Genomic DNA, 54,653 nt, shown 5'->3' with positions numbered 1-54,653 from the left:
CGACCTACACCGGCAACGCCCGCAACGGCAACAGCATGACCGGGGCCCTGCCGAACGCGCCGATCTCCGGCGCCTGGTTCTCCGCTCAGTTCCAGGAGCTCATGAAGAACGCCTACCCGCCGCTCTCCTGATTCGGCGGCCGGCCCACCCGCGGCGGCGGGAGTGAGGCACCGCCGCGCGGGTTCCCCGGGCCCCTGGTCGACCCCACGTCGACCAGGGGCCCCCGGGCGTCAGGGGACCGTCTTCTCGATCGCCGCCCGGCCCAGCTCGGCCAGGTCGCGGCGGGCCCGCTCCAGGTTCTCCGGGGTGAGGTCCTGGCCCCGGGCCATCACCAGGTCCTCCGGCTCCCACGGCTGCTCCGCGCCGGTCCGGATGTTGTCCCCGCCCGCCCCGGTGCCCGTGCCGGTCGCGCCGGTCCCGGCCGCGTAGGGGTCGCCGAGGAGGTCCGGTGAACCGGTGTCGGGCACCGCGCCGTCGGGCTCGGTGAAGACGGGATTGTTCGGGTCGGTGCCACCGGTGCGCAGCTGCGGCACCGTGCTGTCGTCGTCCACCGCGGCGGCCACCTCGGGGGTCTCCTCCAGCGGCCGCTCGCCACCGCGGTCGCGATCCGTCATGCTGCTGCCCTCCTGTCCGGTCCCTGATCCCCACGGCGTACCCCGTGCGGGCCGGGCCATGCCGCGGCCGGGTCAGCGCTCGTCGGCGGCCTGCGGCTCCGGCGGCTCGGTGGGGCGCAGCCGCTGCCAGAGCAGCATCAGCAGCCCGAAGGCGAGCATCGCCAGGCCGGCCCAGAGGTTGATCCGGACGCCCTGTGCCTTGTCGATCTCCGCGGGCGAGTCGAAGAGGCCCATCAGGCCCACGATCAGCCCGTACGTCACGAACAGCCCGCCGATCACCCGGCGGATGTCGAAGAGGCGGGCCGCCGCGGAGCGCGCCTCCCGCTCGTCCTCGGTCTCGTCGACCAGCGGGTCGTGGGCCTCGCCGTGCTGGTACCGGTCGGCGTCGTCTGCCATGGCGTGCGTCCCTTCCTCAGAAGACCGGGATGTAGAAGAGGGCGGCGAGGACCACGGCGATTACACCGAGCAGCACCGGGGAGCGGTACCAGGCGGCGTCACCGGCCAGCGAGTCGTCCTTGAGCGTGGTGTCGGACAGGCCGTAGACCAGGCCGGTCAGCTCGTCGTTGCGCTTCGGCCGGGTCAACGGCGTCACGATCGCGGCGACCACCGCCACGGTGACGAAGGCGAGGCCCGCACCCCAGAAGCTCTCCTCCAGGTCGGAGTTGAAGTGGATCACGCCGGCCCGGTAGAGCAGGTAGGTCCCGATCGCCACCACGGTGCCCGCCAGCAGCGACCAGAAGCCGGCCAGCGCGCTCATCCGCTTCCAGAACATGCCGATGATGAAGGTGCCGAAGAGCGGGGCGTTGAACACCGAGAAGAGCGCCTGGATGTAGTTCATGATGTTGCTGAACCCGGCCGCGATGAAGGCCGTGCCGATGCCGATCACCACCGCCACCACGGTGGCGATCCGGCCCACCCGGACGTAGTACTCGTCCGAGCGGTCCCGCTTGAAGTACGCCTGCCAGATGTCGTAGGTGAACACCGTGTTGAAGCCGCTGACGTTGGCCGCCATGCCGGCCATGAACGAGGCCACCAGACCGGTCACCGCGATGCCGAGCACCCCGTTGGGCAGCAGGTCGCGCATGAGCAGCGGGATGGCGTTGTTGTAGACCAGGTCGCCGCTGTCGGCCCCGAGACCCTTGACGGTGATCAGGGCGATCAGGCCCGGGATCACGGTCACCAGGGGGATGAGCAGCTTCGGGTACGCCGCGATGATCGGTGTACGCCGGGCCGCGCTCATGTTCCGCGCGGACAGGGCGCGCTGCACCTCGGCGAAGTTGGTGGTCCAGTAGCCGAACGAGAGCACGAAGCCGAGGCCGAAGACGATGCCCAGCCAGTGGGCGCCGAGCGGGTTGTCCGTGCTGCCGGTGCGCTGCCAGGCGTGCAGCCCGGCCTCACCGAGCTTGGAGCCCTTGACCGCGTCCATCAGGCCGGACACGCCGCCGACCTTGACCAGGCCCAGCACGGTGATCGGCACCAGGCCCGCGATGATCACGAAGAACTGGAGCACCTCGTTGTAGATCGCGCCGGAGAGGCCGCCGATGGTGATGTACACCAGCACGATGAACGCGCCGATCACGATCGCCACCCAGAGCGGCCAGCCGAGCAGCAACTGCATGATCAGGGCCAACGCGTAGAGGTTCACCCCGGCGATCAGCACCTGGGCGACCGCGAAGCTGATGGCGTTCAGCAGGTGGGTCGGGCGGTTGAAGCGCAGCCGCAGGTATTCGGGGACGCTGCGGACCTTCGAGCCGTAGTAGAAGGGCATCATCACGATGCCCAGGAAGACCATCGCCGGCACGGCGCCGACCCAGTAGTAGTGGACCGTCATGACGCCGTACTGCGCGCCGTTGGCCGCCATGCCGATGATCTCCAGGGCGCCCAGGTTCGCCGAGACGAACGCCAGGCCGGTGACCCAGGCGGGCAGCGAGCGCCCGGAGAGGAAGAAGTCGACACTGGTGCGGATGGCGCGCCGCGCGGCGAAACCGACGCCGAGCACCGTGACGAAGTAGAGCGCCAGGATCACGTAGTCCAGGGCGTTCATGTCCAACCGGAGACCGTCACCCATCCCGTTGCTCCCTCCCTGGCGGCTGCCGCCCGCAGGTACCCAGTTTGCGAAATTTCATGCCTGGAGGGCGATCCGGCGCACACGGCGGAGCCCCGGCCGTCCGTCGGCCGGGGCTCCGTACGGGGCGTGGGTCAGCGGCCCAGGACCCGGTCCAGGAAGTCCCGGTAACCGCGCACGGCGACCCGGAGCTGCTCGGTGTCGGCCGAGCCGGACTCCTGCCAGCCGCCGAGCTTGGCCTTCTGCTCACGCAGCGCGGCGGAGAGCGCCTCGATGGCCTCCTCGACCAGCGACTGCGCCTCGCCGACCGCGGCCCGCGGGTCGTCCACGAAACGGAGCTGGACGTCCCGCCAGCGGTCCCGGAAGTTTTGGGCGATCTCCGGGGCGAACAGCGTGGCCGCGTCGGTCGGCACCGCGCCGGGCGTGGGCCGGGCCGCGCCGGCCAGCGCCGCGCCCGCCGCGCCGCCCGCGGCCGCCCCGGCCGCGCCCGCGCCGGCCGCCGCGGTGCTGGTGTCCGGGTCGACCATCGCCGGCTCGGCGCTGCCGTACCCGGCACCGCCGGCGACCGGGGCCTCGTCGCGCACCGCACCGGGATGCGCGGCCTCCCAGCGGTCCGGGTCGTGCAGCCGGTCGGCCGCCGTCGGGTCGGCCCGCTCGTCGTCGAACGCGTCGGTCCGGCCCGGGGCGCCGTCCCCCGGCACGGCGGTGTCCTCGCCGCGCGCGTCCCGCTCGTCCTCCGGGCGCCCGCTGGCCATCGCCGAGGCGGCCACCGCGTCGCCCACCGTGGTCGCGCCGAAGGTCGTCGGCAGCGGCGCCGGGTCGTGGTACACCGGCCGGTCGTCGGCGTCGGCGGCCTCCGCGTCGCGCAGTTCGCGGGCGTCGTACCCGCGGGTCTCGTCGAGTTCCGCATCCCGCCGGTCGGCACGCTCGCCGGCGACCGCCGGGTCGTCGAAGGTGCCCCGGTCGTCCAGCGCGTCCTCCGGCACCTCGGCCGCGGCGGCCCGGTCGCCGGGGTGTGGGACCGGCACCGGCGCGGACCGGACGGCCTCGGGGTGGTCCTGCGTGACCTGCTGCTCTTCCTGACGCATGGCGGCGGCCTCCTCAGCGGCTCGTGGCGTCGTGCTCGTGGTCGTGGTCGGGGTGGCGCTGCTCCGGCGGCTGGTGCCCGACCGGGTCCTCGCCGAGCAGGTCGGCGAAGAGGGCCCGGTAGTGCACGAGCGCCTGCCGGAGCTCCTCGGTGCCGGCCTCGCCGCGCTCGTTGCGCAGCCGGATGTCGTGGGCGTCCCGGTAGTGGGTGAGGGTGCGGGCGTGCTCGACGGAGAGGTGGGCGATCTGTTCGGAGAAGTCCCCGGTGGGGTACCCGCGCTCGGCGATCAGCCGGGTGACCAGTTCGTCGGCGTCACCGACGGTTTCGGCGGGGGAGTCGACGAAACGGACCTGGAGTTCCTCCCAGGCGGCGGCGTACCGGGCCCGGGACTCCGGGCTGAGGGGAATCAGCTCCAGCTCGGCGTGGCGGCGTTCCCGCTCCCGCAGCTCCCGCTCGGCGGCGCCGCGGCTGTCCTGCTCGGCGACGGCCCGGTCGTACTCGGGGCCGAAGCGCTGCTTGAGGGCCCGGCGACGGCTGGCGACCACGGCGACCGCGGCCAGCGCCGCGAGCACCAGAACGACGATGACTATGACGACTACCTGCGTGGGCGACATGGCTCCTCCTTCGCCCGCTGGTATTCCCTCCGGCGCGTGATCGCCAATCCCCATCGGCCGCACTTTCCTGCGCGGATGCGCCCGTCGAACCTGCCCACGCCATGGCCGGGCACACATCCCACGGCGTGCTGAAAAGCGGAGTCGTTCCAGAAGACGTGGCGCACGGGGAGGTTGAGGCCGGCGGGACGGCGGGCGACGGGGTACCTGGTCGCCGGTCGGATCGAGACGGCCCGACCGCCGGATCGCCGGGGACCCCACTCCGGACGGCTGACCCGTCCGCCCCCTTTGGACGAACGTCCGGCCCGGCCCTTCCGGCGGGCGTTCCCGTCCAACGGTGTCCACAGCGAACATTCCGGACCGTAGTGAGAGGCGAGACGGCCGGTAGTGCATCGGGCTGGGATTACGTATCCTGCCCAAGGCGCCCGGGCCGGGGCCCGCGTCGCGGCCCTTCCGGCGGGTGCCGGCGCCACCCCTGCGACACCTTCCCCGGGCGAGGTCTGATGAACACCCGAGACTGGCCGATCCGCGCCAAGCTGACCGCGCTGGTCATCGGTCCGGTGACCGGGCTGCTGGCGCTGTGGATCTTCGCCACCACGCTGACCTTCGGGCCGGCCCTCGACCTGCTCGCCGCGCGCACCCTCCTCTACGACCTGGGCCGGCCCGGCGAGAGTGTGGTCACCGAGCTGCAACGGGAACGCCGGCTCTCGGTCGTCCAGCTCGCCGGCGACACCGCCCTGCCGGCCCTGGCCGAGCAGCGCACCCGCACCGACCAGGCGATCGTCGAGCTGCGCCGCCGGGTCGGCGGGGAGAAGCTGCGCGACGCCGCCGACGACCTGCTGGACGCCCGGCTCGACCAGTTGGTCGCCGCGCTCGACGCGCTGCCCGCCGGGCGGGGGTTCATCGACAGCCGGAAGGTGGACCGGGCCGGCGCCGTCGGCCTCTACAGCGGGATGATCGGCTCGGCGTTCCAGGCGTTCGCCGGCATGGCCACGCTGCCCGACGCCCAGCTCAACCGGGAGGCGCTGGCGCTCACCGCGCTGGGCCGGTCCCGGGAGCTGCTCGGCCAGGCCGACGCGCTGCTGGCCGGCGCGGTCACCGCCGGCCGGTACGCCGAGGGGGAGCACGAGCAGCTGGTCCGCACCATCGAGAACCAGCGCTTCCTGGCCGAGAACGCGGTGGCCGACCTGCCGCCCGCCGAACGGGCCGCTTACCAGCGGCTCACCGAGGGGGAGGGGTTCGTCCGGCTGCGCGCCCTCCAGGACACCCTGGTCCGCGCCCGCGACCTGCCGGCCGGGCTCGACGTACGGGCCTGGGAGACCAGCTACGCCACGGTCGCCCAGGGCCTGCGGGACTTCGAGCTGCGCGGCGCGGACACCCTCACCGAGCGGTCCGTGCCGATGGCGGTCCGCATCCTGGTCCGCCTGGCCGCGGCCGGGTTGCTCGGCCTGCTCGCCATCGTGGTCTGCGTGCTGGTGGCGCTGCGGGTCGGCCGGTCGCTGGACCGGCGGCTCACCGGGGTCCGGACCGCCGCGCTGGAGATGGCCGAGCACCGGCTGCCCGACGTGGTGGCCCGGCTGCGCCGCGGCGAGGAGGTCGACGTCGCCCGCGAGGCGCCCGAGCTGGACCACGGCGGCGACGAGATCGGCCAGGTGGGGCGCGCCTTCAACGAGGTACGCCGAACCGCCGTGCAGGCCGCGGTCGACGAGGTCACCCTGCGCCGCGGCCTCAACGAGGTCTTCCTCAACATCGCCCGGCGCAGCCAGGGCCTGGTGCACCGGCAGCTGGCGCTGCTGGACCGGCTGGAGCGGCGGACCGAGGACCCGGACGAGCTGGCCGGGCTGTTCCAGGTCGACCACCTCGCCACCCGGCTCCGGCGGCATGCCGAGGACCTCGTCATCCTGGCCGGCGCGGCGCCCGGCCGGGGCTGGCGCAACCCGGTCGCCGCGGTCGACGTGGTGCGCGGCGCGATCTCCGAGGTCGAGTCGTACGACCGGGTCGACGTGGGCGAGGTCCAGCCGGCGGGGGTGCTCGGCCGGGCCGTCGGCGACGTGATCCACCTGCTCGCCGAGCTGATCGAGAACGCCACCGTCTTTTCGCCGCCGGGCACCCGGGTGGACGTCACCGGCCGGACCGTGCCGGGCGGCTACACCATCGAGGTCACCGACCGGGGGCTCGGCATGTCGCCGCCCGCCCTGGCCGACGCCAACCGCAAGCTGTCCCGGGCCCCGGAGTTCGACCCGACCGACAGCGCCCGGCTGGGCCATTTCGTGGTCGCCCGGCTGGCCGCCCGCCACGGCGTCCGGGTCGAGCTGCGGCCGGCCGTCCCCGGCGGGATCACCGCCGTCGTGTTCGTCCCGTCCGATCTGATCACCGACGAGCCGGTGATCGGCGCCACCGGCCCGGCCGCCGGGCCGCCCGGGCGGGACGACCGGCGGATGGCCAGGGTGACCCGGCTGGGCACGGTCCCCCGGACCCGGGCCGCCCGGCCCGGCCGGGACCGGCCCGAGTCGGCGGTCGTGCCGCTGCCCGCCGGTCGCGCCTCCGGCGTGGAGTCGCCGGCGGACGGTGACGGCCTGCCCCGCCGGGTCCGGCGGCGCGGGCCGGTGGCCCGCCCCCGGCCGGTCGTCGCCGACAACCCGGCGCACCGCCCTCCCGAGGAGGTGCGCCGGGCCATGTCCGCGCTCCAGTCCGGCACCGCCCGCGGCCGGCGGGACGGCGCCCGCGCCGCCGCCGACGCCACGGCCGCGCGCCGCGGGGCCGCCCCCACGGCGGCGGGACCGGCGACCACCGGGCCGGCCACGGCCCCCACGGCGGCGACCACCGGACCCGCCGCCGAGCCCACCGCCGCCCCGGACCGGGCCGGCGCTCCGTCCACCGACGCGGCCAGTACCCGGGCCGCCGACCCCTCCCCGCCGGAGCCGGCTCCGGACCATCGAACCGCGACTGAGAGGGACGCCTAGTGGTGCACACGACGCGGCAGAACACCGATCTCGACTGGCTGCTCGACGACCTGGTGGAGCGGGTCCCCGCCGCCCGCCAGGCGGTGGTGCTCTCGGCGGACGGCCTCCTGCTCGGCGCGTCCGCCGACCTGGACCGCACCGACGCGGAACACCTCTGCGCGCTGGCCTCCGGCTTCTCCAGCCTCGCCAAGGGGGCCACCCGGCACATCGGTGGCGGCGCGGTCCGGCAGACCGTGGTGGAGATGGACTCGGCGTACCTGTTCGTCACGGCCGCCGGGCAGGGCGCCTGTCTCGCGGTGGTGAGCGACGCCGACGCCGACATCGGCCTGGTGGCGTACGAGATGGCGATGCTGGTCATCCGGGTGGGCGAGAACCTCAGCGCACCGGCCCGCACGGCGGCGACCGATGCGGGCTGAGTCGCCGGGCCCCCAGCACGAGTGGCTGGACGCCGCCGCCGGCCCGGTGGTCCGCCCGTACACCGTCACCGGCGGCCGGGTGCGCCCGCCGGTCGACGGCTTCGACCTGGTGGCGTTCGTGCTCACCAAGCCGGGGGCGGACCCGGCCGGGGTGCCCGGTCTCCAGCCGGAGCACCGGCGCCTCGCCGAACTGGCCCGACGGCCGGTGGCCGTGGCCGACCTCGCCGCCGACCTGGACCTCGCCGTCGGCGTGGTGCGGGTGCTGCTCGGCGACCTCCTCGCCCGTGGGCTCGTCACGGTGCGCCGGCCGGCCGCCGCCCACCTGCCCGACGACAACATCCTCAAGGCGGTGGTCAGTGGACTCCGTGCGCTTTGACCGGGAGCCGGCCGCGCCTCGGGTGCCGCTGGCTCTGAAGATCCTCATCGCCGGTGGCTTCGGCGCCGGCAAGACGACGCTGGTGAGCGCGTTGAGCGAGGTCCGGCCGTTGCAGACCGAGGAGGTGCTGACCGGCGCCGGCATCGGCACCGACGACGTCTCCGGGGTGGAGCAGAAGTCGACCACCACGGTGGCCATGGACTTCGGCCGGATCACCATCAACGACGACCTCCAGGTCTATCTCTTCGGCACCCCCGGCCAGGACCGGTTCTGGTTCCTCTGGGACGAGCTGGCGTTCGGGGCGCTCGGCGCGGTGGTGCTCGCCGACACCCGCCGGCTGGCCGACTGCTTCCCCTCGATCGACTACTTCGAGCAGCGGGGCATCCCGTTCGTCGTGGGGGTGAACTGCTTCGACGGGTCCCGCCGGTTCAGCCTGGAGGCGGTCCGGGACGCCCTGGACCTGGACCCGGAGGTGCCGCTGGTGCTCTGCGACGCCCGGGACCGGCAGTCCGGGAAGTTGGTGCTGATCTCGCTGGTCGAGCACGTCGCGCGGCAGCGCGGCGAGCCGGTGCCGGTGGGCTGACCCCGCTCCGCCCGCCGGCACGGCGCGGGCGGCCCGGAAACCGGTGCCGGGAATGACGCCTAACCGGCCGGCTCCCCGGGAAGCCTCTGGTTGGATCGACGGTGGAGACGGCGGAAGGTGGGAACGGTGACCGGGCAGGACTCGATCGTCCACATCGGGGGCTACACGGCGGAGACGGGCGGGCGGGCCGAGGGCATCGTCGCCGCCCGGCGCGACCCGGCGACCGGCGCGCTGACGCCGCTCGGCACGGTGGCGGTCACCCCGTCGCCGTCGTTCCTCGCCCGGCACCCGGCGCTGCCGGTGCTCTACGCGGTCAACGAACTGTCCGAGGGGCAGGTCAGCGCCTTCCGGGTCAGCCCGGGTGGCCACCTCGACCCGATCGGCGTACGCCCGACCGGCGGGGCGGAGCCCTGCCACCTGGCGGTCGCCCCGGACGGGCGGCACCTGTTCGTGGCGAACTACGGCGGCGGGAGTGTGGCGGTGTTCCGGCTCGACGCCGACGGGACGCCGGGGGAGCGCAGCGATCTGGTCCGGCACGAGGGGCACGGCGCCGACCCGGAGCGGCAGGAGGAGGCGCACTGCCACATGGTCTCGCCCGACCCGGACGGCGGGCCGCTGCTCGCCGTCGACCTGGGCACCGACTCGGTCTACCGGTACGACCTCGACGCCGCCTCCGGCCGGCTGGTGCCCCGCGCCCCCCGGCTGCGTACGCCGGCCGGCGCCGGGCCCCGGCACCTGGCCCGGCACCCGGACGGGCGGCGCTGCTGGCTGGTCGGCGAGCTGGACGGGACGGTCACCGCCTACGACCTGACCCCGGACGGGCTGCACCAGCGGGTCCGGGTGGACGCCAGTGGCCGGGTCGGGCACGTGCAGCCCTCCGAGGTCGCCGTCGGGCCGGACGGCCGCTTCCTCTACGTGGGCAACCGGGGGGTGGGCACGGTGGCGGTCTTCGGGCTGGCCGGGGAGGCGCCGGAGCTGGTGGCCGAGGTGGACACCGGGGGCGGGTGGCCGCGGCACTTCGCCCTGACCGGCGAGTACCTCTACGTGGCCGACGAGCGGGCCGACATGATCAGAATCTTCCGGGTGGACCCGGGCAGCGGAGTGCCCGAGCCGGTGGGGGAGCCGGTGCCGGTGGCGAGTCCCACCTGCGTCTGTCCGTGACCGAGCGGTGACTGGAACATCGTCCGAAGTAGACTTTGATCACCTGGGATGACTGATCACTCACTCAAAGTGACGATTTGGCGATCAACTGTTTCTCCTCCGTAACTTTCGTCCGAACGGTTGTGGCAGTAACCCCACGAGATACGCAAGATGGTCACCGTGTCTGGCCGCCATCGCATGCGTTCTAACCTCCGTGGGGCAGGTGCCGTCGCCGCGGCGACCGCCCTCGTCGTCGTCGTAGCCGGTTCCTGGTTCGGTTATCAGCAGCTGGCCGGCCCGAACTGCTCGGGGCGGATCGAACTGTCCGTCGCGGCGACCCCGGAGATCGCCCCCGCCGTACGCGCGGCGGCCGACCAGTGGGTCGCCGACGGCGCGGCGGTCGGTGAGACCTGCATCGCCGTGAACGTCGCCGCCGCCGAGCCGGTCGACGTGGCCGCCGCGGTGGCGAGCAAGCACGGCGCCACCCTGGCCGGGGTCGGGCAGGCCAGCGGCACCGCGGTCACGCCGGACGTCTGGGTGCCGGACTCCTCCACCTGGCTGCTGCGGCTCAAGAGCGGCGGCGCCACCGCGTTCGCGCCGGCCAACGGCGCCTCGATCGCCCGCAGCCCCGTGGTGGTCGCGCTGCCCGAGCCGGTGGCCTCCCGGGTCGGCTGGCCGGAGAAGAAGCTCCACTGGACCGACCTGCTGAACGAGGTCACCAAGAGCACGCCGCTGCGCGCCGGGATCGTCGAGCCGACCCAGGACGCGGCCGGCCTGTCCGGGCTGCTCTCGCTGACCGCCGCCGCGAGCGCCACCGGCGCCGCCGGCTCCCCGCAGGCCCAGGAGGCGATGGTGGGCGCGCTGCGCGCGCTGGCCACCAACCGCTCCTCACTGCGACAGGACCTCCTCGCCCGCTTCCCGCGCTCGTCCGACCCGACGGCCATCGCCAACGGGTTGGGCGCGGCGGCGCTGTCGGAGGAGGACGTGATCGCGTACAACAACACCAAGCCGCCGATCCCGCTGGCCGCGCTCTACCTCGAGCCGGCGCCGATTCCGCTGGACTACCCGTTCGCGGTCCTGCCCGGCATCGAGCCCACCAAGGCGTCGGCCGCGCGGGTGCTCTTCGACGTGCTGCGGACGCCGAGCTTCAAGAACCGGCTGGCGACGCAGGCGCTGCGGGCCCCGGACGGCAACTGGGGCGACGGGTTCAAGGCGCCCCAGGGCGCGCCGAGCCCGGCGAACGGCGGCGCGAGCGCCGTCCCGCCGTCCGGCCAGGGCGGCGCGGCCGACCTGGACCCGATCGCCATCCAGAAGGCGACCACCACCTGGTCGGTGGCCACCCAGTCCGGCCGCATGCTCTGCGTCATCGACGTCTCCGGTTCGATGAAGAAGCAAGTGGCAACGGCCAACGGGGCCAGCCGGGAGCAGGTCACCGTCGCCGCCGCGAGCCAGGGCCTGGGACTCTTCGACGACTCCTGGTCGATCGGCCTGTGGACCTTCTCCACCAACCTGAGCGGTTCCCAGGACTACCGCGAGCTGATCGAGATCAAGCCGCTGTCGAGCAACCGCGGCCCGATCCAGCAGCGCCTGGCCTCGATCCGGCCCTCCGACGGCGACACCGGGCTCTACGACACCATGCTCGCCGCGTACAAGAAGGTCCAGCAGGACTGGGAGCCGGGCAAGGTCAACTCGATCGTGCTGTTCACCGACGGCAAGAACGACGACGCCAACGGCATCACCCAGAAGGCGCTGCTCGACCAGCTCAAGAAGCTGCGGGACGAGGAGCAGCCGGTCCAGGTGATCATCATCGGTATCGGCACCGAGGTCAGCCGCGCCGAGCTCAAGTCGATCACGGACGTGACCGGTGGCGGCTCCTTCGTCACCACCGACCCGAGCAAGATCGGTGAGATCTTCCTGCAGGCGATCGCGCTGCGGCCGCCGGCGCCGCGCTGACCCGACACTCAGCGAACGCGTTCCGCCGTACCGGCAGACCCGGTACGGCGGAACGCTTCCCGGCGAGAGCGGCCGGGTGAAAACTGACGGCAATGCGTCCGAAGCAATCGGTGACCATAACTGTCGAGGCAAGATGACCGGGTGCTCGGAGCCGCGGGTTCCCCACCGGGACCGCGCGGCGCGGGATCGTCCTGAGCGAAGTGGGGAGGGCCGGTGACGTCGGCGACGCTGTTGACCCCCGCCAGCACCTCGTCGCGACCGGGTGGCGACCGCCCCGGTCCGGCGACGCGCGCCGCGGAACGGTCCTACATCCGCGTCCTGGTGGTGCTCGACACCGCCGTGCTGGCCGTGGCCATCCTGGTCGGGTACGTGGCCCGCTTCGGCGAGGAGCTGCCGAGCGGCTCGAAGATCCCGTACGTGGCGGTGGCGCCCGCCCTGCTGCTGGTCTGGTTGGTCTCGCTCAAGGCGATGCGCTGCTACGACGACCAGGTGCTCGGCTACGGCGCCGACGAATACCGCCGGGTCAGCGCGGCGAGCCTGCGACTGGCCGGCGGCATCGCCATCGCCGGCTACATCGCCGACGTCGGGGTCTCCCGGGGCTTCCTGGCCATCTCCTTCGCGGTCGGCACGATCGGCCTGGAGATGGCCCGGTTCGCCGCGCGCAAGCGGCTGCACCGCGCCCGCGACCGGGGCGCCGGCTGGTCCCGCAAGGTGCTGGTGGTCGGTGACACCGCGCACGTGCTGGAGCTCGTGCACACCCTGCGCCGCGAACCGTACGCCGGCTACCAGGTGGTCGGGGCCTGCATCCCGGACGCGCTGCTCGCCCCGGTGCCGCAGCGGCTGGGTGACGTGCCGGTGGTCGGCTCGTTCCGGGGCATCCCCGAGGCGGCCACCGCGATCGGCGCGGACACCGTGGCGGTCACGGCCTCCGGCGAGCTCACCGCGACGAGGCTGCGCCGGCTGGGCTGGCAGCTCGAGGGCACCGGGGTCGACCTGGTGGTGGCCCCGGCGCTGACCGACGTCGCCGGCCCCCGCATCCACACCCGGCCGGTCGCCGGCCTGCCGCTGATCCACGTCGAGGCGCCCGAGTTCCGGGGCGCCCGCAAGCTGGTCAAGGGGCTGGTCGACCGCTCGATCTCGCTGGTCGCCCTGCTCCTGCTGGCGCCCCTGCTGGCCGTGATCGCGCTCGCCATCAAGCTGGACAGCCGCGGCCCGGTGCTGTTCCGCCAGACCCGGGTCGGCCAGGGCGGCGAGGAGTTCGGCGTCTTCAAGTTCCGCACCATGGTGGTCAACGCCGACGCCCTGCTGGCCGAGCTGGCCGCGCGCAACGAGACCGACGGCCTGATGTTCAAGATGCGCGACGACCCCCGGGTGACCCGGGTCGGCAAGCTGCTGCGCAAGTGGTCCCTGGACGAGCTGCCCCAGCTGGCGAACGTGCTGCTCGGCCAGATGAGCCTGGTCGGCCCCCGCCCGCCGCTGCCCTCCGAGGTGGCCCGGTACGACGGCGACGTGGCCCGCCGGCTGCTGGTCAAGCCCGGCATGACCGGCCTCTGGCAGGTCAGCGGCCGGTCCGACCTGAGCTGGGAGGACGGCATCCGGCTCGACCTCTACTACGTGGAGAACTGGTCGCTCGCCGCCGACCTGACCATCCTCTGGAAGACCTTCGGCGCGGTGCTCAACAGCCGCGGCGCGTACTGACCCGGCGGGTGGCCGGGGCGGGTCAGGGCTGCGGGCCGAGCCAGTCCAGGCAGACCACCACCGCGTCGTCGACCAGGTCACCGGCCACGAAGGCGCGCAGGTCGCCGATCAGCGACCGGACCGCGTCGAGCGGCTCCATCGGCCCGGTCCGCCGCAGGAAGCGGTCCAGCGCGGTCTCGCCGTAGCGGATCCGCTCGGAGGTGGCGTCGATCACCCCGTCGCTGACCACGAAGAGCCGGTCCCCGCGCTGCAGCTGGAACTGCTGCTCCCGGTAGTCGGTGCCCTCGAACATGCCGAGCGGGAACTGCTTGTCCAGCTCCTGCTCGCTCACCTCGCCGTCGCGGAGCAGCACCAGGCGGGGCGAGCCGGCGTCGACCACCGTCATCGACCCGCTGGCCAGGTCGAGCTCCAGCAGGAGCGCGGAGAGGTGCTGTTCGCCCCGGTGGAGCGCGTAGATCGCCTGGTCGGCCAGGGCGGCCTGGTCGGCGAGTCCCAGCTGGGCGCGGCGGGCGTTGCGCAGCGCGTGGATGGACAGCGAGGTGAGCATCGAGGCGGCCACCCCCTCGCCCGTGCCGTTGACCACCGAGAGCCAGAGCCGCCGGCCGTCGTCGGACCAGTCGAAGCCGTCGCCACGCACCGCGTACGCCGGCTCCAGTTGGCCGGCCAGGCTGAACGAGGGGCGGATCCGGCTGCGGCCCGGCAGCAGCTCCCACTGCATCTCGGCGGCCAGGGTGAGCCGCCGGCTGCGCCGGGCGGTCAGGTAGATGTCGGTGGTGGCCGCCACGGCGGCCAGTTCGTGGCCGAGCGCGGTGGCGGCGGCGTCCAGCTCGGCCAGGGCGGCCGGGTCGGGCGGCAGCGGCGAGAGCCGGAGCACCCCGCGCCGCTCGCCGCGCATCCCGACCGGGAACCAGCCGGTGCCCTCCGACACGATCGGCTCCTGGTGGTCGAAGCAGCGCCAGGCCGGGTGGCCGGGGGTGACGATCGGCTCACCCCCGGCCAGCGGCAGCAGCGCGGCCAAGCGGTAGTCGACCTGGTACAGCTCGGTGCGGGTGATCCCGTACGACCGTTCGAGCTCGGCGGCGAGCCGGTCGACGAGCTGATCCGTCGGCGCCTCCGTGAGGCTCCGCCGCGCCCGATCCTCCGGTCCGCTCATCTTTGCTCCTTTGCACAGGTCGTCGGCCTGTCGGGCCGGGTAGTCTCGGGCGCACCATGGCCGAAGACCGCGGTCCCCAGGGACCTGATGCGAGTATGGCCGCCGACCTCGACGAGGCGGCGGGCACCCTGCTGGCTGTCTGGGAGGCGGCCCGGGAGCGCACCACGAGCCGGCTCTCCAGCGCCCAGCTACGCGCCGTCATGGTCGTCGAGCAGTATGACGGGATCAACCTCCGCCGGCTCGCCACGCTGACCGACATGCTGCTCTCCTCCGCGAGCCGGCTCTGCGACCGCCTGGTGGCCGCCGGGATGCTGGAACGCGAGCCGGGTCGGTACGACCGGCGGGAGATCGCCCTGCACCTGACCCCGACGGCCACCCGGCTCCTCGCCGAGCTGCGCGCCGACCGGCGTCACCGGCTGGACCGGATCCTGGCCGCCATGAGCGCCGAGGGGCGCGCGGCGCTGCTGCGCGGGATGCGCGAGTTCGACGAGGCCGGTCGGCGCGGGGAGGCCGCCGCCGCGGAGGGCTGGCCGGTGCTCCAGCCCTCGGGGGAGCGGATCGGCGACCCGTCCGCCGAGCCGGAGCCACCCGCCGAGCCGCCGGTGGCCCGCACCGCCTGACCCGGCCGGGCCGGTCACTCCGCCGCCACGGCCAGCATGGCGATGTCGTCGTGCACCTGGCCGTCGAGCCAGTCGTCGACCAACCGGAGCAACCGGTCGATCAGCGTGGCCGGCGGCAGGCCGGCGCCGGAGGCGAGCGCCTGCCGCAGCCGGGCCTCGCCGAACATCTCCACCCGGGTCGGGCCGCCCCGGGCCCGGGTCACCCCGTCGGTGTACGCCACCAGCAGGTCGCCCGGGGCGAGGCGTACCTCCGCCTCGACGAAGCGGGCCGCGGCCAGCGCGCCGACCGGCATGCCGCCCACCCGGACGGGCTCGGTCCGGCCGTCGGTCCGGACCACCAGCGGGGCCGAGTGCCCGCCGCCGGCCACCCGGACCAGCAGCCCGCCGTCCGGCTCGCGGCTCAGGGCGCCCAGCAGGAGGGTGGTGAACTGGGCCCGGCGGGCCGCGTCGGTGACGTCCAGCAGCGCGGTTCAGCAGCGCCATCAGCTCCCGCGGGCGCTGCTCGACGAGCCGCAAGGTCTGCAACGACTGGCGTACCCGCCCGGTCAGCACGGCCGTCCAGCAACTCGCGGGCGAGCCGGGCGTCGGCCGGCAGCGCGTCCCGGCCGCCCGTCGGGCGGCCGTCACCGCCGGTGAACGGGCGCTTCGGTCTGTCGACCCGTGCGCATGCTGTCGGTGCACTCCTCGATCGCGGAGTGGTTGCCTGGCGGCAAGCGTACCGAGCGGGGTTGTCGAACGCCCGTAGAGGAAGGCCGGGGTCAGCCGGAACGGGCCAGCCAGCCGACCGGCCGGTCGACGATCCGGCGGACCACCGAGGCGGCCCCACCGACCGCCGCGGACTGCGCCCCGAGCGCGGCCGGGCGCACCGCCACCGGCGACCAGGCGGCGGTGAGCACCCGCCGGGAGATCTCCGCGACCACCGGCGGGCGCAGCCAGGGGGCGAGCGGGGCGTATCCACCGCCGAGCACCACGGTGTCCAGGTCGAGCAGGTTCACCACGCCCGCGACGGCGACCCCGAGGGCGGTCCCGGCGTCCGCCAGCGCGGCCAGCGTGGCCGGGTCGCCCGCCGCGGCCAGGTCGGCCAGCCGGGTGGCCGCGGTGTCCGCCGGCAGGTCCGCGCCGGCCAGGCCGGCGGCGGCCAGGATCGCCTCCTGGCCCGCGTACCGCTCCAGGCAGCCCTGGCCGCCGCAGCGGCACGGCCGCCCCTGCGGCTGCACCGGGATGTGACCGATCTCGCCGCTCCAGCCGCGCGTGCCCCGGTAGAGCACCCCGTCCAGCACGATCCCGGCGCCGATGCCGATCTCGCCGGTGATGTGCAGGAAGCTCGCCGAGCCGGGTGGGCCGGCGTGCAGTTCCCCGAGGGCGGCCAGGTTGGCCTCGTTGTCGACCACCAGCGGAGGGACCCCGTCGACGCGCTCGGCGAGCGGGTGTCCGGCGAGCAGGGCGGGCACGTCGACCTCGCGCCAGCCGAGGTTGGGCGCGAGCCGGACCAGGCCGCCGTCGCCGACCAGCCCCGGCACGGCGAGCGCCGCGCCGGCCAGGGTCAGGCCGTCGCGTACGGCGGCGGCGCGGGCCTCGGCGGCCAGCGCGGCGAGGCGGTCCAGGGCGTCGGCGGGGGAGACCGGGCGCAGATCGGCGCGACGCACCAGGTGGTGCCGGACCGCCCCGGTCAGGTCGACCACGCAGGCGGCCAGGTAGTCGACGTTCACCTCCAGCCCGAGCCCGGCCGGGCCGTCGGCGGCCAGCACCAGGCCGCGGGCGGGCCGCCCCGCCCCGGTACGTGGCGCGGGCTCCGCCTCGGCCACCAACCGGCCGGCGATCAGGTCGTCGACCACCGCGGAGACGGTGGCCCGGGTCAGCCCGGTCCCGGCGGCGATCTCGGCCCGGGACGGCGGTCGGTCGGCGGCGGCGATCCGCCGGAGCACGACCGCGAGGTTGAGCTCGCGGAGGCTGCCCTGCCGAACCGCCCCGTCGGTGCTGGCGCTGGTCACCGCTTGACACTGCCACATCGCCGCCATTTAATTCAACCACTGAACAAATTGCGGACGACATCCCCGGAGGTCCCCATGGCACCCCGCCCCACCCCCGCCGACAAGTTCTCCTTCGGTCTCTGGACCGTGGGCTGGCCGGCCCGCGACCCGTTCGGCGACGCCACCCGGCCCGAGCTGGACGCGGTCGAGGCCGTCCATAAGCTGGCCGAGCTGGGCGCGTACGGAATCACCTTCCACGACGACGACCTGGTCCCCTTCGGCGCGGACGCCGCCACCCGCGACGGCCACCTGACCCGGTTCCGCAAGGCCCTCGACGAGACCGGCCTGGTCGTGCCGATGGTCACCACCAACCTCTTCACCCACCCGGTGTTCAAGGACGGCGGCTTCACCAGCAACGACCGCGACATCCGCCGGTACGCGCTGCGCAAGGTGCTGCGCAACGTCGACCTCGCCGCCGAGCTGGGCGCCCGCACCTTCGTGATGTGGGGCGGCCGGGAGGGCGCCGAGTACGACCTGGCCAAGGACGTCCGCGCCGCGCTGGACCGCTACCGGGAGGCCGTCGACCTGCTCTGCCAGTACGTCGTCGACCAGGGCTACGACCTGCGCTTCGCCCTCGAGCCGAAGCCGAACGAGCCGCGCGGCGACATCCTGCTGCCGACCGTCGGGCACGCGATGGCCTTCATCTCCACCCTGGCCCACCCCGAGCTGGTCGGCCTGAACCCCGAGGTCGGCCACGAGCAGATGGCCGGGCTGAACTTCGCGCACGGCATCGCCCAGGCGCTCTGGCAGGGCAAGCTGTTCCACATCGACCTCAACGGCCAGCGCGGCATCAAGTACGACCAGGACCTGGTCTTCGGCCACGGCGACCTGCTCAACGCGTTCGCCCTGGTCGACCTGCTGGAGAACGGCGGGCCGAACGGCGGTCCCGCCTACGACGGGCCGCGGCACTTCGACTACAAGCCCTCCCGGACCGAGGACATGACCGGCGTGTGGGCGTCGGCCGAGGCGAACATGCGCACCTACCTGCTGCTCAAGGAGCGAGCCGCGGCGTTCCGGGCCGACCCGGAGGTGGCCGAGGCGCTGGCCGCCAGCAAGGTGACCGAGCTGGCCACCCCGACGCTCAACCCGGGCGAGGGCTACGCCGACCTGCTCGCCGACCGCTCCGCGTTCGAGGAGTTCGACCCGGACGCGGCCGGGGCGAAGGGCTTCGGCTTCGTCCGGCTCAACCAGCTCGCCGTCGAGCACCTGCTCGGCGCGCGCTGAGGCGGGTCGCCATGCCGCTCGTCGCCGGAATCGACTCGTCGACCCAGTCCTGCAAGGTGGTGGTCCGGGACGCGGAGACCGGCGCGCTGGTCCGGCAGGGCCGCGCGCCGCACCCCGAGGGCACCGAGGTCGACCCCCAGGCCTGGTGGGACGCCCTGCGGACGGCCGTCGCCGAGGCCGGCGGGCTGACCGACGTGGCCGCCGTCGCGGTCGGTGGCCAGCAGCACGGCATGGTCTGCCTGGACGAGGCGGGGCAGGTGGTCCGCCCGGCGCTGCTCTGGAACGACACCCGCTCCGCCGACGCCGCCCGCGAGCTGGTCGAGGAGGCGGGCGGCGGGGAGGCCGGCCGCCGGTTCTGGGCCGACGCGACCGGCTCCGTGCCGGTGGCCAGCTTCACCGTGACGAAGCTGCGCTGGCTGGCCCGGCACGAGCCGGCCAACGCCGACCGGGTGGCCGCCGTCTGCCTGCCGCACGACTGGCTCACCTGGCGGCTGGCCGGCGCCCCCGGCCTGGCCGCGCTGCGCACCGACCGGGGCGACGCCAGCGGCACCGGCTACTGGTCGCCGCGCACCGGCGAATACCGGCTCGACCTGCTGGAACGCGCCTTCGGACGGCGGCTGCGGGTGCCCGTGGTGCTCGGCCCGGCCGAGGTGGCCGGGCACCTCGACCCGGGGGCGCTCGGCGGCGGAGCGGGCGGCGCCGCCGGCCCGGTCCTGCTCGGACCGGGCACCGGGGACAACGCCGCCGCCGCGCTCGGCGCCGGGGCCGGCCCGGGCGACGTGGTCGTCTCGATCGGCACCTCGGGCACCGTCTTCGCGGTCGCCGACACGCCGGCCGCCGACCCGAGCGGGGCGGTCGCGGGCTTCGCGGACGCCACCGGCCGGTTCCTGCCGCTGGTCTGCACCCTCAACGCGGCCCGGGTGCTCGACGCCGCCGCGAGGCTGCTCGGCGTCGACCTGGCCACGCTGAGCGAGCTGGCCCTGGCCGCCCCGCCGGGTGCCGACGGGCTGGTCATGGTGCCCTACCTGGAGGGGGAGCGCACCCCGGACCGGCCCACCGCCACCGGCGCGCTGCACGGCCTCACCCTGGGCACCTCGACCCCGGCCCACCTGGCCCGGGCCGCCGTCGAGGGCATGCTCTGCGCGCTGGCCGACGGCCTCGACGCGCTGACCGCGCAGGGCGCCCGCGCCGACCGGATCATCCTGGTCGGCGGCGGCGCCCGGTCCGCCGCGGTGCGGCGGATCGCCCCGCGGGTCTTCGGCCGCCCGGTGGTCGTGCCCCCGCCCGGGGAGTACGTCGCCGACGGGGCCGCCCGCCAGGCCGCCTGGGTCGCCCTGGGCGGGGCGGCGCCGCCCACCTGGTCGATCGGCGACACCGAGGAGTACGGGGTCGACGACGGCGCCGGACGCGCCGGGCCGGAGTCGTCGGACGGTTCCGCCGTCCGCGAGCGCTACGCGCTGGCCCGGGACCGCGTCGTCGACCGGGTGCGCGGATAAACCGGATGCCGGGCGGCCGACCGGTGGGGATCATCGTGGCGTGCCGCCACCTTCCCCTCCCGGAGACGCCGCCCAGCCCAGCCCGCTGCCCGTCTTCCAGTACGACGACGTCGACAGCCCGGGCGACGTCATCGACACGCTGCTGCTGACCGACTTCGTCACCGGCCGCCATCCCTGGGCGCGGACCGTCCGCCTGGCCAAGGTCCGGGCCGGGGCCCAGCTGGTGCCCGAGCGGGCGGCGCTGACCCGGACCGCCATCGAGCGCAACCGGGTGGCCCGGCTCGCCGGCGGCGACGGCTGGACGGTACGGGTGGTGAGCTGGCGTGGCCGAGGCGCGGAGGTGACGGTCACCGCCGTCGACGAGGCGACCGGCGCGGCCGTCCTGGACGAGATCGTCAAGGGCGGGGCGGAGCCGGTGCAGCCGGACACCGGCCCGATCGGGTTCTGGCACCAGAACCCCCGCCGCGGGGCCCAACGGGACACCCGGCGGATCACGACGCCGACCTGGGCCGACATCCGGGCCAACTATCCAGCCGCGGCGGCGACCCCGCTGGACGCCCTGATGGCGGCGACCCCCGAGACGGTCGCCGGCCGGCTGCTGCTCATGCACGGGCCGCCGGGCACCGGGAAGACCACGGCGCTGCGTGCGCTCGCCCTTCAGTGGCGTGACTGGTGCCAGGTGGACTGCGTCCTCGACCCCGAGGCGCTCTTCGGCGATCCCGCCTACCTGGCCGAGGTGGCGGTGGGGGAGGACGAGGAGGGCGACGACGGCGAGGACGGCCGCCGGTGGCGGCTGCTCATCCTCGAGGACTGCGACGAGCTGATCCGGGGGGAGGCCCGGCAGGCGACCGGGCAGGCACTGTCCCGCCTGCTCAACCTGACCGACGGGCTGCTCGGCCAGGGGCGCAACGTGCTGGTCGCGATCACCACCAACGAGGAGCTGTCCCGCCTGCATCCGGCGGTGACCCGGCCCGGGCGCTGCCTGGCCCGGATCGAGGTGGGCCCGCTGTCGCACGCCGAGGCGGCCGACTGGCTCGGCACCTCCGCCGGCGTCCCGCCGCAGGGCGCCACCCTCGCCGAGCTGTACGCGCTGCGCGCCGGGACGGCGCCGGCCGGCGCGGTGCCGGTCGAGATCGGCGGCTACCTCTGACCGGGTGGGGGCCCGTGTTCCGGCTGTGATCCGCACCTGATTGGCTGCCCGGCATGAGCAGTGGCACGAGGGTCTCCCGGCGGGGGAACGCGGCCCACCGGTTCTACAGCGTCGTGGTGTTCGTGGTCCTCGCCTCGCTGGACAACGTGGCCATCGGCTTGATCCCGCCGCTGTACGGGCCGATCTCCGGCGCGCTGGGCGTGTCGCAGCGGCTGCTCGGCCTGGTCACCGCGGTCAGCTTCCTGGTCAGCGCGCTCGCCGCGGTGGCCTGGGCGTACGTCGGCGACCGCACCGACCGCAAGCCGCTGCTCATGGTCGGCACGCTGATCTGGGCGGCGGGCACCGGGGGCAGCGCCCTCGCCCAGCACTACCCCACGTTCCTGATCGCCCAGCTCGTCGCCGCCGTCGGGCTGGGCGCGGTCGGCTCGGTCGGCTTCTCCGTGGTCACCGACCTGATCTCGCCCCGCCGCCGAGGGCTGGTGATGAGCTTCTGGGGCCTGTCCCAGGGCGTCGGCACGCTGGCCGGCACGCTGACCGGGGGCCTGCTCGGCGCCACCGACTGGCGGCGGCCGTTCCTGGTGCTCACCGGGGTCGGCCTGGCCGCCACCGTGGCGTACCTGTTCACCTACGACATCCGGCGTGGACAGAGCGAACCGGAGCTGGCCGCGGCGCTCGACGCCGGCGGCGAGTACGACTACCGGATCAGCCGCGCGGACCTGCCCCGGATCCTGGCCCGGCGGACCAACCACTGGCTGGTCCTCCAGGGGCTGACCGCCCAGGCGGCCTTCGGCTCGCTGGTCTGGCTGCCGGTGCTGTTCAGCCAGCGGGCCGAGGCACAGGGCTATTCGGCGGCCACCGCCGTGGTGGTGGGCAGCGTCTTCGCCACCCTGTTCCAGCTCGGCGGGGTGCTCTCCATCGTGGGCGGCCTGGCCGGCGACGCGCTGCAACGGCGTACGCCGAGCGGGCGGGCCCTGGTCGCGGCGGTGGGCATCCTCGCGGCCGTGCCGTTCTACCTGGTCCTGTTCTTCGTGCCGATCCGGATCGACGTGCCGGACGGCGGCAGCTCCGGCGCGGTGATCAGGGCCGTGCTGGCCAGCGTGTTCACCGAGCCGACGGTCGGGCTGAGCCTGCTCGCGGCCGTGCTCGCCCTCGCGCTCACCTCGGCCAACTCACCCAACTGGTTCGCGCTGATCGCCGACGTCAACCCGCCCGAGCACCGGGGCACGGTCTACAGCCTCGGCAACCTGGTCAACGGGGTCGGCCGGGCGGCCGGCAACGGGCTGGTCGGGGTGGCCTTCCAGGCGCTCCGCGGGGCCTTCCCGCCGCCGCTGAACTACGCCGTCGGGCTGGCCGCGTTCCAGCTCTTCTTCATCCCGACCGGCGTCATGTACTGGCTGGCCGCCCGCACCTCACCCCGGGACATCGCCCAGGTCCACGACCTCCTGCACGCCCGCGCCGACCGCCTGTGAGAAAGGGCCCCCTCTCAACGCCAGGCGTTGAGAGGGGGCCCTTCCCGCAGTGTCAGGCGCGGTACCAGACGGTCGTGTCGGTGGAGACGGCGTCGCCCTCCAGCGGGCCGCTCGACGCCAGCACCTCGGCGCCGGCCGGCAGCGGCACCGGCTCCGCGCCGAAGTTGGTCAGCACGGTGAGCCCGCCGTTGGTGAAGGCGAGCACCTCGTCACCGGAGGAGAGCCAGCGCAGCGGCCCCCGGGCCAGGCCGTGCTCGCGGCGCAGCCGCAGCGCCGTCCGGTACAGCTCGTAGGTCGAGCCGTCGACCCCGCGCTGCCGGTCGAGCGCGTACTCGGCCCAGAGCGGCGGCTGGGGGAGCCAGCTCGCGTCGGTCGGGCCGAAGCCGTACGACGGGGCGTCGGCCTCCCACGGGATCGGCACCCGGCAGCCGTCCCGGCCGCGCTGGGTGTGCAGGCTGCGCTCCCAGGTCGGGTCCTGCCGGGCCTCGTCGGGCAGCGTGGTGTGCTCCGGCAGCCCCAGTTCCTCGCCCTGGTAGAGGTAGGCCGAGCCGGGCAGGGCGAGCATCAGCAGGCTGGCCGCCCGGGCCCGGCGCAGGCCGAGCGCGGCGTCGGGCTGCGGGTCGCCGATGCCGATGCCGTTGGGGCGGCCGCCGCCGACGGCGAGCCCGAGCCGGGAGGCGTGCCGGACCACGTCGTGGTTCGACAGCACCCACGTGGTCGGGGCGCCCACCCCGTCGGTGGCCTCCAGCGAGCGGGTGATCACCGCGTACTGGGCGGGGGCGGTCCAGGCGGCGAGCAGGTACTCGAAGTTGAACGCCTGGTGCATCTCGTCCGGCCGGACGTAGCGGGCCAGCCGCTCGGCCGGCTCCACCCACGCCTCGGCGACCAGGATCCGCTCCCCGTCGTAGGAGTCGAGCAGCCGCCGCCACTCCCGGTAGATGTCGTGCACACCGTCCTGGTCCCACATCGGCGGGCGCGGCTTGTCCACCTCCTGACCGGAGAGGATCTCCTGCGGCTCCTGCCAGTCGGCCAGGTCGGCCTGCTTGATCAGCCCGTGCGCCACGTCGACCCGGAACCCGTCGACGCCCCGGTCCAGCCAGAACCGCAGGATGTCCAGGAACTCGGCGCGCACCTCCGGGTTGCCCCAGTTGAGGTCGGGCTGGCCGGAGTCGAACAGGTGCAGGTACCACTGGCCGTCCGGCAGCCGGGTCCAGGCCGGCCCACCGAAGACGCTCTCCCAGTCGTTCGGCGGCGCGGCCCCCTGCGGGCCCTTGCCGTCCCGGAAGATGTACCGCTGCCGCTCCGGGCTGCCCGGCGCGGCCGTGACGGCGGCCTGGAACCAGCGGTGCTGGGACGAGGTGTGGTTCGGCACCAGGTCGACGATCACCCGCAGGCCGCGCGCCTTCGCCTCGGCGATCATCTTGTCGGCGTCCGCCAGGGTGCCGAAGAGCGGGTCGACGTCGCGGTAGTCCGCCACGTCGTAGCCGGCGTCGGCCTGCGGGGACGGGTAGAACGGCGACAGCCAGATCGCGTCGACCCCCAGCTCGCTCAGGTGACCGAGGCGGGCCGTGATGCCCGGGAGGTCGCCGATGCCGTCGCCGTTGGAGTCGGCGAACGAGCGCGGGTAGATCTGGTAGATGACGGCCTCGGTCCACCAGCCGGTGGCCGGGTCCTGCTGCGTCGCGTCGGTGTTCAGCGCCTTCTCCCTGTCGTGCGTGCGGGACGAATCCGTTCAGTTTGCCCGGGGCGGCGCGGTCGATTCACGCACCACCAGGCGAGTGGGCAGGATCACCGAGGCCGGCGACCCGTCGTCGGTGTCGGCGCCGCGCGGCGCCGGCACCAGCCCCGGGTACGCGTGGGCGGCGCGCCCGCCCAGCGGGTCGAGGAGCATCCGCGCGGCGATCAGCCCCTGCTCCGCCGCCGGTTGGGCGATCGTGCTCAGCCCGAGCGCGCCGGCCAGGTCGTGGTCGTCGATGCCGATCACGCTGACGTCCTGCGGCACCCGCAACCCCGCGTCGCGCAGCGCGGTCATCGCGCCCATCGCCATCTCGTCGCAGGCGGCGAAGATCGCGGTGGGCGGCTCTCCCCGGGCCAGCAGTTCGGCGGTCGCCCGGGTGCCGCCGTCGACGGTGAACTGCGACTCGACGTCCAGGCTCGGGTCGGGCCGGAGCCCGGCCGCGCGCAGCGCCTCCTCGTAGCCGCGTCGCCGGTCCAGGTGGGTGGTGAAGGCCAGCTCGTCGTCCGGGTCGCCGGAGATGTGCGCGATCCGGGTGTGGCCGAGGTCGAGAAGGTGGCGGGTGGCGGTCCGCGCCGCGGCCACGTCGTCGATCCGGACGCAGGGCCAGCCGGGCACCCCGCTGCCGGAGCTGATGGTCACGCCGGGCAGGGCCAGCTTGGTCAGCGCGGTCAGGTCGGCCGGGCGCAGCGGGGTGGCGACCAGGATGACCGCGTCGACCCGCTTGTGCAGGCTGGCCGGGTGCAGCACCCGCTGCCGGGTCTGTTCCCGCCCGCCGAGGTTGTAGAGCAGCAGGTCGTAGCCGTTCTGGTGGAGGAAGTCCTCGACCGCCTCGACCACGGTGCCGAAGAACCAGCGGGTGATCCGGGGGACCACCACCGCCACCGTGCCGGTCTTCCCGCCGGCCAGTCGGGAGGCGCTCGGCGAGACGGCGTACTGGAGCTGCTCGGCGGCGGCGAGGACCCGGCGCCGCGTCGCGGCCGAGACCGTCGGCAGGCCGCGCAGCGCCCGGGAGACGGTGGCCGTGGAGACCCCGGCCAGTCGGGCGACATCGTCAATCTTCGTCATCGGTTCCCCGCTCCGACCCGCGCCCGCCGCCGCCGGAGAACCGGCGGCGGCGGAGCATCGGATCAGCCCTTGACGCTGCCGGCGAGCAGGCCCCGCACGAAAAAGCGCTGGAGGGACAGGAACACGATCAGCGGTACGACGATCGACACGAACGCGCCGGCCGTCAGCCGCTGCCACTCGTTGCCCCGGGTGCCGGCCAGCTCGGCGAGCCGGACGGTGAGCGGGGCGGTCTCGTCGCCGCCACCCGCGAAGATCAGCGCGACCAGCAGGTCGTTCCAGACCCAGAGGAACTGGAAGATGCCGAACGCGGCCAGTGCCGGGGTGATCAGCGGCAGGACGATGGTGCGGAAGATCTTCGGGTGGGTGGCCCCGTCGACCCGGGCCGCCTCCATCAGGTCCCCCGGGAGCTGCGCGATGAAGTTGTGCAGCAGGAACACGGCGAACGGGAGCGCGAAGCAGGTGTGCGCGAACCACACCTGGGCGAACTTCTGCTCGTCGACCAGGTCCCAGGCGGGGAGCACCTGGACCCCGGCGATGGTGACGCCGGTGGAGAAGAACTTCAGCAGCGGCACGAGAGCCATCTGCAGCGGCACGATCTGCAGCGCGAAGATGGCGATGTAGACCCAGTCCCGCCCCTTGAAGTTCATCCACGCGAGCGCGTACGCGGCCAGCGAGGCGAACGCCAGCGGGAAGAGCACCGACGGGATGGTGATCGCCAGCGAGTTGATGAAGTAGCTGGCCAGCTGCCCCGACGAGCCGGTGCTGAACAACACCTCCTGGTAGTTCTCCAGGGTGAACTGCGGGTCGCTGAAGAACGTCCACCAGCCGGTGGTCTTGATCTGGTCCTCGGGCCGGATCGAGGAGATGAACAGGCCGAAGGTCGGGATCGTCCAGAGCAGCGCGATGACGATCGAGACCAGCGTGGCGGTGCGGCTGTTCAGCCGCTTGCGGACCCGGGCGGCCCGGCTGGGCGTCCCGGTGGCCTGGACGCCGGCTCCGACGGTGGGGGTGGCGGTGGTCATCTCAGCCCTCCCGCTGCTGACGCAGGTTGCGGATCTGGTAGATCACGATCGGGATGACCAGGACGAAGAGGAAGACCGCGAGCGCGGAGCCCTGCCCGTTCTCCTGGTACCGGAACGCCTGGTTGTACATCTCGGTGGCGATCACGTTGGTGTCGTAGTTGCCGTTGGTGGCGGTCCGGACGATGTCGAAGACCTTGAGCGTGGCGATCGAGAGCGTCACCACCACGACGATCAGCGCCGGCCGGATGCTCGGCATGGTGATCTGCCAGAACATCTGCCACGGGGAGACCCCGTCGAGGCGGGCCGCCTCGACGATGTCGGCCGGGATGGCCTTGATCGCCGCGGAGAGCACCACCATGGCGAAGCCGGCCTGGATCCACACCATGATCACGATCAGCAGGAAGGTGTTCAGCGGCGATTCCAGCAGCCACTGCTTCGGCTCCCCGCCCAGACTCACGACGATCTGGTTGAGCAGGCCGATCTGGTCGCTGTCGCCGCGGTAGGCGTAGACGAACTTCCAGATGATGGCGGCGCCGACGAACGAGATCGCCATCGGCAGGAAGATCAGGGACTTGGCCACCGCCTCGAACCGGGCCTTGTCCACGAGGACGGCGTAGATCAGGCCGAACGCGGTGGCCAGCAGCGGCACGAGGAGCACCCAGACCAGGCTGTTGATCAGCACCCGGACGATCGAGTCCTCGGAGAACATCCAGGTGTAGTTGGCCAGGCCCACCCAGTTGCTGCTGTCCTTGTCCATGAACGAGAGGAGGGTGGTCCGGATCGCCGGCACCACCAGTCCGACGATGAGAAACAGCAGTGTCGGCAACAGGAAGAAGAGCGCGATCACGCCTTCCCGCGGCTTGCGCCGGCGGGGCAGGGACGCGCCGCTCGCCACGGCGGCGACCAGCCTCTCCTCCCGTCGGCGGGCGAACCAGGCCGGCACCACGTCGAGGAGCAGGAGCAGCCCGCCCACCACCGCGACGAAAGCGATCAGCCCGTACATCAGCATGAGGAACTTCGGCTGTTCCGCCGCGAAGTCGAACTCCATCGACCCTCCCTCAAGGGTTCGGTTGCGGGCGGTGGCCCGGCCCGCGTCGCGGACCGGGCCACCGCCTCAGATCACTTCCAGCTGCTCTCGATGCCGTTCAGCACCGTGGTGGTGTCCTTGCCGTTGATCCAGTCGACCATGCCCTTCCAGAAGGTGCCCGCGCCGACCGCGGCCGGCATCAGGTCCGAGCCGTCGAACCGGAACTCGGTCTTCGGGTCCTGCAGGATCTGGACGGAGAGCTTGTCCACCGGGTTCGGGACGTTGTTGATGTCGAGCTTCTTGTTCGCCGACAGCCAGTCGCCGATCTTGGCGCGGCTGTTGACGTACTCGCCGGAGGCCAGGTAGGTCTGCACCGCCTGGACCTCGGGACGGTCCGCGAAGGCCGAGACGAACTCACCGGCGCCCAGCACCGGCTTGCCCTTGGCCGGGTCGACGGCCGGGAAGTAGAACGCGAAGACGTCGCCGTCCTCGGCCACCTTGGTGCCCTCCGGCCACTGGTTGGCGTAGAAGGACGCCTGGCGGTGCATGGCGCACTTGCCGGTGGTGATCGGCGTGCCGGCCTCCTGGAAGGAGGTGGTGGCGATGCTCTTCACGCCGCCGAAGCCGCCGTTGACGTACTTCTCGTTCTTGAGGATGCTGCCGGCCTTGTCGACCGCGTCGGCGACCTTCGGGTCGTTGAACGGGATGCCGTGGGTGGTCCACTGGTCGTAGACCTCCACCCCCTGGGTGCGCAGCAGCACGTCCTCGATCCAGTCGGTGGCCGGCCAGCCGGTGGCGTCACCGGACTCGATGCCCGCGCACCACGGCTTGGTGCCGCTCGCCGCGATCTTGTCGCTGAGCGCGATGAGCTCGTCCCAGGTGGTCGGGACGGTCCAGCCCTTCTCCTTGAAGGTCTTCGGCGAGTACCACACGTAGGACTTCACGTTGGAGCCGAGCGGGACGCCGTAGAGCTTGCCGTCCACGGTGCTGTACTTCAGCCAGTCGGGGGAGAAGTTCTGCTCGGCCAGCGCCTTGGTGTCGGCGCCGACCGTCTTGAGCTTGCCCGCGTCGGCGAACCGCTTGAGCAGGCCCGGCTGCGGGATGAAGGCCAGGTCGGGAGCGTTGCCGCCGTCGACCCGGACGCCCAGCTGGGCCTCGAACTCGCCCGAGCCCTCGTGGTCGATGTCGATGCCGGTGCAGTCCTCGAACTGCTTCCAGGACTGGTCCAGGCGGTCGGCCTCGATGTCCCGGATCGACGAGTAGATCGTGACCTTCTTGCCGTCGTGGCCCTGGTACTTCTCGTATGCGGCGCACTCGGGCGAGCTCGCCTTGCTGCTCTTCTTGTCGTTGCCGGTGCCGCAGGCGGTGACGCCGAGCGCCAGCCCCAGAACGCCGGCGATCGCGAGAGCCTGGCGTGATCTGGCAAACGCCATGCCGATCTCCTTCCTTGCCGGCGCGTGGAGGAAATCGAACTCGCGCCGGTCCGATGGTCGTCCACACATGTAAGCGCTTGCATCCCGTCCGGTCCACCCCCTGGCGGACACGGCCCGGTAACAATCCGGAAACCCGCTCACCGGCCGTGGACGCGCTCCCACGCTCCGCTGACACGGTGACCTGCGCAGGCCTTCCCATCGATGGAACTTTCTGCCACCCTGTCCCTATCGGATCGAAAACTTTCAACATAGGAGGCAATGGATGCGCAAGCGCTGGTTCAGCCTCGCGGCGGTGACGGCCGTCCTCGTGGCCCTGGTGCCGGCGGCGCCGGCCATGGCCGCGCCGACGTTCAAGGTCCCGTTCCCCTGCAACCAGTCCTGGTCCGGCCAGACCCGGTCCGACCACAGCCCGCCCTACGCCGTCGACTTCAACCGCACCGACGACCTCGGCGACCCGGTGGTGGCCAGCGCGCCCGGCACCGTCGACCGGGTGACGGACCTCGGCAGCACCAGCTACGGCAAGTACGTCCGGATCGACCACGGCAACGGCTACACCACCTACTACGCCCACCTGAGCAGCTTCAACGTCTCCGTCGGGCAGACCGTCGGCTACGGCCGGGTGATCGGCTACGTGGGCAGCACCGGCGGCTCGACCGGCCCGCACCTGCACTACGAGCAGCGGCTCAACGGCAGCGACGTCCAGGTCCGGTTCAACGGGGCGCTCGCCCTCTACTGGGGCACCAAGACCTACACCAGCGACAACGGCTGCTCCGGCGCCAACACCGGTGCCGGCACGGTCAACACCGCCTCCGGCGTGGCGCTGACCGTCCGCTCCGGCCCGGGCACCGGCTACAGCGCGGTCGGCACGGTGGCCGACGGCGCGAGCGTCACCATCTACTGCCAGACCAGCGGCACCTCGGTCTCCGGCACCTACGGCACCAGCTCGATCTGGGACCGGATCGGCTCCGGCCGGTACATCTCCGACGCGTACGTCTACACCGGATACGACGGCTACATCCCGAGCGTGCCCCGCTGCTGACCTGACCGGCGCGGGCCGTCGGTCCCGCGCAGCGGACAAACCGGGGCCGCCGCAGCACAGCGCCGGGGTCGCCGGGTCCGGCCGCTCCTGTCTGGGAGGACGGAGCTTTCGAACCCGACGACCCCGGCGGGTCAGGGGTGGTGGGAGGTCGGCGCTAATTGTTGAAGATGCTGACGCCGCCCGGGCCGACCAGCAGGCCGACGACGATGAGGACGATGCCCCACAGGATCTGCCGGCGGAACAGCGCAAGGATGCCGGCGACCACCAGTACGACTGCGAGAATCCAGAGAATCAGCTCCATGTCGGCTGGATACCCGTCCGTCGGATCCCGGAAACCTGCTTCTCAGCCCAGATGATCACCCACGTGGAAGATGCTGTACGCCTGCTTGATGACCGGGTGCGCGACGTTGCGGACCCGCACGCCGCCCGGGGTGGTGCCCCGCTCGGTGCCGTGGTGGGCGTGCCCGTGCAGGGCCAGCGCGGTGGGCGCCGAGTCGATGGCCTGGCCGAGCTGGTAGCAGCCGAGGAACGGGTAGATCTCCAGCGGCTCGCCGGCGAGCGTGTCCGGCACGGGGGAGTAGTGGGTGAGCGCGACCAGCAGGTCGCAGTCGAGCCCGCGCAGTGCCGCGCCGAGGGCGTCCGCACTCTCCTTGGTGGTCTGGACGAACGCCTTCATCTCCGGCTCGCCGAAGTCGCTGGCGCACCGGCCGGCGAACCCGCCGCCGAACCCCTTCGCCCCGGCCACGCCGAGCCGCCCGCCGGCGCACTCCAGCACGATCCCGGTCCCCTCCAGCACGGTGATCCCGGCGTCCTCCAGCACCTTCACCACCTGCGGCACCTGGTCGCAGTGGTGGTCGTGGTTGCCGAGCACGGTGATCACCGGAACGCCGAGGTCGCCGAACTCCTGCGCCACGCACCGTGCCTCGGACTCGGTGCCGTGCCGGGTCAGGTCCCCGGCGAGCAGGAGCGCGTCGGCACAGTCGGGCAACTCCTCCAGCGCGGGCCGGAAGCGGCCGACCACGTCCTCGTCCAGGTGCACGTCTCCGACGGCGGCGATCCGGATCACCATCGAACCTCCCTCACGGCAACTCCTCGACCTGGGTGGGGGCCTGCGTGCGGATCACGCCGATGTCGCTGGTGACCGGCACGTCCGGGAAGCGCTCGGTGACCCGCCGCAGGATCTCCTCCCGCCGGTGCGGGCTCTCCACCTCGCCGTAGAGCACCAGGCCGCGCTCGCGGCGCACCACGGTGATGCCCTGTTCGGCGACATCCGGGTCCTCGGCCAGCATGCTCTGGATCTCGGCCTCGACGTACTCGTCGGGCGGCCCGCCGGCGTGGTGCTCGGTCACGGTGTCTCCCTTCCTCCGGTCGCGCCGCCGGGCAGCACGTCCAGCCGGTCGAGCAGCACCAGGAACGCCTCGGCGTACGGCGAGTGCTGCGTCTCCTTCCGTACCCGTTCCCAGTCGATCTGTTCTCGCAGTGAACGGGCCAGCGGCAGGGCCCGGGCGAAGTCGCAGTAGTGCTGGGAGAAGCTGAGCAGCTTGTGCACCATGAGCTGGCTGGCCGAGAGAACCGGCATGTGGATGGCGTCGACCGGCCGCACGATGGTGTCGGTGAAGGTCTCCTCGGTCACCGGGGTCTCGATCGGCCGGTGGATCAGGTCCACCATCCGACCCTCGTCGTAGACCTTGACCAGCCAGTCCTCCGGGGGGCGTTCGGCGGTGAAGCCGGCCTCGACCAGGGCCTCCAGGGCGCGGTCCACGTCCTGTTGCCGGATCAGGAAGTCCACGTCGTGGTCGCTGGAGTGGCCGCCGTGGGCGTACACGGCGAAGCTGCCGCCCAGCGCGAAGGGGATCTCGGACTGCTTGAGCACGGCGGCGACCTTCTTCAGCGTGTGCACCAGGGTCTCGTCCCCGCGCTCGGCCATCTGGGTCTCCCGTCGTCGTAGGTGGCGGTGGGAATGAAGTTGCGTACCCGGCGAACGGGGCGGCCACACATGTTGCGGGCGCGGCCCGCCGTGGTGGGGACACATCCGGACAAACCACCGAAGGTGAGCACGGGTCGGATAGCCTCGACAGGGTGGCCAGGTCACTGCGGGTGCGGCGCGGCAGGGCCCGACTGCGCGCCGTCGCCCTGATCGGCATCGACGGCTCGGGCAAGACCACCCAGGCTCACCGGCTCGCCGAGGCGCTCAGCGCCGCGGGCCACCCCGCCACCTACCACCGCAACGCCGGCGGCCGCCGCTGGCTCGGCCGGCTGGCCCAGCGACTCGGCCGGCCCGACGCGCAGCGGCTCGTCGGGCGCAACGGGCTGCTCGCCCTGGAGTCCGTGCTCCGCTGGCTGGCCATCGCGCTCGCCCTGCTCACCTGCCTGGTGACCGGCCGCACGGCGGTGATGGACCGCTGGTCCGCCTGCCAGTACGCCAGCATCCGGGCGCACGGCGGGCAGCGCTGGGAGCGGCTGGCCCGGGCCGGCTACCGGGTCTTCCCGCCGCCCCGGGTCACCATCCTGCTGACCGTGGACCCGGTGGAGGCGTACCGGCGGATCGAGCGGCGCGGCACCGACCACGAGAGCATGCAGTGGCTCAGCGCGGCGGCCACCGCCTACCGGACCCTGCCGGAGTACGGCAGCTTCGTGGTGGTGGACGGCAGCGGCAGCCCGGAGGAGGTGTCCCGCCGGATCCGCGCGCACCTGACCGAGTGGCTCCCCGGCGATCCGCCCTCGCCGACCGGCCCGACCCCGGGCGGCACCCGACCGCCGTCCGGCGGGGCCGGTCCCACCGAACCGGTCCCGGCTCAGGCCCGCCCGTAGACCGGGATGCTCGCCCCGCTGGTCGGGGCCGAATCGTCCGAGGCCAGGAAGCGGATCACCGCGGCGATCTCGGCCGGCGGGACCCAGCGCCGGTGGTCGGCGTCCGGCTGGGCTGCCCGGTTGGCCGGTGTGTCGATCACGCTGGGCAGCACCGTGTTGCAGCGCACCCCGCGCGGCCGGTACTCCACCGCCACGGCGTTGGCGAAGGCCTGCACGGCCGCCTTGGCGGTGGCGTAGCCGGCCGCGCCGGGAAACGGGGCCACCGCGGCCCGCGCCGACACGCAGACCACCGCGCCGCCGCCGGCCGCCACCAGGTGCGGCAGCGCGGCCTGGGTGACCAGGTACGTGGGGCGCAGGTTGAGCCGCAGCATCCGGTCGAACTCCTCGATCGGGGTCTCGTGCACCAGCCCGCCGCTGGCGTACCCCCCGACCAGGTTGACCACGGCGCGCAGCGGCGCGGTCGGCTCGTCGGTGGCGGCGGCCACCGCCCGCGCGACCCCGGCGGGGTCCAGCAGGTCGGCCGCGACGCGGACCGGCCCAGCGGCCGCGGGCGCCGTCCCGGCACCCTCCCGTTCGGGTACGACCACCCGCCAGCCGGCCTCCAGGAAGGCGGCGGTGACCGCACCGCCCAGCCCGCCCGTCCCCCCGGTCACCAGCACCGTGCGCTCCGCCATGGGCACACGCTAACCGCCCGGCCCGGCTGGCGGTGAAAGGGGGCGTGATCCGGCCCGGTCGATGTCGGTCGGTCGGTGGGGCCGGCCGACCGGTGACCTCGGCGCGGCCGTCCGGACGGCCCGGCGGGCACGACCGCCGGAGCGGCCGTCGGCCGGCGCGACGGAGTCGACCGGAGCGGAGGAGGTGGCCGGGCTGCGGGAATGGGACCCTTGGCACGGCGGACGGGCGCGGAAGGCGGTACTTTTCCCGATACGCGGCGTCATGGTTGACGCTCACGCCTCGTGAAAGTAAGTTTCATCCGTGGCGAAGAGTCCGAAGATTTCTGCGAGTCACGAGCCCGGTGGACTGATCGTCCACATCAGCGGCCTCCTGCCCTCGCTGTCCCCGGCTGAGCAGCGGGTGGCCCGGCTGGTCGTCGCCGACCCGGCCGACGCCGCCCGGCGCACCATCACCGACCTCGCCACCGCCGCCCAGACATCCGAGGCCACCGTCATCCGGTTCTGCCGGTCGGTCGGCATGGACGGCTACCCCCAGCTGCGCATCCGGCTCGCCGCCGAGGCCGCCCGCCGGATCGAGCCACCGGACGCCCGCGTGGTCGGCGGCGACATCCCGCCCGGCGCCGACCTGGCGCAGATCATCGCCACCATCGCGTTCAACGACGCGCGGGCCGTGGAGGAGACCGCCGAGCAGCTCGACCCGGCCGTCTGCGAGCGGGTGGTCGAGGCGATCGGCGGGGCCGGCCGGATCGACGTCTACGGCGCCGGCGCCAGCGGCTTCGTCGCCTCGGACTTCCAGCAGAAGCTGCACCGCATCGGCCGCACCGCCTTCTACTTTCCGGACGTGCACACCGCGCTCACCTCGGCCGCACTGCTCGGCCGGGGTGACGTCGCGGTCGGCATCTCGCACACCGGCACCACCTCGGACGTCATCGAGGTGCTCGAACAGGCCCGCGCCCGGGGCGCCACCACGGTCGCGCTGACCAACTTCCCCCGCTCGCCGATCACTGAGGTCGCCGACCACGTGCTGACCACCGCGGCCCGGGAGACCACCTACCGCTCCGGCGCGATGGCCAGCCGGCTGGCCCAGTTGACCGTGGTCGACTGCCTCTTCGTCGGGGTGGCCGCCCGGAACCGGGCCAAGGCCAGGAAGGCCCTGGAGGTGACCGCCGAGGCGGTCCAGTCGCACCGGGTCGGCGCCGGCCGGAGGCGGGCATGACGGCGGGGCGGGTGGAGCGGGACGAGATCGCCGCGGTGCGGCCCGTGGTCCGGGTGGGCGCCCCCACCGAGCGGCGCAACCCGCACAGCCTCGACCTCGACCTCATGTCGACCCGGGACGTGCTCACCGTCATCAACGAGGCGGACCGGCGGGTGCCCGCCGCCGTGGCCGCCGTCCTCGACGAGATCGCCGAGACCGTCGACCTGGCCGTCGCCGCGCTGCGCGGCGGCAACCGGGTGCACTACTTCGGCGCCGGCACCTCCGGCCGTCTCGGCGTGCTGGACGCCGCCGAGCTGGCTCCCACCTTCAACTCGCCGCGGCACTGGTTCTGCGCCCACCTGGCCGGCGGCCCCGAGGCCATGTGGCGGGCCGTCGAGGACGCCGAGGACGACGAGCGCGGCGGCGCCGCCGAGGCCGCCGACTGCGTACGCCCCGGCGACCTGGTGGTCGGGCTGGCCGCCAGCGGGCGCACCCCGTACGTCCTCGGGGCGCTCGCCGCAGCCCGGGCGCAGGGGGCCGCGACCGTGCTGCTCTGCGCCAATCCGGAGGCCGAAGCCGCCGGGTCGGTCGACGTCTTCATCGGGGTGGACACCGGACCGGAGGTGGTCACCGGGTCGACCCGGATGAAGGCGGGCACCGCGCAGAAGTTGGTGCTCAACACGTTCTCGACGGCCGTCATGGTGCGCCTCGGCCGGGTCTACTCGAACCTCATGATCGACATGGTGGCCACGAACGCCAAGCTGCGTGGCCGGATGATCTCGATCCTCATGGAGGCCACCGGCTGTGCCGAGGAGATCTGCCGCAGCGCCCTGAACGAGGCGGACGGCGACCTCAAGACCGCCCTCGTCTCGCTGGTCTCCGGCGCCGAGGTCTCCGCCGCCCGAGCCGCCCTGGCCCGCTCCGCCGACCAGGTACGCGGCGCGCTCGCCCTGCTCGCCTCCTGACGCCTTCGCCCCGCCGGGTCCCCTCCCGGCGGCCTCCGCACCACGGGTGCGACGCGTATCACGTGGCGGGAGGGACGTCTCGCCCGGTGCGGATTGTTCAACCAGGCGTGGGGTAATCCTCACCGGTGGCTGAACCGACGGGTCCGCGGGCGCGTATCTCGCAGTGACCAGGATCGCAATGATGTGGTGACGCGGGTCGCTGTGTTCATGGAATTCGCAATGGTGCGATTTCCTGAGCGGACGACGATTCCGCTGCTCCGACGCCTCCTGGCCGGGGCGCACGCGAGCCACCCGGGCAGGGGTCCTGACAGCAAACATGGACCGGGCTCTCAGCTACTACTCAGGCATTCGTGACAGTTTCGACTCACGACATGGAATCCCCGACGCGTCTCATCTGTTGTGTAGGTGTCAGCACCTGCGGGCACAGCGGAGGTTACGGGGAGGGCTGATGAACGTGGGGATGGCAAGGAACCGGGCAACCGGCGCGAGCGAGGGGACCGTGGCAATCGTGGACAAGAACATCGGCATGCGTACCGACGAGGTCGCCGAGGAGCGGGACCTGGTCGGCGTCTACCTGCACGAGATCTCCCGGACGCCGCTGCTGGACGCCGCCAAGGAGGTCGATCTCTCCAAGGCGATCGAGGCCGGCCTCTACGCCGAGCACCTGCTCGGCGAGGACCGCGTCCCCGCCGGCGTCGACCGGGAGGACCTGGAGCGGCTGGTCGTCGAGGGTGAGCGCGCGAAGGACCTGTTCATCCGCGCCAACCTGCGACTGGTCGTCTCGATCGCCCGCCGCTACGTGCGGTCGGGCATGCCCATGCTGGACCTGATCCAGGAGGGCAACACCGGCCTGGTCCGGGCCGTCGAGAAGTTCGACTACGAGCGTGGCTACAAGTTCTCCACCTACGCGACCTGGTGGATCCGTCAGGCCATCAGCCGGGCGATCGCCCAGCAGGAGCGCACCGTGCGGCTGCCCGTGCACCTGGTCGAGGACGTCAACCGGATGCGCAACGTGGCCCGGCAGCTCACCCGTGAGCTGGGCAGCGACCCGGAGCCGGAGCAGATCGCGGCGGCGCTCGGCGTCACCGTCGAGCGGGTCAACGAGCTGCGCCGCTGGTCGCAGGACACCGTCTCGCTGGACACCCCGGTGGGCGACGACGGCGACACCAACCTCGGCGACCTGGTCGCCGACAGCGACGCCCCGTCGCCGGAGGAGATCGTCCTCACCGGCCTGGAGCGGCAGCGGATCGAGGGTCTGCTCAACCACCTCGACGACCGTTCGGCCGGCATCATGCGGGCCCGCTACGGCCTGGAGGACGGGCGCGAGCACTCGCTGACCGAGGTCGCCTCGCGGTTCTCGCTCTCCCGCGAGCGGATCCGCCAGCTGGAGATCCAGGCCCTCGGCCGGCTCCGTGAGCTGGCCCGCGCCGAGGGGCTGCAGGCGGCGTGAGCTGGTAGTAATGGATTGAACGAACGGCCGGCGTCCGATAGGGGGACGCCGGCCGTTCGTCGTCTCGGGGTCAGCGCACCCGGCCGTAGCCGGCGATGCTCATGATGTCCATGTCCCGCTTGTTGACGTTGCGGCCCGCGCTGGGCGCGTCGATGATCTGGCCCCCGCCCACGTAGATGGCCACGTGGCCGAGGCCGGAGTAGAACACCAGGTCGCCGGGTTGCAGCGAACCGCGACTGATCCGTGAGGTGGCGTCCCACTGCATCGCCGCGTTGTGCGGCAGGGACTTGCCGGCGGCCCGCCAGGCCGCCAGGGTCAGGCCCGAGCAGTCGTAGCTGCCGGGGCCGTCGTCGCCGTAGCCGTACGGTTTGCCGATCGCACCGTAGGCGTAGCGCACGGCCACGCCGGCCGAGCCGGAGATGGCCGGGGCGCTGCCGGCGGAGCTGGACTTCGCGGGCGCCTCGGTGGCCCGGCCGTACGCCTTCCGGCGCAGCTCGTAGAGGCGGGCCAGGTCCGCCTCGATCTTCTTCTTCCCGACGGTCAACTGCTTGGCCTGCGCCGCCTCCCGGGCCAGCGTGGCGTCGAGCCGGGTCTTCTGGTCGATCAGCCGGCGCTGGTTCTCGGTGAAGCCGGCGATGGTCTGCTGCCGCTGGCGGGTCAGCTGGTCCAGGGTGCCCAACCGGTCCGGCAGCGTGGCCGGCCCGCCCGGCTCCAGCAGGGCGTGCGCGGTGCGCATGCCCCCGGTCTTGTACGCGGTCGCGGCGAGGACGCCCACGTCGGCGCGGCTCCGCTCGGCCTGCTCCTGCAGCGGGCCGATCCTGGCCTGCAACGTGGCCGCGGTGGCCTTGTTGGCCTTGATCTCCTCGTTGAGCTTGTTGTACGACTCGACGATTCGCTCCAGCTCAGTCGAGGACTTCTCGATCTGCTTCGTCAGCTCGGCGGGGGTGGGCTCGGCGCGAGCCACCGACGCCGGGGCGAGCAGCGCGGCCGAGAGGCCGGCGACCGCCAGCGAGCGCAGCAGGATCCGTAAGGACGACAAGAGCGGAAGGCTCCTCTCCGACTCCTCGCCGGGCGGCGCGCGCGACCCGGCGACACCGGCCCGGGGCCATCCGGGTGGATGGCGGTCGACCGGACCAGCCTGCCCAACCTAACCCGTGACCGGTGTGGCGGTGAGTTGAAGCAGGGGCGAAAGTTGGCAAAGTGCCAGGAAGTGCCGCCGGTACGGGTGACGCTTCGTGACCGGTTCGCGGGCGGGCCGTCGCGGAACGGGCGCGCGGTGGGCGTATCGCGCCACTGGCCCGATTCGTCGTTCTGGGCGGATGTCGCCAGGCAACGCTCCGCAAAGTCACGACAAAGGCGGATATCGATCCCGTTTCCCGGCGCGACCCTCTCCGGTGGCAGGCGGGTGGCCAGGGAAAACGCCCGGCCGGGGTGGCGGGCCCGCAACACAATGAAGCGCGGAGCCCGGGAATCCCGCGCGGCAGCATCGGCGGCGCGGCACCCGGCCCCGCGATTCCCCGGGAGGCCGCCGTGCAGACCGATGGCTCCACCACCCGCCCGCCCCGGTCACCGGGCTCGACCACACCGACCCTGCTCTACGCCCGGCCGGGCATCGTGGTCACCGGCGAGCGCTTCACCGTCGGCCGCAAGAGTTGGCCGGTCGCCGACATCACCCAGCTCTGGACGGCCCGCGGCCCGCAGGACCGGCTCGCCCTCCGGGCGGTCGCCGTCTCCGCCGCCCTGATCGGCGCGGTCGGCCTGCTGCTCGGCTTCACCGGCGGGCTGCAACGGCTCACCGCGGCGGCGTACCTCACGCTGGGCGCGGTGGGGCTGCTGCCACTGCTGCTCGTGCTGGTCGGGGACCGCTGGCGGCCCCGGGCGCACGAGCTGTGGGGACGGCTCGGCGGCGGCGAGGTGCTGCTGTTCAGCAGCGACGACGAGCGGCAGTTCGGTCAGGTCACCCGGGCCCTGCAACGGGCCCGGGAGGGGGTACGCCACGGCGGCTGGACGGACCCGCCGGCGGCCCAGCCGTGGCGGCCGAACCGCTGACCGCCCCGGGTCAGCCGGCGACCGGCTCCGGGGTCCGCTTCGGCTGCTCGGCGGCCAGCCAGTGGCTCACCCGGCGCTCGGCGTAGAACGAGACGAACGGCACGGTGCCGGCGAGCATCACCAGCAGCATCCGCTTCAGCGGCCAGTCGGCGCGGCGCGACAGGTCGAAGGTGAGCGCCAGGTAGATCATGTACAGCCAGCCGTGGGCGGTGCCGACCACGGCCACCACGGTCGGGTTGTCGAAGCCGTACTTCAGCGGCATGCCGATCAGGACCAGCACCACCAGCGCGACGCCCACGATCCAGGCGATCACGCGGTACCGGGTAAGGGCTCCGCCCACCGTCGTCCGTCCTTCCGCACCGGCCTCAGCCGGGATAGTCGCCGGGCCTCGCGCCCGGGTTGGCGTTCAACCAGGAAAGGTAGCGGTTGTACGCGGCAAGTTCGCCGTCGTCGACCCCGTCGACCGGGGCGGCCGGCACCCGGCTGACCCGCACCGGCCGGCGTACCGCCGGGTTGGTGGCGGCCGGCTCGGGGTCGGCGGCCGCCGGCGGCGCCGGGGTGGCCCGCTGCTCGCGTGTGGCCCGCAGCGTGTGCCGCAGCTCACGCCACCAGACGAAGATCACGAAGCCGGCGAAGACCGGCCACTCGATCGCGTAACCGAAGCTCAGCGTGTTGCCCCCGGCGGCCCGGGTGACCTGCCACCAGCCCAGCCCGAGGAAGCCCACCACCAGCACGACCATGGCCACGTGGCGAGCGATCCACGCCGGTGTCCAGAGCCGCTTCATGCCATCGAGGGTACCGGGCCCGCCGGCCGTCTCCGACGCGGCGTCGTAGGTGGGTCGGGGTTTGGTGACACCCCGGCTGGGCATCCGTCTAGACGCCAGCCCGAACGAGACGAGGGGGCGACGATGACCGAATCAGTACGCCGTGACGCCAGTCCGGAGCAGCGGGTGACCGAGTGGGACGGCGATCACGCGCGCACCCAGGACGTGGACGGTGAGCTGCTCGGGGTGGACCCCGCCGAGCTCGGCGACGAGGACCTGATCCGGGAGATGCAGAGTCTGCACCGGACCCGGCTGGACACCCTCCGGCACGCCACCGACTCGGCGCTCGCCAACCACCTGCGCCGCACCGCCGAGCTGGAGACCGAGTACCTGGCCCGGCACCCGGGCCGGGAGGTCGACCCGAGCCGGCTGCGGGACGCCTGATGGCCAGCCACGCCGAGCGCGGCATGTCCGCGCCGCCCGAGGTGGTCTTCAACACCGCCACGGACCCGGACCGGTCGTCGGCCTGGCTGCCCGAGGAGCTGCGCCGGTCCGGCACCCACCGGGTCGAGGTGGTCGACGCCGAGGACATGCGGGCGCGCTGGAGCTCCGAGTCCGCCGGCTGGTCGGCGGACATCGACGTCGAGCCGGCCGACGCCGGTGGCGCCAGGGTGCGGCTGGACCTCAACGGCACCGACCACGGGATGGCCGACGAGATCCTGGCCAGCCTCGCCCGCGAGGTGGCCGACAACCTGACCGCCGGCTGAGCCGGCACCGCCACGACGATCGAGGAGGCCGGGTGACCGGGAGTGGCCTGAAACAGAAGGTGGCGCGGATACGCCAGGCGTACGCGCCGCACGAGCACCGGCCGCTCGGCGGCTACCTGTTGGCGATGGGCACCTACGGCGCCGTCACCGCGTCGCTGGTCGGCCTGGTCAAGGCGACCGGCCGCCCGGTGCCGGAGCGGCCCTCGGCCGGCGATGTCGTGCTGCTCTCGATCGCGACCCACAAGCTGAGCCGGCTGCTCTCCAAGGACGCGATCACCAGCCCGCTGCGCGCGCCGTTCACCCGGTACGACCACCCGATCGGCAGCGGCGAGGTGATGGAGGAGGTCCGGGACCAGGGCAGCCCGACCCGGCACGCGGTTGGCGAGTTGGTGAGCTGCCCCTTCTGCCTGGCCGTCTGGGTGGCCACCGGCCTCACCGGCGGGCTGGTGCTGGCACCCCGGCTGACCCGGCTGGTCGCCACCGCGCTGACCGCGGTGGCCGCCTCCGACTTCCTCCAGATGGGTTACGCGGCGGCCCAGCAGGCGGCCGAGGGCGGGCACCAGGCGGAGTGACCTCACGACGGAAAGGGGGCCGGCGCACCGCGCCGGCCCCCTTTTGTGTTCGCTCCGCTCAGGTGGGTGTGGTGCCGTGGTCCTCGCCGGCCCAGCCGCGCGACGCCTCCGGCTCCCGCTCGTCGCGGTCCTCGCCGGTGATGATGTCGTCGGCGACCGCGGTCTCGTCGTGCTCGCCGGCGAAGTCGGGGTCCGGCAGCGTGTCCGTGCCCTCCGGTGGCTGGCCGAGCGCCGGGGGATGCTCGTGTTCCTGGTTACGGTCGCTCATCGCGCTGTCCTCTCCGTCCTCGGGCCGTCCGCGGAACGCTCAGCCCGCCGTCCCGCCGAGCAGGTCGGCCGCCTCGTCGACCGCGTACTCACCCTCGGGCAACGCCGCGATCCGGGACAGCAGTTCGGCGGGAAGTTCGGCGGACACCGCCCGGCGGTAGATGTTCGCCTGGGTGACCCGCTCCTGGCCGCGGAAGATGTCGTCGAGCAGTTCGTCGAGCTGCCGGGTCTCCGGCTGCTCGGTCACGGGCGCGTCGTCGGTCACGCCGATCAGCTACCCGGGCCCGAATCGGTCAAACGTCGCCACCCGCCCCGACCCCATCCCGTTGATCATGAGGTTGGCGGCAGTAAACCGCCGCCAACTTCATGATCAACGGCCGCCTGACGGCTGGGGTGGGGCGGGTGGGGGTGCTTCAGGCGGGGGTGGGGAGGGTGGCGCGGCGGGTGCGGACCGCCTGGGCGAGGTGGTCGAGGACCTCGGCGGTGGTGTCCCAGCCGATGCAGGCGTCGGTCACCGACTGGCCGTAGGTCAGCCGGCGGGTGGGGTCGAGGTCCTGGCGGCCGGGCTGGAGGAAGCTCTCCAGCATGATGCCGACGATGCCGCGCTGACCGGCGGCGAGCTGGGCGGCCACGTCGGCGGCGACCACCGGCTGGTTGCGGTGGTCCTTGCCGCTGTTGGCGTGGCTGGCGTCCACCACCACCCGCTCGGGCAGCCCGGCCGCGCGCAGCAGGTCGAGCGCACCCGCCACCGACTCCGCGTCGTAGTTGGGCCGGCCACCGCCGCCGCGCAGCACCAGGTGACCGTCGGCGTTGCCCCGGGTGTGCATGATCGCCGGGGTGCCGGAGACGTCGATGCCGGGGAAGACGTGCGGCACGCCGGCCGCCCGGATCGCGTCCACCGCCGTGGCGATGCTGCCGTCGGGGCGGTTCTTCATGCCGATCGGCATGGACAGCCCGGAGGCGAGCTGGCGGTGCACCTGGCTCTCCACGGTCCGCGCGCCGATCGCGCCCCAGGCCACCGTGTCGGCGATGTACTGGGGGGTGATCGGGTCGAGGAACTCGCACCCGACCGGCAGGCCCAGCCGTAGCACGTCGAGCAGGAGCGCCCGCGCGGTGCGCAGGCCGGTGTTCACGTCGCCGGAGCCGTCCAGGCCCGGGTCGTTGATCAGACCCTTCCAGCCCACGGTCGAGCGCGGCTTCTCGAAGTAGACGCGCATCACCACGAGCAGGTCGTCGGCGAGCCGGTCGGCGGCCTGGCGCAGCCGGCCCGCGTACTCCAGCGCGGCGGCGGGGTCGTGCACCGAACAGGGGCCGACCACGACCAGCAGCCGGTCGTCGGCGCGGTCGAGCACCCGGCCGACGGCACGCCGGCCGGCCACCACGGCCTCGGCGAGGGACTCCTCGAGCGGCAGGTGGTGGTGCAGCAGGGCCGGGGTGGTCAGCGGCACGACACGGTCGATCCGCTGGTCGATGACCCGATGGACATCCGGGGTCGTCGTCACGGTGGGGTTCCTTCCGCCGACCGTGCCCGGGGCCGGCGCCCGGGATCGAGCCGGCTGCTCGTACGCGAAAGGGCAGGGAATCATCCCTGCCCGGCCGGCTCGAAGAGGAGTGACGTCAGCTCATGGTTGAGTCACCGGCTCCTCCAGCCGGCTGCCTAAACCATCGATACGACCGCGTCACGCCCGCCAGCGTACCCGACGGGATGCGCGGGTCTCACCCGCTCGTCGGGCAAGCCGCGTCTCATGTTGACGCTGATCGATGGAACGCCGGGTAACGCGGGCGGCACCGGACGTGTCCGCCGGCCGTCCGCGCGCGTTGATCGCAGGGCTGGGCCGGCCGGTCGTCCCGATATCCGGGAGGCGGGCCGCCGGTGGGGCCATCACGGGGTGCGGGAACGGTGGGCCGAATGATCTGCTCCGCGTACCGCATCGTGGGAGGCACGGGGTTCCGCGGTCTTCCGGCGGGGGTATGGGAACGGCATGAGCCAGGAGCAGAGCGACCAGGACCGGATCGAGTCCCGGGCCCACCTGCTGCCCGAGGAGGCGGCGGTCGGCAGCGAGGACCCGGAGGCGCAGGCCGACGGGATCCTCGCCGAATCGGACATCCGGGAGGAGGACCGCAACGCCGCCCCGGACACGGTGCTGGAGCACCGGACGTCCGATCAGACCGTGACCCCCGTCGAGCCGCCCGACTGAGCCGTGGCGCCGCGGGCCCGCTGGGAACCCCGGTAGGTGGTGTCCCGCAACCAGGCGAGCGGACCGACCACCCGCAGGCCCGGCGGCACGTTGCCGATCGGATCGAAGGCAAGCGCGGCGTCCTCCCGGGCGCCGCGCCGGCCGTCCAGCCGCACCTCGCCGAACGGTCGCCACGGCCCGACCGCCGAGGCCACCGCCAGCACGAGCCGCGGCCCGTCGTCGCCGGCCACCGCCGACAGCCCGGCCAGACCGCGGCCCAGCTCCGGCGAGTCCGGGTCGGCCAGCACCGCCAGGTACAGGCGCCGCCGGCCCGCCCGGAACGACATGATCGAGCTGTACGTCCCGGTGAAGCGACGGCGCGGCAGCGGCAGGTGGCGCAGCACCGGCGCGGCCCCACTCGAACTCGCCAGCAGGTCCACCGGCCGCTCCGGGTCGCGGTGCAGCCGGATGCCCACCCCGAGCACGTCCGGCCAGCTCCCCGGGGTGGGCACGCCCTTGGACAGCCGGACCGTCGCCGGCCACCGCCCGGGCAGGTCGAGCAGCGGCACGCCGGTCGGCGGGCCCGGCGTACCCCAGATCAGCACCTCGGCGGAGAAGGTGCGGCCGGCGGGATGCAGCAGCCGGGCGTGCCGGAGCCGGGCCAGTGCGGCGGCGGCGCGTTCGACCGCGGACGATGCGGGGGAGGACATGTCGGGCGAGTACCCCGGCACGCGGGGACGATGCTCCCCGCGCGTCACCTTTCCACCCGCGAGATCGGATAGCGTCGTGCCATGCCCGACAGCGGTTACCCCTGGCCGATCGAGACGACCCGACTGGACAACGGTCTACGCGTGGTGGTGAGCGAGGACCGCACCGCCCCCGCGGTCGCCGTGAACCTCTGGTACGACGTGGGTTCCCGCCACGAGCCGGCGGGCCAGACGGGCTTCGCCCACCTCTTCGAGCACCTGATGTTCGAGGGCTCGGTCAACGTGGCGAAGACCGAGCACATGAAGCTCATCCAGGGCTCCGGCGGCTCGCTCAACGCCACGACCAACCCGGACCGGACCAACTACTTCGAGACGGTCCCGGCCGAGCACCTGGAGTTGGCGCTCTGGCTGGAGGCCGACCGGATGGGCGGGCTGGTCCCGGCGCTGACCCAGGAGACGCTGGACAACCAGCGGGACGTGGTCAAGAACGAGCGGCGCCAGCGCTACGAGAACGTGCCGTACGGCGACGCCTGGCTGCGGCTGCTGCCGCTGCTCTACCCGCCCGGCCATCCGTACCACCACGCCACGATCGGCTCGATGGCCGACCTGAACGCCGCCGACCTGGCCACCTTCCAGGCGTTCCACAGCACCTGGTACGCGCCGAACAACGCGGTCCTCACCGTGGTCGGCGACACCACCGCCGCCGAGGTGTTCGCGCTGGCCGACAAGTACTTCGGCGCCCTGCCGCCGCGCGACGACATCCCGGCCGCCCCGGACGGGCGCACCGTCCCGCCCACCGGGCAGCCCGCGGCGGAGACGGTCACCGCCGACGTGCCCGCTCCCCGGGTCTACCTGGCGCACCGCACCCACCCGTTCGGCACGCCCGGCTACGACGTGACCACCGTGCTCGCCACCGTGCTGGGCAGCGGCCGGGGCAGCCGGCTCTACCAGCGGCTCGCCGACGGCGAGCGGATCGCCCAGCCGGACCTGGTCGGGGCGTACGGGGTGGACCTCGCGCACGGCCCGGCGCCGCTGATCGCCACCGCCACGGCCCGCCCCGGGGTGACCGGGGAGCGGCTGCGCGAGGGGCTGACCGACGTGGTCGACGAGCTGGCCACCGTGCCGGTGACCGCCGCCGAGCTGGACCGGGCCAAGGCGCTGCTGAGCACCATGTGGTGGCGGCAGATGTCCACGGTGGACGGGCGGGCGGACACCCTCGGCCGGTACGCCACCCAGTTCGGCGATCCGGCCAAGGCCGCCGAGCGGCTGCCCGCCTGGCTCGCCGTCACCGCGGAGCAGATCGCCGAGCAGGCCGCCGAGCTGCTCGGCCCGGCCGACCGGGCGACCCTTTCCTACCTGCCCGAGGAGACCTCATGACGCTGATCACCGCCCGTCCCGGCCCGGGTGCCGCCCGCCCGTACCGGTTCCCGCAGGTGGTCCGCCGGTCCGCCGCCGGCGGGCAGGTCGTCGCCGCGCACCTGCCCGGGCAGAACCTCGCCGTCGCGCTGCTGCTGCTCGACGGCGGCGCCGCTCGGGAGCCGGTCGGCAAGGAGGGGCTCGGCGGGGTGCTGGCCAAGGCGCTGGAGGAGGGGACCGCGCAGCGGGACGCCACCGCGTACGCGCTGGCCATCGAGGCGCTCGGCACCGAGCTGGTGACCGGCCTGGACTGGGACTCCTTCCAGATCAGCGTGCAGGCGCCGGTGGACCGGCTGAGCGCGGCCGTGGAACTGCTCGCCGAGGCGGTGCGGACGCCGAAGCTCGACCCCGCCGACGTGCGCCGCGTCCGCGACGACGAGGCGACCGCGCTGCGGATGGACTGGGCGAACCCCGGTCCCCGAGCCGACGCCGTGCTCCGCGCCGACCTCTTCGGCGCGGACAACCGCTGGGGCCGCCCGCTCTACGGCGACCCGGAGAGCGTGGCCGCCCTGGACGTGGACGACGTGACGGTCTTCCACTCCGAGTGGCTCATCCGCCCCGGCACGCTGATCGTCGCCGGTGACCTGGAGCGGATCGACCTCGACGCGCTCGCCGCGACGGTGTTCACCGGGGCGGGCGGCGGCCCCGTGGACAAGGGCGGCCCGATCGAGGTGCCGGTGTCGGACCGGCGGCGAATCATCCTGGTCGACCGTCCCGGCTCGGTGCAGTCCACGCTCCGCCTCGGGCACCCGTCGCCGCACCGCGCCCACCCGGACCACGTGCCGATGACGCTGGCCGGCACGGTGCTCGGCGGGGCGTTCACCTCGCGGCTCAACCACCTGATCCGCGAGGTGCGCGGCTACACGTACGGGATCCGGGGCGACTTCGCCTCGTCCCGCCGGTTCGGCCGGTTCGCGATCAGCTCCGGGGTGCAGACCGCGGTGACCGCGCCGGCCCTGGTCGAGGCGGTCGGCGAGGTGTCGCGTACCCGGCTGACCGGGGTGACCGAGGACGAGCTGGCGGTCGCCCGCTCCTGGCGGGCCGGCCAGCTCTCGGTCGAGCTGCAGAGCCCCCGGGCCATCGCCTCGGCGCTGACCACGCTGGTGGTGCACGACCTGCCGGACGACTACCACGCCCGGCTGCGCGAGGCGCTGCTCGCCGCGACCGTCGAGGAGGTCTCCGCGGCGGCCGCCGCCCACCTGCACCCGGAGTCGCTCACCATGGTCGTCGAGGGCGACTCGGCGGTGATCCGGGACGAGCTGGTGGCCGCCGGCCTCGGCGAGGTGGTCGACCACACCGCCTGACGGCGCGGCACCGGGTGTGATTCCCGTCGCGTTGGCCGGTCGGCGGTCATCGGGTGCCGTACGCGGATGCTGCGGCCGGGGGCCCGGCCGGCGGGGGATTCTCCGCCGGCGGCCCGCCGTCGGGCGTTGTCGTTGCAGGTGGCGGACCCGATCGGCGAAGGCGCGGGCCGCCGGCGCGGCCCGCGCGGTGGGAAAGCATTCCCGCCGGCGCCGTCCGGCTGGGTAGCCTCGCGGGCATGAGGATCGGCATTGTGGGGGCCACCGGCCAGGTCGGTGGCGTGATGCGGCAGGTGCTGGCGGAGCGCGAGTTCCCGGCGGAGCAGGTGCGGCTGTTCGCCTCGGCCCGATCGGCCGGGCGCACGCTGCCCTGGCGCGACGGCGAGGTCACCGTCGAGGACGCCGCCACGGCGGACTACCGGGGCCTGGACATCGTGCTCTTCTCGGCGGGCAAGGGCACCGCGAAGGAGCTGGCCCCCCGGGTCGCCGAGGCCGGCGCGGTCGTCATCGACAACTCCTCGGCGTTCCGGATGGACCCCGAGGTGCCGCTGGTGGTCGCCGAGGTCAACCCGCACGCCGTCGCCGACCGGCCCAAGGGCATCGTGGCCAACCCGAACTGCACCACCATGGCGGCCATGCCGGTGCTGCGCCCGCTGCACCAGGAGGCCGAGCTCGTCGGCCTGGTCGTCGCCACCTACCAGGCGGTCTCCGGGGCCGGCCTGGCCGGCGTGGCGGAGCTGGACGAGCAGGTCCGCAAGGTCGCCGAGCACGCGGCCGAACTCGCGTTCGACGGCTCGGCCGTCGAGTTCCCCGCGCCGCGCTCGTTCGCCCGTCCGGTCGCCTTCAACGTGCTCCCGCTGGCCGGCGCGATCGTCGACGACGGGTCCTTCGAGACCGACGAGGAGCAGAAGCTGCGCAACGAGAGCCGGAAGATCCTGGGGATTCCCGGGCTCAAGGTCTCCGGCACCTGCGTCCGGGTGCCGGTCTTCACCGGCCACTCGCTCCAGGTCAACGCGCGCTTCGCCCGGCCGATCACCCCGGCTCGGGCCCGCGAGCTGCTCGACGGCGCGCCGGGCGTGGCGCTCTCCGAGGTGCCGACCCCGCTGGAGGCGGCCGGCCAGGACCCCACCTTCGTCGGGCGGATCCGCGCCGACGAGACCGTCGAGCACGGCCTCGCCCTGTTCTGCTCCAACGACAACCTGCGTAAGGGCGCGGCCCTCAACGCCGTGCAGATCGCCGAACTGGTCGCCGCCGAGCGGCGCTGATCCCGGTCCCGTGTGCCCGGCCGGTGGCCGGGCACGCGGGCGGGAAATGCGGTGAGATGGGTACGACCCCACCAGTCGACACGGGAGGCCCCCATTGGCGGACGAGCGGACCCGGCAGGCCCTGACCGACCTCATCGCGAGCCGCCGGCTCGGCGTGCTCGCCACTTTGAAGCGGGACGGCCGGCCACAGCTGTCCACGGTGGTCTTCTCCTTCGACCGGGAGGCCGGGCTGATCCGGATTTCGGTCACCGACGGCCGGGCCAAGACCGCCAACCTGCGCCGTGACCCCCGGGCCAGCTTCCATGTCAGCAGCGAGGACGGCTGGGCGTACGCGGTGGCCGAGGCCCGCGCCGAGCTGACCCCGGTGGCGGAGCGGCAGGACGACCCGACCGTCGAGGAACTGGTCGGGCTCTACCGCGCGGTGCAGGGCGAACACCCGGACTGGGACGACTTCCGGCGCGCCATGGTGGCCGAGCGCCGGCTGGTGCTCCGGCTGCACGTCGAGCGGGTCTACGGGATGCCCCCACGCGGCTGAGCGGCGCGGCGGAAGGGGTCCGGGTTACCTCACCCGGGCCGCCGGGTAGACCGCCGTGCCGACACCGAGAGGGGAGCACCATGACAACGGTCGGAGAGTTCATGACGACCCGGTTGGTGACGATGGACGGCAGCGACACCCTCACCGCCGCGGCGCAGGAGATGCGGGACAGCGCGATCGGCGACGTGGTGGTGACCGATGGCGACAACGTGGTCGGCATCGTCACGGACCGGGACATCACGGTGCGGGGCGTGGCCGAGAACATGGATCCCAACACCACCCGGCTCAACCAGATCACCAGCAAGGACGTGGTGACGGTGAGCCAGTACGACGACGCGGTGGCCGCCGCCGATTTGATGCGCACCTACGCGGTCCGCCGGTTGCCGGTGATCGACGACGGCCGCCTGGTCGGCCTCGTCTCCATGGGTGACCTGGCCGTGGAGCGGGAGCCCCAGTCGGTGCTCGCCGACATCAGCGCCGACGAACCGAACAACTGACTCGTCCGCCGCGGTGACGCCGGTTCCCGGTTCGGGGACCGGCGTTTCGCGCTGCCCTGGACGCGCAGGCGCGCCGCGGCATCCGAAGGCCGACTCACCCGAACCGGGCGAGGTTGACCCCGTACCGCGGCGGGGACCCGTCCTCGGACGTCGGAGGCCGCGGATCGCGGGAGGAGTCGCCCGGATGGACATGACCACGAGATTCTTCGAGGAACTGGACCGGCGAGGGTTCGAACCGCTGCTGGCCAAGACCTCCGGAACCCTCCGGTTCGACCTGCACGAGGGGCCGCAGACCACGCACTGGCTGCTGGAGATCGACCGGGGCAATCTCCGGGTCCGCCAGGAGGACCAGGAGGCCGACACCGTGGTGGGGACCGAGCCGCGGCTCTTCGGCGAGCTGGTCAGCGGTGAGGAGAACACCATCGCCGCCCTGCTGCGCGGGGACATGACGGTCTCCGGTGACCTACGCCTGGTGTTGCAGATCGAGCGGATCTTTCCCGGTCCGCCGGACTCCCGGGGACCGCACCACTCGTTCCAGAGGAGGACTGTCTGATGGCCGCGAGCAACACCATCCGGATCCTGGACGGCAACACGTTCGTGGTCTCCGAGGACACCGGTGACATCGAGGCCACGCCGAGCGAGCCGACCGGCCTCTTCTCGCTGGACATGAGGTTCCTCTCGAAGTGGGTGCTCACCGTCAACGGCGAGCGCCTGAACGCGCTCTCCTACGACGACCTCCAGTACTACGAGGCCCGGTTCTTCCTGGTGCCGGGGATGGCCACGCACTACATCGACGCCAAGCTGTCGATCATCCGGGAGCGGGCGGTGGGGGGCAGCTTCCGGGAGTCGCTGACCATCCTCAACCACGACGAGAAGGCGGTCGACCTGGAGATCCGGATGGACGCCGGCGCCGACTTCGCCGACCTGTTCCAGGTCAAGGACGAGATCCTGAACAAGAAGGGCGAGACCTACGCCGAGGCCGAGTCGGACAAGCTCCGGCTCGGCTACCGGCGGGGCAACTTCCGCCGGGAGACCGTCATCTCCGCCTCCCGGCCGGCCCGCTACGACCACAACGGGTTCGCCTGGAGCATCCACCTGGAACCCAACGAGCAGTGGGACACCGCCATCGACGTGCAGACGCACGCGGTCGGACCGGGCGGGCGGGACCTGCGGATGGGGCTGCGCGCGCACGGCACCGAGCGGCTGGCCCTCCAGCACGACCTGGAGGAGTGGGTCGCCCGGGCGCCGAAGGTGAACACCGAGCACGAGCAGTTGGCCTCGACGTACCGGCGCAGCCTGATCGACCTGGCCGCGCTGCGGTTCTCGCCGCTCTCGCTCGGCGGGCAGACGCTGCCGGCCGCCGGTCTGCCCTGGTTCATGACCATGTTCGGCCGGGACAGCATCCTCACCTGCCTCCAGGTGCTGCCGTTCGCCCCGGAGATGTCGAAGACCACCCTGCGCATCCTCGGCGCGTTGCAGGGCACCCGGTTCGACGACTTCCGCGACGAGGACCCGGGCCGGATCCTGCACGAGATGCGCTACGGCGAGACCGCCGCCTTCGAGGAGCAGCCGCACTCGCCGTACTACGGCTCGGTGGACGCGACGCCGCTGTTCATCGTCCTGCTCGACGAGTACGAGAAGTGGAGCGGCGACGTCGCGCTGGTCAAGGAGCTGGAACGGGAGTGCCGGGCCGCGCTGAAGTGGATCGACGACTACGCCGACCTGGTCGGCAGCGGCTACATCTGGTACGAGCGGCGCAACAGCGACACCGGCCTGGAGAACCAGTGCTGGAAGGACTCCTGGGACTCCATCTCCTACTCCGACGGCACGCTGCCACCGTTCCCGCGGGCCACCTGCGAGGTACAGGGGTACGCGTACGACGCGAAGATGCGGGCCGCCCGGCTGGCAAGGGGGTTCTGGGACGACCCGGCGTACGCCGACCAGCTGGAACGCGAGGCGGCGCAGCTGAAGGAGCGGTTCAACCGGGACTGGTGGGTGCCCGACGGCGGCTACTACGCCCTGGCCCTCGACCCGACCGGCCGGCAGTGCGACGTGCTCAGCTCCAACATCGGCCACCTGCTGTGGAGCGGCATCGTGGAAGACGACCGGGCGGCGCAGATCGCGGCGCACCTGGTCGGCCCGCGGCTCTTCTCCGGGTGGGGGGTGCGCACCCTGGCCGAGGGCGAGGTCCGCTACAACCCGATCGGCTACCACAACGGCACGATCTGGCCGTTCGACAACTCCTTCATCGCCTGGGGCCTGCGCCGGTACGGCTTCGCCGAGGAGGCCGCCACCATCGCCAACGGCATCCTGGACGCGGCGCGGTACTTCGACGGGCGGCTGCCGGAGGCGTTCGGCGGCTACCAGCGGGACCTGACCAAGTTCCCGGTGGAGTATCCGACGGCGTGCAGCCCGCAGGCCTGGTCGACCGGGGCCCCGCTGATGCTGATCCGGACCATGCTGGGCCTCGAGCCGCACGAGGGACACCTCGCGGTGGACCCGCGGCTGCCCCTCGGCATGGGGCGGATCGAGGTGCTGGACATCCCGGGCCGGTGGGGCCGGGTGGACGCCTTCGCCCGGGGACGGATCGACCTGCGCAACATGGTCGACTGACCGGCCCGGAACCCGGCGCCGCCGAGCCAGCGGGCCCGGCGGCGCCCGCGCGCTCAGTGCCCGGGCAGCAGCGTGTCGCCGTGCGCCTCGCTCTCGGGGAGCAGGCAGAACTCGTTGCCCTCCGGGTCGGCCAGCACGGTCCACCGGGGCAGCTCGCGGACCACCGTCGCACCCGCCTCCAGCACGGCGGCCCGCTCCTCGGCGTCACCGACCAGGTCGAGGTGGATCCGGCCGGGAGCGGGCAGGTCGTCGACCGGGCTGATCCAGACGTCGGGCCGGCGGCCGGCGGGGTCGCGCAGCAGCACCGACTCGTCCGGCTCCAGCGCCCGGTCGGCGAGCTTCACCCGGTCCTGGTCGACCACGGGCAGCCCGGTCACCGTGCTCCAGAACGGGGCGAGCAGGTAGGGGTCGCGGCAGTGGATGACGATCGCGGTGAGCTCGGGCATGCCCTGCACCGTAGTCGGCTCAGGCCGGTGGCAGGACGGTGTCCAGGAACGCGGCGGTGACCGCCTGGATGTCGGGGCGGGCCAGGTCGAGCGCGTGCCCGCCGTGGGTGAGCCAGAGGTGCGCCGGGTGGCCGGCGGCGAGCAGCCGGCCGGCCAGCCCGACCGACTGGGCGGCCGGCACCGCCGCGTCGTCGCGGCCGTGCACCAGCAGCACCGGCACGCCCGAACCCAGATGGCTGGCGACGGTCGCGTCCACGGTCGCCGCGTCGCCCGCGGCGGGCGGGTGGCCGAGCAGGCCCGCCCACGGGTCGTCGTGGCGGCGCAGCCGCTGCCACTCCGGGTCCACCGGGTCGACCGGCGCCCAGTACGCCAGCACCGCCCGGACGTCGCCCGGCCGCTCCACCCCGCGCAGGCCCAGGTGCAGGGCCAGCATCGCGCCGGCCGAGTCGCCGCCGACCAGCAGCGGCAGCCCGCCCGCCGCGGCCCGGGCGGCGCGCGCGGCGGCGCGTACGTCGTCGAGCTGGGCCGGCCAGTGGGCCTCGGCCGCGAAGCGGTAGGTGGCGGGCACCACCCGCAGCCCGAGCGGGGCGAGGGCGGACCCGTCCTCGTCGGAGCGGGCCCGCCACCCGCCGCCGTGGATCCAGAGCAGTACCGCGCGATCGGTCATCCGGCCATGCTGGCCGCTCGGGGGCGCCGACCGCCACTCGCTCTGCGGATGGCAGAGCGGGCGCCTTTCGCCCCTACGGTCGCGTAACCTACCCGGGGTAAAGTCGGCGAATGTCGGAACTCGTGTACCCGCCCGTGATCCTCGCCGCCAAGACGATGTTCCGCGCTCTCGACCTGCGCCTGCGCATCGAGGGCAGCCACCACGTGCCGCGCACCGGCGGGGCGGTGCTGGCGTCCAACCACGTCAGCTACCTCGACTTCATCTTCTGCGGGTACGGCGCGCACGACTCCCGCCGGCTGGTCCGGTTCATGGCCAAGGAGTCCGTCTTCCGGCACAAGGTCTCCGGCCCGCTGATGCGCGGCATGAAACACATCCCGGTGAACCGGGCCGCCGGCGCCGGGTCGTACGCCTCGGCGGTGAGCGCGCTGCGCCGCGGCGAGGTGGTCGGCGTCTTCCCGGAGGCGACCATCAGCCGCTCCTTCACCGTGAAGGACCTGAAGAACGGCGCGGCCCGGATGGCCCAGGAGGCCGCCGTGCCGCTGCTGCCGGTCGCGCTCTGGGGCACCCAGCGGCTGTGGACCAAGGGCCGGCCGCGCACCCTGACCCGCCGGCACACCCCGATCAGCATCCTGGTGGGCGAGCCGATGGACCCGGCCGACTACCCGGACGGCAACGCCCTGACCGCCGAACTGCGCACCCGGCTCGCCGCGCTGGTCGACCGCGCCCAGCGGGAGTACCCGGACCAGCCCACCGGCCCGGACGACGCCTGGTGGCAGCCGGCCCACCTCGGCGGCACCGCGCCGACCCCGGAGCAGGCCGTCGAGCTGGACCGCCAGGACCGCCGTACCCGCACCGCCTGATCCGCGCCTGGGGCGTGGCCGGATCGTTCCGCATCCGGGCATGATGGTGTCTGCCGGCCGGGCGCCCGCCCGGCCAGGATCGAGCCCATGAGCAGAGCAGCACTCGTCGTCATCGACGTCCAGGAGTCCTTCCGGCAGCGCCCGATCTGGGCCCACGCCTCCCAGCCGGACATCGTCGACCAGGTGAACCGGCTGGTCGACGCGGCCCGCGGCCGTGGCGACCTGGTGGTCTGGGTCCTGCACGCCGAGCCGGGCACCGGTGGCGTCTTCGACCCGGCGCTCGGGCACGTCCGGCTGATCGACGGCCTCGCCCCGGCGGCCGGGGAGCCGACGCTGGTCAAGACCTCGCACAACGCCTTCACCACCACCAACCTCCAGCAGGTGCTCACCCTCGCCGGGATCCGCGAGGTGACGGTCTGCGGCATCCGCACCGAGCAGTGTGTGGAGACCACCGCCCGGGTCGGCTGCGACCTCGGGTACGAGATGACCTTCGTGACCGACGCGACCGTCACCTTCCCCACCCCGCACCGGGATCTGCCGGCCGACGCCCCGCTGGAGCAGATCCTGGCCGACCCCCGCACCCTGTCCACCGCCGAGATGATCGCCCGCACCGAGTACGCCCTGGCCGGCCGGTTCGCCACCGTGCGCACCGTCGCCGAGGTCGTGCGACAACTCCAGCTCGG

The 54,653-nt window shown here is 73.4% G+C and carries 58 protein-coding genes and 1 pseudogene (2 of these 59 cut by a window edge); 32 read left to right on the top strand and 27 right to left on the bottom strand.

From position 1 onward, the window contains the following. Positions 1-131: the end of a glycoside hydrolase family 6 protein gene (locus tag AC0OLQ_RS30260; protein WP_484529040.1), read on the top strand. Its footprint begins 1,648 nt before the window's first position; only the last 131 of its 1,779 coding nucleotides appear in the window; its start codon lies beyond the left edge, outside the window; its stop codon occupies positions 129-131. Between the two features lie 99 nt (positions 132-230). Here AC0OLQ_RS30260 and AC0OLQ_RS30255 read toward each other — a convergent pair whose 3' ends face one another. The 5 genes from AC0OLQ_RS30255 to AC0OLQ_RS30235 form a co-directional block, all read right to left on the bottom strand. Beyond that, on the bottom strand, positions 231-614 hold the full coding sequence (locus AC0OLQ_RS30255; protein ID WP_357341620.1) for a hypothetical protein: 384 nt from the start codon (positions 612-614) through the stop codon (positions 231-233). Positions 615-686: 72 nt separating this feature from the next. Then, positions 687-1,010, bottom strand: a complete 324-nt coding sequence (locus AC0OLQ_RS30250) for a hypothetical protein (protein WP_484529039.1) — start codon at positions 1,008-1,010, stop codon at positions 687-689. A 16-nt stretch (positions 1,011-1,026) separates the two neighbouring features. Further along, positions 1,027-2,682: a sodium:solute symporter family protein gene (locus AC0OLQ_RS30245; protein WP_484529038.1), complete on the bottom strand. Its 1,656-nt coding sequence runs from the start codon at positions 2,680-2,682 to the stop codon at positions 1,027-1,029. A 131-nt stretch (positions 2,683-2,813) separates the two neighbouring features. Next, complete coding sequence (locus AC0OLQ_RS30240; protein WP_484529037.1) at positions 2,814-3,767, bottom strand: hypothetical protein; 954 nt, start codon at positions 3,765-3,767, stop codon at positions 2,814-2,816. A 13-nt stretch (positions 3,768-3,780) separates the two neighbouring features. Further along, positions 3,781-4,380 carry a hypothetical protein gene (locus AC0OLQ_RS30235; RefSeq protein WP_357341617.1) on the bottom strand — a complete coding sequence of 200 codons (600 nt, stop codon included), beginning with the start codon at positions 4,378-4,380 and terminating at the stop codon, positions 3,781-3,783. 500 nt (positions 4,381-4,880) lie between these two features. Between AC0OLQ_RS30235 and AC0OLQ_RS30230 the strand changes: the two genes are divergently transcribed. The 7 genes from AC0OLQ_RS30230 (at position 4,881) to AC0OLQ_RS30200 (ending at position 13,506) form a co-directional block, all read left to right on the top strand. Continuing rightward, the gene (locus AC0OLQ_RS30230) at positions 4,881-7,340 is read left to right on the top strand and encodes a sensor histidine kinase (RefSeq protein WP_484529036.1); all 2,460 of its coding nucleotides are present in this window, start codon (positions 4,881-4,883) and stop codon (positions 7,338-7,340) included. After that, positions 7,340-7,756 (top strand): roadblock/LC7 domain-containing protein, encoded by a 417-nt coding sequence (locus AC0OLQ_RS30225; protein WP_357341615.1) that lies wholly within the window; start codon positions 7,340-7,342, stop codon positions 7,754-7,756. Before AC0OLQ_RS30230 ends, AC0OLQ_RS30225 begins: the two co-directional genes overlap by 1 nt. Next, on the top strand, positions 7,746-8,132 hold the full coding sequence (locus AC0OLQ_RS30220; protein WP_357341614.1) for a DUF742 domain-containing protein: 387 nt from the start codon (positions 7,746-7,748) through the stop codon (positions 8,130-8,132). The genes AC0OLQ_RS30225 and AC0OLQ_RS30220 overlap by 11 nt, the downstream gene beginning before the upstream one ends. Then, positions 8,113-8,715, top strand: coding sequence for a GTP-binding protein (locus AC0OLQ_RS30215; protein ID WP_357341613.1), 603 nt, complete (start codon positions 8,113-8,115; stop codon positions 8,713-8,715). Before AC0OLQ_RS30220 ends, AC0OLQ_RS30215 begins: the two co-directional genes overlap by 20 nt. 126 nt (positions 8,716-8,841) lie before the next feature. Further along, complete coding sequence (locus tag AC0OLQ_RS30210) at positions 8,842-9,876, top strand: lactonase family protein (protein ID WP_484529035.1); 1,035 nt, start codon at positions 8,842-8,844, stop codon at positions 9,874-9,876. Between the two features lie 177 nt (positions 9,877-10,053). Next, positions 10,054-11,808, top strand: coding sequence for a substrate-binding domain-containing protein (locus tag AC0OLQ_RS30205; protein ID WP_484529034.1), 1,755 nt, complete (start codon positions 10,054-10,056; stop codon positions 11,806-11,808). 213 nt (positions 11,809-12,021) lie between these two features. After that, positions 12,022-13,506 carry a sugar transferase gene (locus AC0OLQ_RS30200; RefSeq protein ID WP_357341610.1) on the top strand — a complete coding sequence of 495 codons (1,485 nt, stop codon included), beginning with the start codon at positions 12,022-12,024 and terminating at the stop codon, positions 13,504-13,506. A 22-nt stretch (positions 13,507-13,528) separates the two neighbouring features. On the opposite strand, the gene AC0OLQ_RS30195 is transcribed toward AC0OLQ_RS30200, so the two are convergent. Further along, entirely contained in the window at positions 13,529-14,659 is a 1,131-nt protein-coding gene (locus AC0OLQ_RS30195) for a PP2C family protein-serine/threonine phosphatase (protein WP_484529033.1), read from the bottom strand. Between the two features lie 95 nt (positions 14,660-14,754). On the opposite strand from AC0OLQ_RS30195, the gene AC0OLQ_RS30190 reads away from it, so the two are divergent. After that, on the top strand, positions 14,755-15,279 hold the full coding sequence (locus tag AC0OLQ_RS30190; RefSeq protein ID WP_357341608.1) for a MarR family winged helix-turn-helix transcriptional regulator: 525 nt from the start codon (positions 14,755-14,757) through the stop codon (positions 15,277-15,279). A gap of 14 nt (positions 15,280-15,293) precedes the next feature. Here the strand turns inward: AC0OLQ_RS30190 and AC0OLQ_RS30185 are convergent, their stop codons facing one another. Then, entirely contained in the window at positions 15,294-15,656 is a 363-nt protein-coding gene (locus AC0OLQ_RS30185) for a PP2C family protein-serine/threonine phosphatase (RefSeq protein ID WP_484532469.1), read from the bottom strand. A 381-nt stretch (positions 15,657-16,037) separates the two neighbouring features. Further along, positions 16,038-17,297, bottom strand: coding sequence for an ROK family transcriptional regulator (locus tag AC0OLQ_RS30180; RefSeq protein WP_484529032.1), 1,260 nt, complete (start codon positions 17,295-17,297; stop codon positions 16,038-16,040). 48 nt (positions 17,298-17,345) lie between these two features. Here AC0OLQ_RS30180 and xylA point away from each other — a divergent pair, with 48 nt between their 5' ends. The 4 genes from xylA to AC0OLQ_RS30160 are packed head-to-tail and all read left to right on the top strand — an operon-like array spanning position 17,346 to position 22,648. Continuing rightward, positions 17,346-18,533: a xylose isomerase gene (xylA, locus tag AC0OLQ_RS30175; RefSeq protein ID WP_484529031.1), complete on the top strand. Its 1,188-nt coding sequence runs from the start codon at positions 17,346-17,348 to the stop codon at positions 18,531-18,533. Between the two features lie 11 nt (positions 18,534-18,544). Further along, positions 18,545-20,029 (top strand): xylulokinase, encoded by a 1,485-nt coding sequence (gene xylB, locus AC0OLQ_RS30170; protein WP_484529030.1) that lies wholly within the window; start codon positions 18,545-18,547, stop codon positions 20,027-20,029. A gap of 40 nt (positions 20,030-20,069) precedes the next feature. Beyond that, a complete protein-coding gene (locus AC0OLQ_RS30165) occupies positions 20,070-21,179 on the top strand; it encodes a DUF5925 domain-containing protein (protein WP_484529029.1) in 1,110 nt (369 codons plus the stop codon). Positions 21,180-21,232: 53 nt separating this feature from the next. Continuing rightward, positions 21,233-22,648, top strand: a complete 1,416-nt coding sequence (locus AC0OLQ_RS30160) for an MFS transporter (RefSeq protein WP_357341602.1) — start codon at positions 21,233-21,235, stop codon at positions 22,646-22,648. A 52-nt stretch (positions 22,649-22,700) separates the two neighbouring features. Here the strand turns inward: AC0OLQ_RS30160 and AC0OLQ_RS30155 are convergent, their stop codons facing one another. From AC0OLQ_RS30155 to AC0OLQ_RS30135, 5 genes are all read right to left on the bottom strand, one after another. Further along, complete coding sequence (locus tag AC0OLQ_RS30155) at positions 22,701-24,344, bottom strand: glycoside hydrolase family 13 protein (protein WP_484532468.1); 1,644 nt, start codon at positions 24,342-24,344, stop codon at positions 22,701-22,703. A 36-nt stretch (positions 24,345-24,380) separates the two neighbouring features. Then, positions 24,381-25,451 (bottom strand): LacI family DNA-binding transcriptional regulator, encoded by a 1,071-nt coding sequence (locus tag AC0OLQ_RS30150; protein WP_484529028.1) that lies wholly within the window; start codon positions 25,449-25,451, stop codon positions 24,381-24,383. 62 nt (positions 25,452-25,513) lie between these two features. Continuing rightward, a complete protein-coding gene (locus AC0OLQ_RS30145) occupies positions 25,514-26,473 on the bottom strand; it encodes a carbohydrate ABC transporter permease (protein ID WP_357341600.1) in 960 nt (319 codons plus the stop codon). A 1-nt stretch (position 26,474) separates the two neighbouring features. After that, positions 26,475-27,521, bottom strand: a complete 1,047-nt coding sequence (locus tag AC0OLQ_RS30140) for a carbohydrate ABC transporter permease (RefSeq protein ID WP_357341599.1) — start codon at positions 27,519-27,521, stop codon at positions 26,475-26,477. Between the two features lie 71 nt (positions 27,522-27,592). Continuing rightward, on the bottom strand, positions 27,593-28,933 hold the full coding sequence (locus AC0OLQ_RS30135; RefSeq protein ID WP_262284678.1) for an ABC transporter substrate-binding protein: 1,341 nt from the start codon (positions 28,931-28,933) through the stop codon (positions 27,593-27,595). Between the two features lie 262 nt (positions 28,934-29,195). On the opposite strand from AC0OLQ_RS30135, the gene AC0OLQ_RS30130 reads away from it, so the two are divergent. After that, positions 29,196-29,972: a peptidoglycan DD-metalloendopeptidase family protein gene (locus tag AC0OLQ_RS30130; RefSeq protein ID WP_357341598.1), complete on the top strand. Its 777-nt coding sequence runs from the start codon at positions 29,196-29,198 to the stop codon at positions 29,970-29,972. 154 nt (positions 29,973-30,126) lie between these two features. Here the strand turns inward: AC0OLQ_RS30130 and AC0OLQ_RS30125 are convergent, their stop codons facing one another. The 4 genes and pseudogenes from AC0OLQ_RS30125 to AC0OLQ_RS30110 form a co-directional block, all read right to left on the bottom strand. Continuing rightward, positions 30,127-30,273 carry a GPGG-motif small membrane protein gene (locus tag AC0OLQ_RS30125; RefSeq protein ID WP_165949678.1) on the bottom strand — a complete coding sequence of 49 codons (147 nt, stop codon included), beginning with the start codon at positions 30,271-30,273 and terminating at the stop codon, positions 30,127-30,129. Continuing rightward, positions 30,264-31,041, bottom strand: a pseudogene (locus AC0OLQ_RS30120) (metallophosphoesterase family protein). Before AC0OLQ_RS30120 ends, AC0OLQ_RS30125 begins: the two are co-directional and overlap by 10 nt. Positions 31,042-31,051: 10 nt before the next feature. Further along, positions 31,052-31,261, bottom strand: coding sequence for a hypothetical protein (locus AC0OLQ_RS30115; protein ID WP_357341645.1), 210 nt, complete (start codon positions 31,259-31,261; stop codon positions 31,052-31,054). Positions 31,262-31,317: 56 nt separating this feature from the next. Continuing rightward, complete coding sequence (locus AC0OLQ_RS30110) at positions 31,318-32,004, bottom strand: nucleotidyltransferase (RefSeq protein WP_484529027.1); 687 nt, start codon at positions 32,002-32,004, stop codon at positions 31,318-31,320. Positions 32,005-32,051: 47 nt separating this feature from the next. Between AC0OLQ_RS30110 and AC0OLQ_RS30105 the strand changes: the two genes are divergently transcribed. Continuing rightward, a complete protein-coding gene (locus AC0OLQ_RS30105; RefSeq protein WP_484529026.1) occupies positions 32,052-32,783 on the top strand; it encodes a dTMP kinase in 732 nt (243 codons plus the stop codon). Here AC0OLQ_RS30105 and AC0OLQ_RS30100 read toward each other — a convergent pair. Continuing rightward, complete coding sequence (locus AC0OLQ_RS30100; protein ID WP_484529025.1) at positions 32,768-33,457, bottom strand: SDR family NAD(P)-dependent oxidoreductase; 690 nt, start codon at positions 33,455-33,457, stop codon at positions 32,768-32,770. The genes AC0OLQ_RS30105 and AC0OLQ_RS30100 overlap by 16 nt on opposite strands. A 301-nt stretch (positions 33,458-33,758) precedes the next feature. Here AC0OLQ_RS30100 and AC0OLQ_RS30095 point away from each other — a divergent pair, with 301 nt between their 5' ends. The 3 genes from AC0OLQ_RS30095 to AC0OLQ_RS30085 all read left to right on the top strand — a co-directional run bounded on the left by AC0OLQ_RS30095 (position 33,759) and on the right by AC0OLQ_RS30085 (position 37,067). Then, complete coding sequence (locus AC0OLQ_RS30095; protein WP_357341593.1) at positions 33,759-34,673, top strand: MurR/RpiR family transcriptional regulator; 915 nt, start codon at positions 33,759-33,761, stop codon at positions 34,671-34,673. Continuing rightward, entirely contained in the window at positions 34,670-35,617 is a 948-nt protein-coding gene (murQ, locus tag AC0OLQ_RS30090; RefSeq protein WP_357341592.1) for an N-acetylmuramic acid 6-phosphate etherase, read from the top strand. Before AC0OLQ_RS30095 ends, murQ begins: the two co-directional genes overlap by 4 nt. A 460-nt stretch (positions 35,618-36,077) precedes the next feature. Then, positions 36,078-37,067, top strand: a complete 990-nt coding sequence (locus AC0OLQ_RS30085; protein ID WP_208602949.1) for a sigma-70 family RNA polymerase sigma factor — start codon at positions 36,078-36,080, stop codon at positions 37,065-37,067. Between the two features lie 70 nt (positions 37,068-37,137). Here AC0OLQ_RS30085 and AC0OLQ_RS30080 read toward each other — a convergent pair whose 3' ends face one another. Then, positions 37,138-38,106, bottom strand: coding sequence for a C40 family peptidase (locus AC0OLQ_RS30080; protein ID WP_357341591.1), 969 nt, complete (start codon positions 38,104-38,106; stop codon positions 37,138-37,140). A gap of 491 nt (positions 38,107-38,597) precedes the next feature. On the opposite strand from AC0OLQ_RS30080, the gene AC0OLQ_RS30075 reads away from it, so the two are divergent. Continuing rightward, positions 38,598-39,116, top strand: a complete 519-nt coding sequence (locus tag AC0OLQ_RS30075; protein WP_484529024.1) for a DUF6232 family protein — start codon at positions 38,598-38,600, stop codon at positions 39,114-39,116. Between the two features lie 10 nt (positions 39,117-39,126). Here the strand turns inward: AC0OLQ_RS30075 and AC0OLQ_RS30070 are convergent, their stop codons facing one another. Then, positions 39,127-39,456 (bottom strand): DUF3817 domain-containing protein, encoded by a 330-nt coding sequence (locus AC0OLQ_RS30070; protein ID WP_456181308.1) that lies wholly within the window; start codon positions 39,454-39,456, stop codon positions 39,127-39,129. Between the two features lie 25 nt (positions 39,457-39,481). After that, complete coding sequence (locus tag AC0OLQ_RS30065; protein ID WP_484529023.1) at positions 39,482-39,901, bottom strand: hypothetical protein; 420 nt, start codon at positions 39,899-39,901, stop codon at positions 39,482-39,484. A 123-nt stretch (positions 39,902-40,024) separates the two neighbouring features. Here AC0OLQ_RS30065 and AC0OLQ_RS30060 point away from each other — a divergent pair, with 123 nt between their 5' ends. Genes AC0OLQ_RS30060 through AC0OLQ_RS30050 form a run of 3 tightly spaced genes read left to right on the top strand, consistent with a single transcriptional unit; the run spans position 40,025 to position 41,219 of the window. Beyond that, positions 40,025-40,324, top strand: coding sequence for a DUF6158 family protein (locus AC0OLQ_RS30060; protein WP_091269715.1), 300 nt, complete (start codon positions 40,025-40,027; stop codon positions 40,322-40,324). Beyond that, positions 40,324-40,647: a hypothetical protein gene (locus AC0OLQ_RS30055; RefSeq protein WP_355644524.1), complete on the top strand. Its 324-nt coding sequence runs from the start codon at positions 40,324-40,326 to the stop codon at positions 40,645-40,647. The genes AC0OLQ_RS30060 and AC0OLQ_RS30055 overlap by 1 nt, the downstream gene beginning before the upstream one ends. Before the next feature lie 32 nt (positions 40,648-40,679). Then, the gene (locus AC0OLQ_RS30050) at positions 40,680-41,219 is read left to right on the top strand and encodes a DUF1360 domain-containing protein (RefSeq protein ID WP_484529022.1); all 540 of its coding nucleotides are present in this window, start codon (positions 40,680-40,682) and stop codon (positions 41,217-41,219) included. A 58-nt stretch (positions 41,220-41,277) separates the two neighbouring features. Here the strand turns inward: AC0OLQ_RS30050 and AC0OLQ_RS30045 are convergent, their stop codons facing one another. The 3 genes from AC0OLQ_RS30045 to AC0OLQ_RS30035 all read right to left on the bottom strand — a co-directional run bounded on the left by AC0OLQ_RS30045 (position 41,278) and on the right by AC0OLQ_RS30035 (position 42,988). Next, the gene (locus tag AC0OLQ_RS30045; protein WP_357341586.1) at positions 41,278-41,487 is read right to left on the bottom strand and encodes a hypothetical protein; all 210 of its coding nucleotides are present in this window, start codon (positions 41,485-41,487) and stop codon (positions 41,278-41,280) included. Between the two features lie 39 nt (positions 41,488-41,526). Beyond that, on the bottom strand, positions 41,527-41,751 hold the full coding sequence (locus AC0OLQ_RS30040) for a hypothetical protein (protein ID WP_357341585.1): 225 nt from the start codon (positions 41,749-41,751) through the stop codon (positions 41,527-41,529). A 148-nt stretch (positions 41,752-41,899) separates the two neighbouring features. After that, on the bottom strand, positions 41,900-42,988 hold the full coding sequence (locus tag AC0OLQ_RS30035) for a 3-deoxy-7-phosphoheptulonate synthase (RefSeq protein WP_357341584.1): 1,089 nt from the start codon (positions 42,986-42,988) through the stop codon (positions 41,900-41,902). 480 nt (positions 42,989-43,468) lie between these two features. Between AC0OLQ_RS30035 and AC0OLQ_RS30030 the strand changes: the two genes are divergently transcribed. Further along, the gene (locus tag AC0OLQ_RS30030) at positions 43,469-43,684 is read left to right on the top strand and encodes a hypothetical protein (protein ID WP_357341583.1); all 216 of its coding nucleotides are present in this window, start codon (positions 43,469-43,471) and stop codon (positions 43,682-43,684) included. Here AC0OLQ_RS30030 and AC0OLQ_RS30025 read toward each other — a convergent pair. Continuing rightward, on the bottom strand, positions 43,651-44,373 hold the full coding sequence (locus AC0OLQ_RS30025) for a phosphodiesterase (RefSeq protein WP_484529021.1): 723 nt from the start codon (positions 44,371-44,373) through the stop codon (positions 43,651-43,653). The two genes, AC0OLQ_RS30030 and AC0OLQ_RS30025, sit on opposite strands and share 34 nt — an antisense overlap. Positions 44,374-44,454: 81 nt before the next feature. On the opposite strand from AC0OLQ_RS30025, the gene AC0OLQ_RS30020 reads away from it, so the two are divergent. From AC0OLQ_RS30020 to AC0OLQ_RS29990, 7 genes are all read left to right on the top strand, one after another. Next, on the top strand, positions 44,455-45,747 hold the full coding sequence (locus tag AC0OLQ_RS30020; protein WP_484529020.1) for a M16 family metallopeptidase: 1,293 nt from the start codon (positions 44,455-44,457) through the stop codon (positions 45,745-45,747). Next, positions 45,744-47,090: a M16 family metallopeptidase gene (locus AC0OLQ_RS30015; protein ID WP_484529019.1), complete on the top strand. Its 1,347-nt coding sequence runs from the start codon at positions 45,744-45,746 to the stop codon at positions 47,088-47,090. The genes AC0OLQ_RS30020 and AC0OLQ_RS30015 overlap by 4 nt, the downstream gene beginning before the upstream one ends. 236 nt (positions 47,091-47,326) lie before the next feature. Then, entirely contained in the window at positions 47,327-48,352 is a 1,026-nt protein-coding gene (locus AC0OLQ_RS30010) for an aspartate-semialdehyde dehydrogenase (protein WP_484529018.1), read from the top strand. A 94-nt stretch (positions 48,353-48,446) separates the two neighbouring features. After that, complete coding sequence (locus AC0OLQ_RS30005; protein ID WP_484529017.1) at positions 48,447-48,887, top strand: PPOX class F420-dependent oxidoreductase; 441 nt, start codon at positions 48,447-48,449, stop codon at positions 48,885-48,887. Positions 48,888-48,967: 80 nt separating this feature from the next. Beyond that, the gene (locus AC0OLQ_RS30000) at positions 48,968-49,384 is read left to right on the top strand and encodes a CBS domain-containing protein (protein ID WP_189197835.1); all 417 of its coding nucleotides are present in this window, start codon (positions 48,968-48,970) and stop codon (positions 49,382-49,384) included. A gap of 184 nt (positions 49,385-49,568) precedes the next feature. Next, on the top strand, positions 49,569-49,937 hold the full coding sequence (locus tag AC0OLQ_RS29995; protein WP_484529016.1) for an SCP2 sterol-binding domain-containing protein: 369 nt from the start codon (positions 49,569-49,571) through the stop codon (positions 49,935-49,937). Beyond that, positions 49,937-51,997 (top strand): amylo-alpha-1,6-glucosidase, encoded by a 2,061-nt coding sequence (locus AC0OLQ_RS29990; RefSeq protein WP_484529015.1) that lies wholly within the window; start codon positions 49,937-49,939, stop codon positions 51,995-51,997. Before AC0OLQ_RS29995 ends, AC0OLQ_RS29990 begins: the two co-directional genes overlap by 1 nt. Before the next feature lie 53 nt (positions 51,998-52,050). On the opposite strand, the gene AC0OLQ_RS29985 is transcribed toward AC0OLQ_RS29990, so the two are convergent. Together AC0OLQ_RS29985 and AC0OLQ_RS29980 are read right to left on the bottom strand one after the other, a co-directional pair. After that, on the bottom strand, positions 52,051-52,443 hold the full coding sequence (locus AC0OLQ_RS29985; protein ID WP_484529014.1) for a VOC family protein: 393 nt from the start codon (positions 52,441-52,443) through the stop codon (positions 52,051-52,053). Between the two features lie 19 nt (positions 52,444-52,462). Next, positions 52,463-53,110, bottom strand: coding sequence for an alpha/beta hydrolase (locus AC0OLQ_RS29980; RefSeq protein WP_484529013.1), 648 nt, complete (start codon positions 53,108-53,110; stop codon positions 52,463-52,465). Between the two features lie 110 nt (positions 53,111-53,220). Here AC0OLQ_RS29980 and AC0OLQ_RS29975 point away from each other — a divergent pair, with 110 nt between their 5' ends. Beyond that, positions 53,221-53,970, top strand: a complete 750-nt coding sequence (locus AC0OLQ_RS29975) for a lysophospholipid acyltransferase family protein (RefSeq protein WP_484529012.1) — start codon at positions 53,221-53,223, stop codon at positions 53,968-53,970. 87 nt (positions 53,971-54,057) lie between these two features. After that, positions 54,058-54,653 carry the 5' portion of an isochorismatase family protein gene (locus AC0OLQ_RS29970; RefSeq protein ID WP_484529011.1) on the top strand. The gene runs 61 nt beyond the window's last position, so the window shows 596 of its 657 coding nt (coding positions 1-596); the start codon lies at positions 54,058-54,060; its stop codon lies beyond the right edge, outside the window.

The sequence above is a fragment of the Micromonospora sp. Utrum1 genome (assembly GCF_057197805.1).
This window is presented reverse-complemented; position numbering and strand designations above follow the sequence as displayed.

Excerpts from the sequence above, each read along its gene's own strand:
- AC0OLQ_RS30140 (WP_357341599.1), bottom strand. The coding sequence starts at position 27,521 with ATGGAGTTCGACTTCGCGGCGGAACAGCCGAAGTTCCTCATGCTGATG.
- AC0OLQ_RS30000 (WP_189197835.1), top strand. The coding sequence starts at position 48,968 with ATGACAACGGTCGGAGAGTTCATGACGACCCGGTTGGTGACGATGGAC.
- xylB (WP_484529030.1), top strand. The coding sequence starts at position 18,545 with ATGCCGCTCGTCGCCGGAATCGACTCGTCGACCCAGTCCTGCAAGGTG.
- AC0OLQ_RS30150 (WP_484529028.1), bottom strand. The coding sequence starts at position 25,451 with ATGACGAAGATTGACGATGTCGCCCGACTGGCCGGGGTCTCCACGGCC.
- AC0OLQ_RS30245 (WP_484529038.1), bottom strand. The coding sequence starts at position 2,682 with ATGGGTGACGGTCTCCGGTTGGACATGAACGCCCTGGACTACGTGATC.
- AC0OLQ_RS30060 (WP_091269715.1), top strand. The coding sequence starts at position 40,025 with ATGACCGAATCAGTACGCCGTGACGCCAGTCCGGAGCAGCGGGTGACC.
- AC0OLQ_RS30235 (WP_357341617.1), bottom strand. The coding sequence starts at position 4,380 with ATGTCGCCCACGCAGGTAGTCGTCATAGTCATCGTCGTTCTGGTGCTC.
- AC0OLQ_RS29980 (WP_484529013.1), bottom strand. The coding sequence starts at position 53,110 with ATGACCGATCGCGCGGTACTGCTCTGGATCCACGGCGGCGGGTGGCGG.
- AC0OLQ_RS30250 (WP_484529039.1), bottom strand. The coding sequence starts at position 1,010 with ATGGCAGACGACGCCGACCGGTACCAGCACGGCGAGGCCCACGACCCG.
- AC0OLQ_RS30125 (WP_165949678.1), bottom strand. The coding sequence starts at position 30,273 with ATGGAGCTGATTCTCTGGATTCTCGCAGTCGTACTGGTGGTCGCCGGC.
- murQ (WP_357341592.1), top strand. The coding sequence starts at position 34,670 with ATGACGGCGGGGCGGGTGGAGCGGGACGAGATCGCCGCGGTGCGGCCC.
- AC0OLQ_RS30010 (WP_484529018.1), top strand. The coding sequence starts at position 47,327 with ATGAGGATCGGCATTGTGGGGGCCACCGGCCAGGTCGGTGGCGTGATG.
- AC0OLQ_RS30230 (WP_484529036.1), top strand. The coding sequence starts at position 4,881 with ATGAACACCCGAGACTGGCCGATCCGCGCCAAGCTGACCGCGCTGGTC.
- AC0OLQ_RS30130 (WP_357341598.1), top strand. The coding sequence starts at position 29,196 with ATGCGCAAGCGCTGGTTCAGCCTCGCGGCGGTGACGGCCGTCCTCGTG.
- AC0OLQ_RS30145 (WP_357341600.1), bottom strand. The coding sequence starts at position 26,473 with ATGACCACCGCCACCCCCACCGTCGGAGCCGGCGTCCAGGCCACCGGG.
- AC0OLQ_RS30055 (WP_355644524.1), top strand. The coding sequence starts at position 40,324 with ATGGCCAGCCACGCCGAGCGCGGCATGTCCGCGCCGCCCGAGGTGGTC.
- AC0OLQ_RS29995 (WP_484529016.1), top strand. The coding sequence starts at position 49,569 with ATGGACATGACCACGAGATTCTTCGAGGAACTGGACCGGCGAGGGTTC.
- AC0OLQ_RS30135 (WP_262284678.1), bottom strand. The coding sequence starts at position 28,933 with ATGGCGTTTGCCAGATCACGCCAGGCTCTCGCGATCGCCGGCGTTCTG.
- AC0OLQ_RS30180 (WP_484529032.1), bottom strand. The coding sequence starts at position 17,297 with ATGGCGGCGATGTGGCAGTGTCAAGCGGTGACCAGCGCCAGCACCGAC.
- AC0OLQ_RS30205 (WP_484529034.1), top strand. The coding sequence starts at position 10,054 with ATGCGTTCTAACCTCCGTGGGGCAGGTGCCGTCGCCGCGGCGACCGCC.
- AC0OLQ_RS30030 (WP_357341583.1), top strand. The coding sequence starts at position 43,469 with ATGAGCCAGGAGCAGAGCGACCAGGACCGGATCGAGTCCCGGGCCCAC.
- AC0OLQ_RS30020 (WP_484529020.1), top strand. The coding sequence starts at position 44,455 with ATGCCCGACAGCGGTTACCCCTGGCCGATCGAGACGACCCGACTGGAC.
- AC0OLQ_RS30025 (WP_484529021.1), bottom strand. The coding sequence starts at position 44,373 with ATGTCCTCCCCCGCATCGTCCGCGGTCGAACGCGCCGCCGCCGCACTG.
- AC0OLQ_RS29975 (WP_484529012.1), top strand. The coding sequence starts at position 53,221 with ATGTCGGAACTCGTGTACCCGCCCGTGATCCTCGCCGCCAAGACGATG.
- AC0OLQ_RS30045 (WP_357341586.1), bottom strand. The coding sequence starts at position 41,487 with ATGAGCGACCGTAACCAGGAACACGAGCATCCCCCGGCGCTCGGCCAG.
- AC0OLQ_RS30110 (WP_484529027.1), bottom strand. The coding sequence starts at position 32,004 with ATGTGTCCCCACCACGGCGGGCCGCGCCCGCAACATGTGTGGCCGCCC.
- AC0OLQ_RS30190 (WP_357341608.1), top strand. The coding sequence starts at position 14,755 with ATGGCCGCCGACCTCGACGAGGCGGCGGGCACCCTGCTGGCTGTCTGG.
- AC0OLQ_RS30085 (WP_208602949.1), top strand. The coding sequence starts at position 36,078 with ATGGCAAGGAACCGGGCAACCGGCGCGAGCGAGGGGACCGTGGCAATC.
- xylA (WP_484529031.1), top strand. The coding sequence starts at position 17,346 with ATGGCACCCCGCCCCACCCCCGCCGACAAGTTCTCCTTCGGTCTCTGG.
- AC0OLQ_RS30255 (WP_357341620.1), bottom strand. The coding sequence starts at position 614 with ATGACGGATCGCGACCGCGGTGGCGAGCGGCCGCTGGAGGAGACCCCC.
- AC0OLQ_RS30015 (WP_484529019.1), top strand. The coding sequence starts at position 45,744 with ATGACGCTGATCACCGCCCGTCCCGGCCCGGGTGCCGCCCGCCCGTAC.
- AC0OLQ_RS30160 (WP_357341602.1), top strand. The coding sequence starts at position 21,233 with ATGAGCAGTGGCACGAGGGTCTCCCGGCGGGGGAACGCGGCCCACCGG.
- AC0OLQ_RS30065 (WP_484529023.1), bottom strand. The coding sequence starts at position 39,901 with ATGAAGCGGCTCTGGACACCGGCGTGGATCGCTCGCCACGTGGCCATG.
- AC0OLQ_RS29985 (WP_484529014.1), bottom strand. The coding sequence starts at position 52,443 with ATGCCCGAGCTCACCGCGATCGTCATCCACTGCCGCGACCCCTACCTG.
- AC0OLQ_RS30240 (WP_484529037.1), bottom strand. The coding sequence starts at position 3,767 with ATGCGTCAGGAAGAGCAGCAGGTCACGCAGGACCACCCCGAGGCCGTC.
- AC0OLQ_RS29990 (WP_484529015.1), top strand. The coding sequence starts at position 49,937 with ATGGCCGCGAGCAACACCATCCGGATCCTGGACGGCAACACGTTCGTG.
- AC0OLQ_RS30115 (WP_357341645.1), bottom strand. The coding sequence starts at position 31,261 with ATGCTGGCCGAGGACCCGGATGTCGCCGAACAGGGCATCACCGTGGTG.
- AC0OLQ_RS30100 (WP_484529025.1), bottom strand. The coding sequence starts at position 33,457 with ATGGCGGAGCGCACGGTGCTGGTGACCGGGGGGACGGGCGGGCTGGGC.
- AC0OLQ_RS30195 (WP_484529033.1), bottom strand. The coding sequence starts at position 14,659 with ATGAGCGGACCGGAGGATCGGGCGCGGCGGAGCCTCACGGAGGCGCCG.
- AC0OLQ_RS30220 (WP_357341614.1), top strand. The coding sequence starts at position 7,746 with ATGCGGGCTGAGTCGCCGGGCCCCCAGCACGAGTGGCTGGACGCCGCC.